Origin of the sequence: Psychrobacillus mangrovi (genome assembly GCF_037104765.1) — a bacterium.
In the GTDB taxonomy this organism is placed as follows: domain Bacteria; phylum Bacillota; class Bacilli; order Bacillales_A; family Planococcaceae; genus Psychrobacillus; species Psychrobacillus mangrovi.
Genome location: NZ_JBAWSY010000001.1, coordinates 1 through 57,671, shown reverse-complemented (window position 1 = coordinate 57,671; position 57,671 = coordinate 1). Strand labels below are relative to the sequence as shown.

The following is a 57,671-nucleotide window of genomic DNA, read 5'->3' as shown; positions in this document are numbered from 1 at the left end:
AACCTTCTATCTAAAAAGGTCATCATGTTACGTTATAATGAAAAAAAGTAAATGCAGGTGGTTCTCCCGATAGTTCGACCAAAGAAACCCTCATATTAAGTCCTTTTATGGCGATTTACGATATTGTTGTGCCAAAAGATAATATTTGCTCCGCCAAATCAATGGACTTGTTGATTTTTCATTTATTTTAGAAGAGTTAAAAACAAAATACTGTCTAGATAATGGTCGCAACGCTATTTCACCCATTAGTACGCTCAAATATTTATTACTAATGTCGATTCAAGACCAATCAGATGATGAACGGATTATTACATACAGTTGCAGTGGTGAGAACAGAAGAACAAAGTGATGGAAAATATCTCAAGGAGTAACTGGAGAAGAGTCGACAAACAGGAATCGAAGTGGACACTGTTATTGGGGATACAGCGTACTTGGAGAAAGAGAATATAACATATTCAAATCGGAAAATGTAGTCCTTGTTTCTAAGTTGCCTCCAATTGCCTCCAATGGAAATCTTGAAGAAGAAGATACATTTGAATTTAATAAAGATGCAGGAATGTATAAGGATACGATGTGGCAGCATCCTCGGGTCTAGTTGGCATGCTAATTCAAGGGACCCTGCGATTTTTGCCACCAATCTTAAGCGAATTCTCAAGCTTTAAAATGAAAAGTCATAAAGAATAAGTAGAAAGATAGGCCAGATTTGTTCAAAATCGAACAAATCTGGCCTATCTTTTTGGAATTTCGATATAAACCAGTGTCTTCTTGCTTTGTCTTTTTCTTACTCTTTTCGTTTAATAGATTCATTATTCAATTTTAAAGGACATATCGTATTTGGAAAGCTCAACTAAGTCCATATTCATCGTACTTCTTTGATGATATGGCACAAGAAGATGTCCATAACAAGATGATTTTTTAAACATAGAAGATTTTTTTCTGTAGACATACATTAGTTGATTGTAGTGGAAAGCGTCCGCCTGGAACGAAAATCTATCATACTTTTTAATAGAAGTTACAAAGAAAGAGGCTGCCCTTAAAAGTCATTTTTTTGACTTTCGGGACAGCCCCTTTCGTACGTATCTTAAGCTTCTAGCATTTTGTTACGTAGTACCATTTGTAGGATACCACCGTGACGGTAGTAGTCTACTTCTACTTCTGAATCGAAACGAGCAAGAACATTAAATTGTTTCTCAGTACCATCTTCTGCTTTTGCTGTTACTTGTAGAATATCGCGAGGTTTTACACCTTCTGCAACATTTATACTAATTTCTTCTTTGCCAGTTAAGCCAAGACTATCAGCATTTTCACCTGGTAAGAAGTTAAGTGGTAATACACCCATCATGACTAGATTTGAACGATGTATACGCTCAAAGCTTTCCGTAATAACAGCCTTGATACCTAATAAGTTTGTTCCTTTAGCTGCCCAGTCACGAGAAGATCCCATTCCATAATCTTTTCCACCAAGTACTACTAAGCCAGTATTCGATTCTTGATACTTCATTGCTGCATCATAGATAGAAATGATTTCTCCTGTTGGCCAGTAAGTAGTATATCCACCTTCTGTACCTGGAGCAACTTGGTTACGAATACGGATGTTCGCAAATGTTCCGCGCATCATTACTTCATGGTTACCACGACGAGATCCATAAGAGTTGAAATCACGTACTTCTACACCATTTTCACGCAAGTATTTACCTGCTGGAGTATCTTTACCAATCGCACCAGCTGGTGAAATATGGTCTGTAGTGATAGAATCACCAAATTTCGCAACAATGCGAAGTCCAGTAAGAGTTTGAATATCACCTGGTTCTTTAGATAAACCTTGGAAGAATGGTGGGTTTTGAATGTAAGTTGATTTATCATCAAATGAATATAGAGACTCAGTTGAAGTTTCAATTGCATTCCAAGCTTCATTCTCATCAAATACGCGTGCATATTCTTTTTGGAATAGTTCACGAGTAACTACTTTAGAAAGAACGTCATTAACTTCTTCCGTAGAAGGCCAAATGTCAGCGAAGAATACATCGTTGCCATCTTTGTCTTTACCGAAAGAATCTTTTTGTAGATCGATATCTACTGTTCCAGCAAGTGCATATGCAACTACTAGTGGTGGTGAAGCTAAGTAGTTTGCTTTTACAAGTGGGTGAACGCGACCTTCGAAGTTACGGTTACCAGAAAGAACAGAAGTTACGAATAAATCTTCGTCAACGATTGCTTTTTCTATTTCAGGTAGTAACGGTCCAGAGTTACCGATACAAGTTGTACATCCGTAACCAACTGTATTAAATCCAATTTCATCTAAGAACTTGTCTAATCCTGAATCTTGTAAATAACCAGTAACAACTTTTGAACCAGGAGCTAATGATGTTTTTACATAAGCAGGAACAGTTAAGCCTTTTTCTACAGCTTTTTTAGCAACTAATCCAGCAGCTAACATTACGTATGGGTTAGATGTATTTGTACAAGAAGTGATTGCAGCGATTGCTACAGCACCAGTTGGAATAGCTACATCTCCATCATCAAATTTTGCTGTTGCCGCTTTGTCGAATTCTTTTTCATTCAATCCGAAACCTTGAGTACCTTGAGGAGCAACTACTGCTTCACGGTAACGAGCTTTCATATCTGATAGAGGAATCAAATCTTGTGGACGTTTTGGTCCTGAAAGGTTTGCTTCAATATCTGCCAAATTAATTTCTATAACATCTGTATAAACAGGTTCTAAAGTTGGATCAAAGAACATGTCGTTTGCTTTTAAGTAAGCTTCAACTACAGCAATATGTTCTTCTTCACGACCAGTTAAACGTAAATAGTTAAGTGATTCTTCATCAATTGCGAAGTAACCACATGTTGCACCATATTCTGGAGCCATATTTGCGATTGTAGCACGGTCAGCAAGTGGTAATTTAGATACCCCAGGTCCGAAGAATTCTACAAATTTACCTACTACGCCGCGTTGACGTAATACTTGAGTTACTTTAAGTGCTAAGTCAGTAGCAGTTGTTCCGTTTGGAAGATCGCCGGTTAATTTAACACCGATAACTTCTGGAATTGGGAAGTATGATGGTTGACCAAGCATACCTGCTTCTGCTTCAATACCACCAACACCCCATCCTAATACACCAAGACCATTAATCATTGTTGTATGTGAGTCAGTACCAACTACTGAATCTGGGAATGTTTCTAAAGTGCCATCTGTATTTTCATTCACGTGTACGATTGGAGCTAAATACTCTAAATTTACTTGGTGAACGATACCAGTAGCTGGTGGAACAGCACGGAAATTATCGTAAGATGTTTGAGCCCATTTTAAGAAGTTATAACGCTCAGCGTTACGTTCGAACTCAAGATCCATATTTGCTTTTAATGCAGTTGATGTACCATATTTGTCAACCTGTACAGAATGGTCAATTACAAGATCGACTGGAATAGCAGGGTTGATTTTATCTGGATTTCCACCCATTTCGTTCATTGCTGAACGTAACGAAGCTAAATCCACTACTACTGGTACACCAGTAAAGTCTTGTAGTACAACTCGGGAAGGTTTAAATGGAACTTCTGCTTCTGTGTCAGCGTCTTTACCCCATTTTGCTAATTGGTTTACGTGATCTTCTTTAATAACATATCCATCATATTGTCGCAAAACTGATTCTAGTAATACTTTAATTGAATAAGGAAGGCGTGATACTTTTGCGATACCAGCTTCTTCAATTGCAGCTAGGCGGTAGTAGTTATACTCTTTACCATTTAGCGAAAAAGAAGCACGGCTGTTGTGTAGATTACTCTTTGCCATTTTTATTCCTCCTAATGTCTATTGAGAAGACTCTATATAGTGACTTTTCTCCATTCCCTATCATACTAGAATTCAGTCTATAAGTAAATTACATTAAAATTATTATAAGTGATAATTATTTCTTATGACCTTTTATTATTTCAATCGTTTTTTCTAATTGTTTTAAATGTCTTTTTTCATGATACCCTACAAATGAAAGCCATTGAATCAGTGGTAATTGTCCGAAAATAGGGTGTTTTAAAGACTTATTTTTTAGAACTTGCTTATCAGTAGTTTCATAAATAGTGAGAAGTACCATACGACTTTGATGAAGTGCGTCTTTCATTTCTTCCTTCGTCTGATACTCCTCAGAAGGAATAATATAAGTGGGAGCTTTTGCTTTTATGACTCGAATTGTTGTAAGTTGAATCGGCTTTCTATTAGCCTTAGGGCTCTCTGTATTTTTTAATTCATAATTGATTCCTTTAGATACTACTTTCTCTAATTTGACTAAATGGTCGATTATTTCTTTAGGTGACCACTTATTAGGTTCTGGTTTTTGATTAAATTGTTCGTCATTAATTTGATCTAACTGATGGAATAAATCCGCTCGAATTTTATTAATCTTTTCTATAAACATTCATTTCCTCCAAACATATTTTTAGTTCAGTACATACCCTTCTTATAAAAAAACATTTCTACATTTTCTTTTGATCAAAAATATGAGAGAATAATCCATTAGAAAGGAAGTATTTTATGATTGCATTAAAAGAAATGACGCCACTTAACGATCCGTGGGAAGCTTATCGTGATATCGAACAACACGGAAACCTCACACTATCCAATATAGAACTTACGACAACTCACCTGTGTAATATGCGTTGTGCACACTGTGCAGTAGGTTATACTTTACAAACAAAGGACCCCAGTGCCCTACCAATTGAATTAATAATAAGACGATTAGAAGAAATTCCACACTTAAAAACGATTAGTATTACTGGTGGGGAACCAATGTTATCGAAAAAGTCTGTGACTCAATATGTTTTGCCACTATTAAAGTATGCAAAAAGTCGAGGAATTCGAACACAGATTAACTCAAATTTAACTCTCGATCCTGAAAGATACTTGTTAATAGCTCCTTATTTGGATGTACTACATATCTCTCATAACTGGGGAACCGTAGATGAATTTGTCGAAACTGGTTTTGCCATGATGGAGAGAAAACCGACATATGAGCAACGTTCAGGTCTATTTCAAAGAATGATAGATAATAGTCGTATGCTTTCTGAAACGGGAGTTATGGTTTCGGCCGAAACGATGCTGAACAAAAAGACACTACCGTATTTAGAACATATTCATCGACAAATCGTAGACGAAATGAAATGTGCTCGTCATGAGATACACCCTATGTACCCCTCAGATTTTGCTAGTTCTTTAACAACACTTACATTAGAAGAGACATATGAAGCTATAGAGAACATTTTAGACTTCCGAGATGAAAATGTTTGGATGCTTTTTGGTACATTGCCTTTTTATCCGTGTAGCAAAACAGAAAGAAGCATTCAATTACTTGAACGATTAAACAAAAGTAAAAATGTATCCGTACGGAATGATCCAGATGGAAGATCAAGATTAAATGTTAATATATTCTCAGGTGAAGTAATCGTAACGGACTTTGGCGATGCCCCGCAGCTAGGTAATATCCAATCGGATACCCTCCCAGCTATATTTGAAAGATGGTTGACGTCTCCACTATCAAAAGCTCTAAATTGTCACTGTCCTGCAGTAAAATGCTTGGGCCCAAATATACTAGTTAAAAATATGTATTATAAAGAACATGTTTTTACTAGTGGCTCTGTCAAATAAACAAAGAAAAACCGAACGTTAAGTTAGCGTTCGGTTTCAATTTTTACTATTAGTTTACATAATAAATTTATTTAATACTAAATTGAATATTGATTCACTCTTAATGAATGGAAAAAAATTCGACGACTAGGTCTATTAAAAACACAGAATGAATGAGCACAAACCAAAACGCTTGCCTATTCAACTTTTTCGTCATTTGTCTATCCATATTTTCCACTCCCCTTTTTACAATTATAGTATGCATCATTACAAAAAGCAAAATATTTTAAACTTTCAGTTTTAATTTTTGGTAGCTTTATCTTTTTCTTTTATTCATAATAATAAGAAGAAAATGAAGGGAGTTGTTTAACATTGAAAAAAGCTTTACTCGTTGTGGATTATACAGTTGATTTTGTAGCAGATAACGGAGCATTAACTTGTGGGAAACCTGGGCAAATGATAGAGAAAGCAATAGTTCAGTTAACGGAAGAATTTATTGTTAATAATGAATTAGTTGTCTTTCCTGTTGACTTGCATGATGAAAACGATCTCTATCATCCAGAGACAAAGCTATTTCCAGCCCATAACATTCGTAATTCACCGGGTCGGGAATTATACGGAAAGTTAAAATCAGTATATGCAGATAACGAAGAAAAGATAATTTGGATAGATAAAACACGGTATAGCTCTTTTGCCGGTACTAATTTGCATCAGCTTTTAAGAGAACGTGATATAAAAGAAGTTCACATCGTAGGTGTTTGTACAGACATTTGTGTTCTACACACGGCAGTAGATGCTTACAATTTAGGATATACAATTGTCATACATGAGAATGCAGTAGCAAGCTTCAATGAACGGGGTCATGATTGGGCTCTGGGTCATTTTTCAAGCTCTCTTGGTGCATTAGTAATAAAAAAATAATCCTTTGATGTTTAGCAATTCTCATTTATGGCTATATAAAGAGTGTTAACAATTAAACATTCTTAAAGGAGATGGAATAAATGGGATTTATATTATATCTAATAATCGGTGGTATTATCGGTTGGCTAGCAGGATTAATTTTAGGTAAAGATATTCCAGGTGGTATTATCGGTAATATCATTGCAGGGATTATCGGAGCATGGATTGGTGGGTTAATCTTCCCTGACATGGGTCCAGTTGTTTGGGATATGGCAATCATTCCGGCTTTAATTGGAGCAATCATTTTAGTTGCGATACTTAGTCTTATTTTAAAAGCTATGCGTAAATAATAAAAAGGATGGGTTACTATAACCCATCCTTTTTATTTTCCTTTTTTATGGAAGCAGCTTGAATTTCGTCCAACTGACTTTCGTATAAATAATAAAAATGTAATACATCCTTAACATATTTATCGCTTCGGTTATAATTGAAAATCGCTTTTTCAATTTCCCCATCAGCAGCCCCACTAGCCGCTAAATAATTCGCAGCACTAAAAATTGCGTCTTCCATATCATATGGATCTGCTTTACCATCCCCATTTGCATCTACTCCGTATCCACCATATTTAGCTATAATTTCTGGGTTCACTTTATCCTTGTCTGGTATGTCACCTTTTCCCAAGCCTTCACAACTAGGATGAGACCAACCGACAAAGGTACAAGGCATAAACTGCAAATGTCCTTCTGCTCCAACAGGAGAAAGAAGTGGGTCCATTGTAGAGAACTTTGTTTCGATACGATGATGAGCAGCTAGAAGTGTCCAGGGTACATCATACTGCTCTTCAGCCTTTTTGTAGATAGAAATATATTCTTGTGGAACGTCTAATTTATTTTTACCGGTTGAAACAGATTGTATAGATTCCGCCCATTCCTGTACTACAGGAATTCTTTGAAGCTCTTGCCAACCGATTATTGCCAAAACATAAATAGTAATAGTACATGGTAGAAGTAATATTATCACCCAGATTTTAGCTTTGTAGGATGTATTCTTTTTTTGTTTCATTGCTCTTTTTCACCTATCCCATGAATTACTTTTTATATTCTGTTAGCAGATGTTCTAGTGAAAGTGGTTTATTAAAAAAATATCCTTGAAGATAGTGACACTTCAAATCATTCAAGTTAGAAACTTGGAAAAGATCTTCTACACCCTCGGCTAAAATTTTTAAATTTAAATTATGGGCTAACGAGATAATAGATTGAACGATTGCTTTTGTTTTTGGTTTGTGAATTGCTTGAGTGAAGCTCTGGTCAATTTTTATAATATCTACAGGCAATAGCTCTAAATATTTAAAGGAAGAATAGCCTGTTCCAAAATCATCTATTGCAATTTGAAAACCTATTCTTTTTAACTCTTGTAATGATTTTATCACAAAATCTGTATACTCCATGATAATTGATTCAGTTATTTCTAAAACTATTTTATTTGGATGTATATTGGTCTCTTCTAATATTTTCTTCGTTCGCTTAATATAATCTTTTTGATAGAATTGACGGGCAGACACGTTTATACTAAATAACAATTCCTTCCCAATTTCCTTCTCAATTATCGGGATGCTTTTACATGTTTCGCGTAATACAAAGTCGCCTATTTTAATAATATGTCCACTTTTTTCTGCAACTGGTATGAATTCTCCAGGAGATATTATTTTATCTTCATGCTTCCAACGAACAAGTGCTTCCACTCCAATAATTTCATTTGTGTTTGATGCAATTTGTGGCTGAAAGTTTAAATATAGCTCTTCTTTTTCTAATGCGTTATGTAGTCCCTCTTCTAAATATAACTCTTTGTTAGCTAAATCGGACATTTCTTTTCGATATGGTACATGCTTTAGTCCGCCATTTTTTTTTGCCTCGTCAGTTGCTAACTCTGCAAACCTTAATAACTCAGAAGCATTTCTAGAGTCGATTGGGCAATGTACTGAGCCTACACTAATCGAGCTTATTATCTCTTTGCCATATACAAATAGTGGATTTGTAGAATCTATTAAAAGAGTTTCAACAAATTTTTCAACATCATCATATGTAAGATTCATTAATATAATTACAAACTCGTCTGCTCCCCATCTTGCTACCATACCCGAAGAAATAACATATTTATTATTTCTTAAACGTTTCGATATATCCATCAAGACTAAATCTCCACTATCATAACCATATAAATCATTTATCATTTTAAACCGATCAAAATCAACAAACAATAGATGGAATGTTTCTTTTCTGGATATTAAATTATGTAAAGTAGCTTGTATGGATCCTCTATTTTGCAATCCTGTTAAATCGTCCACATATTCTTTTAATAGTAGATCCTGCTGTATCCCCCAGAAATGCTTCATCAGATACAAAAGTAAAAGAGCACTTATACCTATGTAAATAAAGAAATTAATAATAGATATTGTTTTACCATTTGGAAAGAAATTAAATAATATTAAATCTGAAAACATAATCCATAGAACACTTGTAAATGTATAGATAATAACTATTTGAAAGGATTTTTTCCGATATGTCTTTTTAAACAATATTGTGGTGCACCACCCATCTAACTTCCTAGAAAAACAATAGCATAAATTGACTATAAACAGTAGTCTAAAAATGTAAAAAGTAACTATACAAAAGAAATCTTTTTCTGTAATCTGAAATTGAGGTGAATAATATATGTGGCAGGATTTTAAAAAATTTGCTTTTAAAGGAAATGTATTAGATTTGGCAGTAGCAGTTATAATTGGAGGAGCATTTGGTAAGATTGTTTCTTCTTTGGTTGAAAATATCATTACGCCAATTATTGGCTTACTATTATTTGATGCAAAATTTTCTTCGTTAAAGTACAAAGAAATTTTATATGGAAAATTTATTCAATCAGTTTTTGATTTTTTTGTGGTTGCATTTTCTATATTCTTGTTTATTCGACTATTATCTAAATTTAAGCGTAAAGAAGATGTGGAGGAAGCTGTAGAAGAGGCTCCGCCAGTAGATGCAAAAGAAGTATTGCTTGAAGAAATCAGAGACCTTTTAAAAAAGCAAAATAATACATAATGTAAAAACAAAAAGCCTATCATGAAATTATTTCATAGATAGGCTTTGAATATTATTTTCCATCTTCAATTAGCGTTTCAACATCGATAACTATTTCTTCTTTTGGTACTTCTGTTGACCCGTTATAGTTTTTTACCACTACACCGTTTTGATCAACTAAATAAAAGGAAACACCATGGATTACTTGATTTGAATTAGGATCATCTTTAACTAATGTTTTAAAAGAGTCAGCAGCAAATTTTGAGATATCCTCTTGTGTATAGCCCGTTAGAAGTTGCCATTTGCTTTCATCTGCCACGTCATAGTTTCCTAAGTACTCCTGAAGTTTTTCTGGTGTATCAACTTCTGGATCCACACTAAATGCTACTATGTTATAGTCTTCTATTCCTTTATCTACTAGCATCTGTTGAATATCACTCATATTAAAGGTCATAGGTGGGCAAACTGTTTCACAGTTCGTAAATATAAATGTCGCTAGCCAAACTTTACCTTTTAAATCTTCTAATGAAACATCTTCTTTATGTTGGTTCACATAGGAAAAATCTTGCACGTCCCAATTTGTTTGTGCTTCAAAGTTCCCACTACTACCACACCCCACTAGTACAACTAAAGATATGATAATAATAGTTAATAGTTTCTTCATTTATGAGACCTCTCTTTTCTATTCATAGCCTTATCTTAACGAAACAATTATGTTCCTTCAACTACTATGTCTCATTCGATTTCAACAGTTTTGTGAATAGAGTACTCATTTTAATGATAACAGGGCAAGTTTGATTTCTTCTAGTTTTCCCTCTACTCTATGCATTAAATAAAATGACACGAATATAGGAAAGCCTATGTCTTGAATCAATGAAAACCACTGTTCCATAGTAATCACTTCCTTTTTTAAAAAAGACTCTCCATGAAGGAGAGTCTCAGACTGTAAACAAACTAAAATATATTTTTATATAGGTTAATCCGGTTTTCCGAAGCTTACCACTCGCTTTCCGCGGGCGAGCGCCGAGCCTCCTCCTTCGCTTTGCTTCGTGCGGGGTCTCGTCTGTCTCGCTTTTCCCGCAGGAGTCGAGCGGACGCTTCTCCAAACCAATAAAATGCTACCTTATTATTTTCTATTTACTCAGGAAGAATAATCTTGAGGTAAAAGAAAATGAGGACTAAAATCAAAAAAATAAACTCGGCCATTAGTAAACTTCCTTTTGTCTACCACCTAAGACTCTCCATGAAGGAGAGTCTAAAGATCCTTAGATAATTTGGCTGACGTTTCGTTCGACTACTTTTGCGCTTTTCACAGCTGAAAGTGGTTTTCCTCCAATATGAAACACATTACTCGCAATGATGGCCGCCATCCCTGCCTGGATTTCTGTTTCAGTTAATGTTTCTTTTGGATTATCCACTGTAACCATTAATAATTTGCCGTTATCTGTTTCAAATTGAAGCTGTAATGTTTTTGCCATTTAACTTCCCCCTTATTCATGTTAGATTATATTAGATGTTTCTACTTTTTCAGCTCCGATATAGGGGCTGTTTGAAAAGTTTGCAAGTGTGTTAGCGACAGTGTCTAATCCATTCGCTGTAGCAGCTGCTAGGATGTTTCGATAAGATTTAGATTTTGTCTTCAACTTCCCGTCACCCGTTAAACCTGCTTCAAATGTTAACTTCAATACTGCTTGCTTGTATTCTAGATTTGCCATGTGTATCACCTCCTTTCAACTATTAGATAGAATCTTTTTAAAAGAAAGGATACATAGAGAGTGAAATTTTTTGGGGAACATCTTATACTTAAGATAGAAAAAAAGAGGTGAATAGATGTTACAGGGATGGTTTTTATGGTTTATACTATTTTGGGTAGTAGTTTTAGTTACTTTAATGGCAATTGGTGGATTCTTTATGTTTCGTAAATTCTTAAAAGCCTTACCTAAAAACGACGGCAAATCAGACTTAGACTGGGAAGAATATTATGTTGATAAAACCATTCATCTATGGAATGAAGATCAAAAGGAACTCTTAAATGAATTAGTTAGTCCTGTCCCGGATCTCTTTAGACCCGTTGCTAAACAAAAAATTGCTGGTAAGATCGGCCAGCTGGCTCTTGAAGAAAAGGCTAGTTCCATTACGCGTGAATTACTAATCAGGGGCTACATTATTGCAACACCAAAAAGGGATCATAAATTTCTAAGAAAAAAGCTGGCAGAGTTAGAAATTGATGTTACTCCTTATAATAATTTTTTTGAGTTATCTGAAGTAAAACCAAAGGAACGATAAAAAAGCGAATGGCTCCATACTAGAGCCACTCGCTTTTTAACTTTTATACAAATGATTACGCTTATTGTAGTTTTCGAAATTGTAAATACATTGCAATTCTCCAAGGAACAATCATCCCAAAAGCTACAATCCAAAACATACCGCTAAGTTCCCCTACATCAATCGATGAACTTAAAATAATCTTACCAACCAATCGTACAATTAGTAAACCAATCAAAATGAAAATAAATGCTTTGGATTGTTTTAAATAAATATCTCCGTCTCTTTTTTCAAACTTAGATGTCCAAATAAGAATGGAAGAAAATACGATACCCACTGCTAGTGCTTCTATTATTTCCTTCCCAGTTACACGAAAGAAGGGAAAAATAAACATCAATGCACCAGTGGACATAAATAATGGTGGTAGCAATATTTTTTTTACGCTTGCTGGCTTTTTTGCTGCCTTTGCCCGTAATGTTGTTACCAATATACCCATACCTAGAGCTATCACGGTAGAAACAATAATCATTACATTAGGTGAAATTTTTTCAATCATGATAATTCTCCAAATCATTTAGTTCTTTTAAAATTCTTCGTACATCTTCTGCTTTTACAAATCTTGCAAATCGTTGATATTCCATATTGTTTCTAAAAAATAAGACGACAGGAGCAGTAAATAAAGATAACTGTCCTGCTATTTCAGGCACTTCTGTTGCATTTACCACATAAAAAGGAATCTTCTCTTCTTCTTCCAATCTTTCTATTTGCGGAAATAACCCTTCACAAACAGAACAATTAGATGTTTTCACAAAAAGTAATAGTGATGATTCCTTCTCAGCAACTTTTAACCAATGAGCGTAACTTGTTATAGGTTTCATTAATTTTCATGCCAGTTAGTGACGTTTTGCAATACTTGAATTATTTGTTCTGGATTAAATGGTTTTGTGATAAAATCCTTCGCTCCATTTTCAATTGCTTCCACAATTAGTTTTTGTTGACCAAGCGCAGTGACCATGACAATTTTTGCATCTGGATACTCTGTTACAATTGCTTTTACTGCTTCAATACCGGTCATTCCTGGCATTGTAATATCCATTGTTACTACATCAGGCAATAATTGTCGATACAATTCTACTGCTTCATTTCCATTGGACGCTTCTCCAATAACTTCAAACTGTTCATTTTCTAGCATTCTCTTGATAGTTGCACGCATGAAAACGGCATCGTCGACTACTAATACAGTTGGCATCGTCATGCTCCCCTCACTTTAAAATCCAGTAAAGTCACCAAAAAACGGACTTAAAATTCGAATAATATAAGTTAATCCATCAAAAAATAATAATATTCCAAGGGCAATCATAAAGAATCCGCCAATTTTCACGATTAAATTACTGTTTTTACGAATCCAATTAAGACGTGTAATAAAGAATGATAACACGAAAAACGGAATAGCGAATCCTAGTACGTAGGCTAGCATATACCAAACCCCCGCGTCAGGATTTGATCCGGCCATCAATAGAACCGCAGCTAATATAGGTCCTGTACAAGGTTGCCATCCAGCAGCAAAAGCCATACCAATCAATACAGTTCCAAAATATCCAGAGGGACGATTTTTAAACTGTAATCTCTTTTCTTTCAACAAAAACTCTGGTTTAAAAATACCTACTACTATTAAACCGAAAATAACAATAAAAATAGCACCGACTTGGCGTATTAAATCATCATATTGAATGAAAAATGTTCCTATTAACGAAGTTGCGAAACCTAATGCAATAAATATTATGGAAAATCCTAATAAGAAGAATAAGGTATGAAGCATTCCTCTTTTTTGCATTAATTTCTTATCTGTTTTTATTTCTTCCAATGACATTCCCGTTATATAAGATAAAAATGCTGGATACAAAGGCAATGTACAAGGAGAAATAAAACTTAAAAATCCTGCACCAAGGGCCAAAAACAAATTAATATCGGTACTCACGGCTGTCTTCCTTTCCGAGTTACTCTCCCTATCGTACCAAATTTCATTCAGTTTGACTCTACTAAAGCTTGTGACAGCTTTTTGACTATTTTATTACTCTAAATATTATATTATCAATACTAGGCAATGTCTTCTACGACGCCATTCTGAAGTAAATACATTTTATGGTATAAGCCTTTTTCATTCAAGAGTTCTTGATGTGTGCCTCGTTCAACAATTTCTCCGTGATGTAGAACAAGTATTAACTCTGCATCTTGAATCGTACTTAACCGATGTGCAATGGCTATTGTAGTTCTACCTTTACGCATCTTTTCTAAACTACTTTGAATAGCCACTTCAGTTTCTGTATCTATATTTGCGGTTGCCTCATCCAAAACTAGGATTTTCGGATTTGTAGCGATTGTACGTGCAAATGCTACCAACTGTCTTTGTCCGCTTGAAAATGTAGATCCTCTTTCCGTTACTTTTTGTTTATATGAAAACGGCAGCTTTTCGATAAAATTATTTGCTTGCACAAATTCTGCGGCTGCCTTAACATCCTCTTCAGACATATCTTTATCATGTAGTCGGATGTTACTTTCAATATCACCATAGAACAAAAACGGATCTTGTAGTACAAGCCCTACTTTTTCTCGGATTTCCTCTGTTTTAAAATCTTTAACTGAATGACCATCTATTTTAATATCTCCTTGTTCAAACTCATAAAAACGCATAAGCAAGTTGATTATGGAGCTTTTTCCACTTCCCGTATGCCCTACTAATGCCACTGTTTGCCCCGGTTCTGCTGTGAAAGAGATATTTTTTAGTACATCCGTTTTCCCATCATATGAAAATGTAACGTTTTGAAATTCAATTCTCCCTACTTCGATTTTAGCATTCGCTTTATCCTTTTGAGCAGGGGCTAAATCTTTCTCATCTAATAAAGTGAATACTCTGGATGCCGCAACAATTGCCTGTTGAAAAATCGAAAGACGTTGCATCACTTGATTGATAGGTTCAAAGAATCGATCTATATAAGTAACGAATGCATATATCACCCCTACTTCTACGAAATTGTTCATAGAAGTTATCCCAAAGTAGCTTAGGACCATAATAATTGCTAAAGCGTACACTAAATCGATTGCAGGACGAAGAAGTATACTATCTAATTTAATATTACGTTTTCCTGCATTCCAGTGTGAGTCATTTATTTCATTAAATTCATCTTGTAATCGGTCCTCTTGTCTGAAAGCTTGAATCATAGTCATGCCTTGCAACGATTCTGCAAGCTTTGCATTTAATTGACTCAGTCTTTCCCGTAAATCTTGATAAACGACAGAGCTATGCTTCCTATATGTTCGGATGATTATAAACATTATAGGCAATAAAATCGTGGCGAACAATGCTAATTTTACATTTAATATAAACATAGCAATATACACACCAATTATTAAGAATCCACTTTGCAGGAAACCTACTAATACGCTGACAAACATATCTTTAATAGCTTCCGTATCATTTGTCACACGTGACACAATACTTCCTGCAGGTGTTTTGTCAAAATAACGCATCCCCAACTTATGCACTTTAGAAAACACATCAATTCGCATTTGTTGAATAATTTTGAGTGCAATTTCTTGGAATTTTAAAAGTTGGAAATAACTAATGATTACATTCCCGACTTGTATAAATATATAACCTAGTGCTAATCCCACTAGAGGTCCTGTTGGAAAACTTTTAGGTGTTAAATAATTGTCCATAAATACCTTGATTAAATATGGGCCCAATATATCTCCTGTTACTGTTAATACAAGTAAAAACAATGCAATACTAATTGCTTTCGTATGCGGTTTTAGGAATGTTAATAATCTTTTTAATATCATCCATTGGTCTTTTCCAGTTAGCTGTGGCTGCTTCTCGTTCATTATGCCTCACCGCCCTTTTCAACTAAAGATTCTAGCTGTTGTAATTGATACATTTCATAATACATTCCTTTTAATTCCATTAATTGGTCGTGAGAGCCTTTTTCTATAATCGTTCCTTCACTCATCACGATAATTTGATGGGCATGTTGGATAGCGCTTAAACGATGAGAAGTTATAATAGTAGTTTCGTCCGTTCGTTTTTCTTTTAATGCCTCTAAAATGGCTTCCTCAGTGCGAGCATCAACTGCAGATAAGGAATCATCTAAGATGAGAAGCTCTGGTTCCATCAATAATGCTCGAGCTATTGAAATACGTTGCTTTTGACCGCCGGATAATGAAACACCACGTTCTCCAACGACTGTTTTATAGCCATCCGTAAATTGCAATATATCCTCATGAATATATGCTAGCTTTGCTGCTTCTTCCACCTGTTCATTTGTTGCTTTCGCATTTGCAAATGCAATATTTCCGGCAACAGTAGTTGAGAATAAAAAATGATCTTGCGGCACATAACCAATAGCTTCGCGTAAGCTTTTTTTCTTATACGCATCTATGGAATGATGGCCGTAAATAATTTCACCACGATAGCCTTCAAATTCTCTCATTAATAGCTTTAAAATAGCAGTCTTTCCCGAACCTGTTTTTCCAACGATTCCTAACGTTTCACCACGTTTTAAAGTAAAATGAACATTTTGTAAGGCTACTCGATCATCTTCCGGAAATTTGAATTCCTCTACATTAAATTGTAAATCTCCCTCAGGTTTTTGTTTTAAAGCCCCTTCTTTATCATCAATCTCTACTTTTTCGTCTAATAAATTTTTTATTCGATCATAGGAGGCACTACCTCGCTCGACAATATTAAATAACCAACCAAAAGCAAGCATTGGCCATACTAGGAGCCCTAAATATGATGTAAATGCGAATAAGTCACCAATTGACATTTCATCTGCTAGAATGAAACGAGTACCAAATATAATAGATAAAAAGAAACATGCTCCTACTATAAGTGATATTGTAGGATCAAATAAGGAATCAACCTTTGCAACACGAATATTTTTATCTACTACTTCTTGTGACAATTGAACAAATTCTTTTGTATCTTCTTTCTCTTGTCCAAATGTTTTTATAACCTTAGCACCTGAAATGCTTTCCTGTGTTTTATCATTCAAATCGGAAAATGCTTCCTGTGCATAACGGAAACGTTGGTGTAAAAGCTTTCCATAGTAACTTGTTAAAATAGCCATAAGTGGAAGTGGAAGAAGTGCAATTATCGTTAGTTTCCAGTTAATCGTAAAAGCCATAGCTGCAATAACAAATCCACCTGTTGCAATTGAATCTACTAGTGTCAATACACCTGCGCCTGCAGTTTGTTGTACTGCTGACAAGTCGTTCGTTGCATGAGCCATTAAATCCCCAACACGTTTTTTTTGATAAAACGAAGGAGACATTCTTGTAAAATGATGAAATAGTTTTCCTCTTAGTAGTCTTGCTAAATAAATGGCTGATCCGAAAATCATAACACGCCAATAATAACGCAAGATATACATTCCGATTGAAGCAATCGCTAGTATGCCCAGCCACTTCACTAAAAATGCTGTGGTTAATGTTCCTTCACTTATTTCATCTACTACATATCCAATTATTTTTGGCGGTAGTAGCTGGAGGAAAGCAACAAACATCAGCATTAGTATTCCTATTAAATACTGCTTTTTCCTTTCTTTAAAAAACCATCCTAAATCTAAAAAAACCCTCACAATTTCTCCCCCATATATACATATTAAGACTTTACTAGTTTAGCAAATGTTTGAACATTGGGAAAGATACGAAAACAAAATTATTCGGATATGGAAGTAAATATACCTATTGATCAGAAAAAGAATTATTGTTAACACTTTATTCACTTTTTTAAAAAAATTTTGCGACTTTAGCTAACTAAAGCTACAAAACAGTATATACTCTTTCTATGGAATAATTTAAATCGATAAGGAGTGTTTCATATGAATCAAACTAACACGCGTGCTTATAATTTTAATCCAGGACCTTCTGCACTTCCGTTAGAGGTACTAGAAAAAGCACAAAGAGAACTCATTAATTTCCGTGGTACAGGAATGTCCATCATGGAAATGAGTCACCGTAGTTCAACATTCGAGGAAATACATAATGGCGCGATTGCCCGTTTGAAAAAACTTTTTTCTATACCAGATGATTATGAAGTACTTTTCTTGCAAGGTGGAGCAAGCCTACAATTCTCCATGATTCCAATGAACTTTCTAAAAGCTGGACAAAAAGCTGGATATATAATGACAGGTTCTTGGTCAGAGAAAGCATTTAAAGAAGCAAAATTGTTTGGAGAACCATATCAAATTGCCAGTACAAAAGAAAATAAATATCGTAATATTCCTGCATTGCAAGATATTCAATACGATTTGGATGCTGCTTATGTACATTTAACTTCAAATAACACAATTTATGGTACAGGGTGGCATGACTTCCCTGACACTGGGAATATTCCATTAATTGCGGATATGTCTAGCGATATTATGTCTAAACCTATTGATGTAAGTAAATTTAGTATGATCTATGCTGGTGCACAAAAAAATCTTGGTCCTTCTGGTGTCACTGTTGTAATTATCCGTAAAGATTTTCTTGAAACAGCAATTACAGAAATCCCAACTATGTTAAAGTATAGTACATTCGTTGAGAATAATTCTTTATATAACACACCACCTACATTTGGTATTTATATGTTAGGTGAAGTGTTGAACTGGATAGAAGACAAAGGTGGACTATCCGAAATCACTAAACTAAATGAGGAAAAAGCAAAAGTTATTTACGATGTTATCGATCGTAGTAATGGTTTTTATACTGGACATGCTACTCCAGAAAGCCGTTCACTTATGAATATCACGTTCCGAATAGCTGAAGAACTAGAGAAACAGTTTTTAGTGGAAGCAAAAGAGGCAGGATTCGTAGGCTTAAATGGACATCGATCTGTAGGTGGCTGCCGTGCCTCAACTTATAATGCAGTTCCATTCGAAGCATGCCAAGCACTAAGCGACTTTATGGTTGAATTCCAAAACAAACATCAATAAATGAATTAGCCCTTGCCGATCAAAACGATTGGCAAGGGCTTTATCTTATCTATGTCCTTCTTTCTTCGCTTGTATATAGCCATAATAAGCACATGTTCCATTTAGAGAGATATCTTTTACCTCAAACCCACACTTTTCGTAGAATGCAAAATTATTGGAAGAAGTATGGGTAAACCAATCTCCGTGTGGTAGCTTTTGCACGCAAAGTTCCACTAATTTTTTACCAATACCGGTCCCACGATATTCAGATAATACAACCAAATCCAATATATTTGCCACCATTACTTGGTCCGAAATAACTCGGATCATTGCGATCATTTCGTTCTCCTTCCATACAGTAAATGCCCAGGTAGAATTTTTGAAAATTAAAGAAAATTTTTCTTTCTGCCATTCTGGCGTATTTCTTGCCCATCCAGCATTTTCAAAAAGACGTTCAACATCTTCTGCTGGAACCCCTTCTGTGCCTTCCCTAATTATTAAGCCGTTAAAGTATAGATACATTTCTAAGCACTCCCCCGTGTTTGTAAATAGTATTCTGTACTTTGGTAGCTATTTCCTCTTTATAGACTTATTATTTTTAATACTCTATAATAACAACTGTAATTCTAAAAATACGAACAATAAGGTGTAATTCATGAAAAAATATACGCAAATTTTTCAAGGGACTGCTTTCTCAAGTAAGTCACCAAAAGAAGTACAAATTTTGAAAGATTATCTATTCTGTATTAATGCGAACGGAATGATTGAAAAAGTAATCGCTCCTGAAGATACTGACTATGAGACTTTACTGGAAACTTATCAAGACAAAGAAAGTTTTCACCGTTTAGCAGAAGGTCAATATTTTTTTCCTGGTTTTATTGATCTTCATGTCCACGCTCCACAATGGGCCCAATCTGGAACAGCACTTGACATACCACTCTATGATTGGTTAAATACATACACTTTCCCACTCGAATCAAAGTTTTCAGATTTAGATTTCGCAAAAAATGTCTACCAAGATGTAGTCAGTACATTACTAGCAAACGGAACAACAACAGCACTGTATTTTGCTACTGTTCATAAAGAAGCGAGTTTAGTACTTGCCGAAATTTGTTCCAAAAAAGGACAACGAGGTCTAGTTGGAAAAGTAGTAATGGATAATCTAGAGCAAACCCCGGAATTTTATCGCGATGCTGATACACAAGCTGCATTAATTGATACAGAAGAATTCATTTTGGCTGTAAAAGAACTAGCGAAATCCACTAAGCAAGGTGTATATCCGGTTGTTACCCCAAGATTTATTCCTAGTTGCACCGATGATGCTTTAAAAGGCTTAGGAGCATTAGCAGCTAAGTATGATACTCACATCCAGTCTCATTGCAGTGAAAGTGATTGGGAACATGGTTATGTACAAGAACGTTTTAACAAGAATGATGCATTTGCCTTACACGACTTTGGTTTATTAAGTGAGAAGTCTGTGATGGCACATTGCAATTTCTTGAACGATAACGATGCAGATTTATTTGTTGAAACTGGAACAGCTGTCAGCCACTGTCCCGTTTCCAATGCTTACTTTGCGAATAGCGTCATACCAATCGCTCACCTACATTCTAAAGGTGTTGAGATTGGGTTAGGATCGGATATTTCTGGTGGATTTTCACCTAGTCTTTTCGATAATGCTAGACAAGCTGTCATATCATCCAGAATGTTAGAGGATGGTGTGAATACGTCGTTACCCGCAGATGGACGCGGTGTGCCAAATTCACGGATTACCATTAATGAGGCGTTCTATTTCGCAACTGCTGGCGGTGGTGAAAGTTTAAGCTTACCAATTGGTCGATTAGCAGAAAATTACGCATGGGATATACAAATCATTGATATCAATTTACCATCCGCAAGAATACCTGTATTTAATTCGGATGAGGACTTAAACGATGTTTTCCAAAAAATAATGTATCTCGTTCGTCCAGAAAACATTCGGGAAGTTTGGGTTCAAGGTGAAAAAGTTCATTCACGTGCATAATAAGTAAAATAAACAAAAGAGCATGTTTCATAACATGCTCTTTTTATATCTTGTCATAAAAATAATTAAATTAAGAAAAGATAAAACTAGTATGACAAAAAACATGTAAAAAGAAATAAGATCTCCGGCCAAATTATATGCATCTGCAATATATCCACTTGTATAAAGTGTTATTGCAGAGATAGAAGTACAAATGAACGTTATACTTACAACTGAAAATAGGTTCACTATGTTGTTATTTAGAAAAATAACTCCGAATAATAATACGAGTAAAATGATAATGAAGCCAATAAATACAGGTCTTAAATATATAAACTCTGGAAATTGATACTCCAATAAGATCCACTCCTAAACGCTGGCTGTTGCTATAAATCAAATAAATAGTTGGAACCAGCTATTCACAACAAAACAATAATTGATAGTGTTTAAAAGTTGTATTTGTTTATTCCCTATTTAGATTCGGTATAGAATGAATTATTTTAACTAATGCACCTGCGAACAAACCTACTACAGTTGCACTGATAATAAAAGGCATTTTATAAACGTATTCATCTATCAATCTAAGAGGATGATAGAAAAAGCTACAGAAACTCCACTGAGAAAAGACGTAACGTTCATATTGATTTCACCATATTTATCTCCATATTCTTTATGTGGTCATAAATAGTATTGTATGGACAGAAATTTATCTATTCGGACAGAAACTCCTTTATCCGGTCATATTTTTTTCTTATCCGGACAGAAACCTTTTTATACGGTCACAAATACATAATCATTATTTACATTCCAAATATATTCTTTTAATTGCTTCCATGTGGAGTGCTTCATGATAAAAGCTAAACAGAAAGGTATCTCCTAGGGTAGGAAATGTGATGCCGGCTTTGTTTGTAAATGGTTTTGGCAGCTCTTTATCGAAATTTCCTTGTAGAGATTTTTTTACTCTGGATTTTTGTTCTGTCAATACTACTGAAATTTCCTCTAAAGTAGGTGGAGTCTGTTCCCAATCAGCAGGCTTTGTTCCCGCACTAAATAGCTTTTCATATTCTTGTGGAAGGCTCATCTGTTCACCTAAAACACCATAGACTAGTTTTTCCTGAATATATGCAATGTGGCCGAAATTCCACCTAATATTGTTGTTAAAACCTTGTGGCACTATATTCGCAATCTCTTCAGGTATCTTATTTATAGATTTCTCTGTTAACCCACGTACTGTTTCCATTTGATGAAATATTTTTTGTTCCAACATAAAGACCCTCCCTTTTTTATTTCCTCTTAGATATCGCATTCCTTTTAAGTGGTAATTTCACCCGACTGGAGAAATTGATGATATAGTTCACTATTAATTTCGTAGATGGATACTTTTCCTTCTTCATTATAGTGAATACCCCATCCATATTTTATCACTAATGGTGAGGCTAATAGTTGGTTTATCTTTTTCTTTGCATTGGTATGAGAGCAGATTCCACGGGTGAACCTTCAGATACCGTGATAAAAGTGTTTTTGTAGCTTACTTACTTTCTCTCCTTTTTCCAAAATCTCCACTGTCTACATTAAATATATATGTACCTCCATATGTTTCAATAATATAATGCCCAATCGATTGTTTAGCTACTTTTCCTTTAACCATCTTTTCACCGGTTTTACTCTCTATTTTAGCTACTGCTTCTTTGTAAGTATAAGTAGGTAATTCCATATAAAATAATATAGTTAAGGTTATTAATCCAATTGTATAAATCACAAGTAAACGCTTGAATGCTTTTTGTAATCGTTTCTGGTCAATAAAAAATGTATTTATGATTCCGATAATCCCAATAGTTAGTGTGCTCACTGCGCTTCTCACAGTTTCATCTACAAATACATACTTTCTTGCAATGAGGAACATGAATAGCGACAGTAATATATAAGCGATATTCATCGTAAATAGACCTTTAATTTTCATTCATTTGTCCTCCCTCCTGTACATATTCCACAAATGGAAGAGAATTTCCTCCATAAAAATGAAATGAGGAACGCTATCACAATCACTCTTAGAACAAAAAAATCGAACGCATGTGTAAACGTTCGATCGGTTCTCACTTATATTTCTTATGCCCACCTAGTAATCGGCACGTTTTAATGCTGTTCCTACTTCTGTGTAGTAGGATTCAGCTCGTAAAATTGCAGTGGAGCCATATTGGCTTCGTAGCAAATCCATTGTTTTCCCTAATTTTCATTTTCCTTCTTCAAACAAACTGAGATACATTGAATATTCCGCCTCTAAATTGGTAATAGAAATTGCCAACCTACGAACGGGACGAGTATACTAGGGAGCATTTGCATGGGTGTATCAGGTTATGGATGCTAAACATAGCACTGAAATACTAAATTATTTTTTGATGCCATCATATGCCAATTTGGCAATTGCTTTTGCTCCATCTGCATTTGGATGGATTCCATCTATTTTAAACCATTCTGGATGGTTCTTTGTTATATCATTAAAATCAAGTACTTGTAATCCAAGTTCTTTGCCTAATTCCCTTACTGCTTCAGCTGCTTCATCGACCTTATCCTTCTGGATATTAAATTCCATAGGGCCTTCCATTTTTCCATCAACATAAAAAGGAGTTGCGGGTGTATTGAGATAGACAACAGGTTTGGAACTTAACTGAGTATAGGACTGCAGAAGCTCTCTATATTGCTTTTTAAACTCCTCTTTACTTAACCAATTTTGTACTTTTGAATCATTCGTTCCAAACATAATTACAACGATATCCGGTAAGTAGTTTAAACTGTCCTGATAAATTTCTTCATCAACATATGGCTTGTCGCCTGTTCTCATAGCAGTCCTGCCGCTATAACCAAAATTCTCCACACTATATTCGGTACCGAGCAGGGTTTGCAATTCGGCAGGATACCCATATCCATAAGTAATGCTATCGCCTACACAGGCAACCCGGATTGTTGAAGCGCTCATAGAGGGCGCTTGAAAACCTTCTAAACATACTAGCATAGCCAAAATAATTGAAGTAATTAATAATCTTTTCCTATTTCTTTGATTTATCAAAATGTTATCTCCTAGTATTAAATATCTCTTAAATAAAATGAATCTATAGTATTTATATTATCGGCATAGTAAGGACATATTTCATGGGATTTATCATATAAATTTATTTAGAAATGTCAGAAGAAATCTACGCAAAAAATCTAAATTAACAAGACATTTAATAGGAAACCGTTAAAATAAATATGTCACTCTGACTTTCTAAAATACAACTAGAAGAAAAACATAATGTTGTCCTTTTAGGGATTACGTCATGTTTTCGTTTGGTGTCAACAACGTTCGATTGGTTCTCACTCCTACTTCTTATGCCCACCGAGCAGACCAGCACGTTTTAACGCTGTTCCTGCTTCTGTGTAGGATACAGCGCGTAGAATTGCGGTGGAGCCATATTTGCTTCGTAGCAAATCCATTGTTTTCCCTAGCTTTCGTTCCTTCCACTTTCCTTCTTCAAACAAACTGAGCTGCATCGAATATTCCGGCTCTAAATTAGTAATAGAAATTGCCAATCTACGAACGGGCCGATGATCATAAAACTCGTCAAAAATCTGTTCGCATACTTTATATATTTTCATCGTGGCATTTGTCGGTTCTTCTATCGAACGAGAACGATTGAATCCCCCTCCAAATGAATCTTTGCTGTATCCGACTTGAAGATGGATGGTTCTTCCCGCCATGTTCGCTTCTCTGGCGCGTCTTGCCACATCCTCACACATTTCTAAAATTACTGCCATCACTTCTTTTTTTGTACGATAATCACGATACAATACTTGCCCTTTTCCATAACTAATTTGGCCATTCACTAAAGGAGCTCCAAGCTCGGACAAGTCAATTCCCCACGCATGATGGTAAAGTTGGTTGCCCATGACACCAAATTTTGCTTCTAATGTAGCGAGAGAAGTTTGTGCTAACTGCCCAACTGTAAAAATCCCCATATTATTCAATGTCTTTTCTAAACGAGAACCAATACCCCACATCTCACTTAAAGGAGTAACAGGCCATAATTTTTTTTGCACATCCTCATACTTCCATTCTGCAAAACCTGTCTTTTTTGCTTCTAAGTCTAGCGCAAGCTTAGCCATTAGCATGTTTGGACCCATCCCAACAGCGCACGGCAATTGAAACTGACTGTACATGCCATCTTGTATTCGCTTAATTGTTTTTTCAATTGGACCCCAAAGCTTTTCGGTCCCACCTAAATCAGCAAAACACTCATCGATGCTATACACATGAATTGCTTCATTCGGAACATACTGATTTAAATAGCGAACGATTTCAACGGAAACCCGAACAAAAAACTCCATCTTTGGCTCAATTAAATGAATAGACGGGTGATCTGGAACTTCAAATAGTCGGGTTCCTGTTTTTACACCAAATTTTTTCTTCATCATAGGAGATGCAGCAAGTACAATACTTCCCTTATGCTCCATATTACCAATCACAGCAATGGGGGTATTCATCACATCCAGCCCTGCATCGGCCGCTGCACAGCTCGCAAAGAAACTCCGCATATCAATACATATTATTTTCCGACTTTCTATCCCTTCATACATATTATTTACTCCTCTCATAAGGAACGTCTGTTCTCATATTATATGTCGAACGAACGTTCTTATTCAATGGTAAATAATAGGTTTTACATTATATCCGTTATTACACCTTTTTCAATCCAAGATGGACTTATCCAAAACATTGTAATCAAGTTAAATTTATTTAACAGTTCTTATTTAAGAAAAACACCCATTTTGAATAAGAAAAGACACTACTGAAGTGTTCTTGTTCAGTAAATGTAACTGGTGTTTGCAGACTCTGAGAATAAACATTAGAGCTATTCCTATAATTAATAATTGAATCAATATCAATACTCATCACCCTTTATGCATAATAAAAAGCCACGACAGATTTATGGTCATGCTTGTCTTAGTATCTATGCTGATTACTATGCTCTGATTTATGTTCATTACAGTAACGTGAACGAGTAAGATTATCGCATCCATACTTGCTACATGGTTTCATCTGCTTCTGATTCCTAGTCACGCACTCACCTCTTTCAAATCAAAACAAAAAGACTGCACCAAAAGCGCAGACTATTTCGAATTTAGAATATAAATTTAGATTTGATTTTAGATTTCAGCAATCATTTTTCCTTCATCCATACTTTATTTTACTTTGATATTTAAATGCTCTACTCTGCCCCCAGTGTTCAGTTTTTGACATCCTTCATTACAGATAGTATTAATGGGTTGGCCAAACTGATCACCTCACATCATCTATTCAATTACAGTTGCAACAATTGATGGGTAACCTAAGTTATCTTTGCCATCGAATAAACCATAAACTGTAACAGTATCACCTTCACTCACTTCTATTCCCATTGTATTAATTATTGAGTACATACCGTTTCCGTCATTCTCATCAGTTGTTAAAGTGAACTCACCTAACATACCAGACTTAGATATAACAGTTATTTCACCTGTTACTTTTACTTTTGTATCCTTTTCAATTTCTTCTGCATTAGCTTTTACAAAATCAATGACTAGAGCTTCTTGTTTCAGTTGCGCATTTAGTTGTTCTTGTGTTGGTGCATTTTGATTTACTGAAATATCTTGCGATGCCTCGATTGTTTGTTCGCTCTCGCTCTTACCGCATGCACTTAATATAACCGTAATCAATAGAGCTATCGCCAGAGTTAAATACTTTTTCATTAGTTAAAATCCCTCCAAGTTAGTCATCTTTATCCAAGTATAACCAAAAGAATAGGATTTAAAAAGCGCCCACTTTCTTCCCCCTACCTGAGGTAGAGAAAGACAAGTTCTTCCGCTGTTTTTCCTTGAAGTTCCTGAGGCATTGGCGTATTTTCTAGTGCTGCAAGTGCCATCTTTCCGTGAGAAGGAAAGACTCGAGTATGATAGATCAATGGTTGTTGACACTCAGCATCATACTAGAGGGCTCTTTTTTCTGCAAGACCCTGGACATCTTTCAAACAGGAACGCTGTCCCGTTAGTTTAAGTGTAACATTTCACAATGGATTTCTGAGATCTACTTGATGTTTTAGTAAAAAAATAGACCATCGAAACGATGGTCTTGTTTAACTAAAGCACCCGTTTTAATTTACTAACTTCAAAAATAAAGAAGCAGCCATTAACTTCCTCTGTCTATTCCTGTAAATCTAACCGGCACCTCTACTAGTTAGCAACTTATAACCGAATAATACTCATATAAATGCACACCTTATGCTTGTAGATAAAACAAAGAGAAGGTGGCAAAAAGATGTTGTTTGGTCCAAGTAATATATCTTCAGGTTTTAGCTTGTTTTCAATAAGTCATTTTGCGATAATAACACTTTTTGTTCTAATTATAGTCGTGATTTTCCTTTACCGGTATAAATTAAACGATGACAAATGGAGAATAGCTGAAATAGGAGTAGCCATTTCTTTGATTTTATCCGAAATGACATATCACTTTTGGATGTACTATAATGAACTTTGGAAAGTCGGGCGATCCATGCCATTAGAGTTGTGCAATATTGGACTCATACTTTGTGTAATATTATTGCTGACAAGAAAAAAAATATTCTTTGAAATATTATTTTATATAGCCATATTTGGTGCTACACAAGCTATATTTACTCCTGCATTAACTTACAATTTTCCGCACTTTCGATTTTTTCATTTTTTCTATACCCATATGGTGGTTGTATGGGTGATCCTATATTTCATGTGGGCGAAGGGATATTATCCGACTTTCAAATCAGTAATAAAACTACTTGTCTTTATCAATCTGCTTTTACCTGTAATTTTGTATGTGAACCAACGGAATAACGGGAACTATTGGTATTTACGTCACAAACCCGATAGCCCAAGTCTTTTTGATTTGTTGGGTCCCTATCCTTGGTACATTTTTACGTTGGAAGGTTTATTGCTATTATTTAGCTTTTCTGCATGGCTAATCTTTAGACGGAAAGAGCATGTCAGCGATTGATTGAGATTATTAATAAATGATGGTCTTGTTTAACTATGCACACATTAGCACAATAAAATTAGTAAAGATTTTAGTCATTATATTTCATGCTTTAAGAAATCTATTTTTCTAATATCTTTATTATTATTTTTATCTGCTCGATAACTGTCCTTAGAAGAAGACTCGTAGATACATAAATATTGATCAGGATTTAGTAAATAATACTTTACGTCTCCCTTTTGGTGTATTTCTAAATCCTCTAATTGTATCCCTGCGAAATTCGGTAAAGTGTCAATAATGCCAAACTCAACTGATAACCCCTCTTTAGAGAACTCATGTTCATGCAAATCAATTAGTCTATATTCCATTGAATTCATGATTTTCACAATATCAATCCAGTTATGTATAGATAATTCAGGCGGCACTTCCCACCCTCTTTTATCTCCAGGTACATGAACATCTAAGTCTTGAGCATCCCAACTCTTTCTTGTAATGACTTCTAAACCAACCGAACCCATTAACAATGGAATAATTTCAATATCATTTAGTTTTTTTGCAATTTTAATAAACTCATCAAACTTGTGATTATTCATTTGCTCCTCCACTTTTCTCTTAATTTTACCATAATTATTTTTAACAAACTTGCCCAGTTAGTTTATAATAATCAAGAGTTGCCTAAGCAACATATGATTATTAACTAGAGCACCCTTAGTTTAAGTGTATTTTTTCACCCTAAACATATATAACCCTGTCCTAAAATTAGGACAGGGTTAGCTTAAAATTGTTAAATTTTTGATAAAATACACTTCACCGAACTTAAAACTTACCAATAAAGTCTATAACGTTACTTCGTCATAAAGTTACTTCTGTGCTATCTGAATAAGGTTGCCACATGTATCGTCCAAGACAGCTATTGTGACTTCGCCCATTTTTGTCGGTTCCATTGTAAACTTCACGCCTTTTTCCAGTAATCGCTCGTACTCTTTGCGAACATCTGCTACGCCAAACATTGTTGCTGGGATGCCATCGGCGAAAATCTTCTTTTGATACTCTTTGGCGGCAGGATGGTCATTCGGTTCGAGCAAAAGCTCGGTACCGTCTTGATCTTCTGGAGAAACAAGCGTTATCCACCTAAATTTCCCCATGGGAACGTCATGCTTTATTACAAAACCCAGCGTTTCCGAATAAAACTCTAGTGCCGTGTCTTGATCTTGTACGAATATACTGGTAACAATGATTTTCATACTGTTTTTGCCTCCTTTAATATTTGCGACGTATGGTGCCCATGCTAACAATCTGGCTGCAAGCAAAACAAACCACACATTCGTCAGAAGTCCTGTTCCGATTTTGTTATTGTTTTTTATAAAATTACTCTATCCATCCTTTCAACAAGTTTTTAAGGGGTTCGTTGTTAAACATTAGCACACGATATTTTCCCTTTCGTTTTGATTCTACGAGCCCTGCATCTTCCAACGCAGAAAGATGTTTAGCTATCGCCTGTCGCGAAATGGTAAGGTCGTGCTTCGTAATGAGACGTACCGTAAGTTCATACAATGTTTGCTCGTTACGTTCGGATAGTTCGTCTAATATCAGCCGCCGAGTCGAGTCGCTGAGTGCTTTGAATATAGCGTCTTTATCCCACATGCATCAAGTATAGGCAACCGTATGGTTGCTTGTCAAGTTGTCGAATGGATACAATTTTACTAATAATGAACTGATAGTTTCATAGTTTTCTTCGTAAACCAACTCACCCAGTTAGCTCAATAAGAAAAAGAGTTGCCTAAGCAACCCATCAACAAAACCTCCATTAGAATATATAATCGAAAAGAGAACCACTTTTTATTAACGAAACAAATTTAACTGTATACAATTGACTGTCCAATTAGTACAATTTCTTCTAATTAAAATAAACCAAATCTATTCTAAGAAATAGTTTTACTCTTCTATCGCTAACTTTGTAGTACTTATTTTGCTTTGTGCATTTTGTCCTGAATTATCTAAATTAATTATCAATGTTTCTTTTAATTTATTTAGAGATTCTTCATCTGGGAAGAAGTACCATACTTGTTTCTTTTCTAACTCGCTATATGCCTTTTGATTAGTACCATCCAGTTGCAATTGCTCGATTGGAGATGACTTTATTGTTTGATACATTTTTATCAAGCCGATATATTTTGAAGAAGGAATATTTGTTCTTACGTTCTCTCCAACATCTTTCATCATATCGTCCACTTTTGTTATGTTACTAAAGCTCGTGGCTTTAGTTATTACTTCTTGAATAACTTGTTTTTGACGCGTATTTCGTCCTTTATCTCCTTCTAAATCACTTTTACGCATACGTACATAAGCAAGAGCTTCATTACCATTTAAAAACATCTTCCCTTTGGTATACGTTTTCCACTTTAAACTTCCTGTAAGCTGAGCTTTAAAAGTAAATGGAACTTCAACATCAACCCCGCCTACTGTATCAACAATATCTTCAAATCCTTGAAAATCGGTGGAAACATAATAATCGATTGGAATATCCAATAGGTTCTCCATCGTATTGATAGTGGAGTTCATTCCTCCAAGAGAATATGCATGATTTATTTTATCCTCCATCCCTAGTTCTTCAATGAAGACCCTTGTGTCACGTGGAATGTTTACCATAGATATTTTTTTTGCCCTAGGATTAACCGTTGCTACAATGAGCATATCTGAACGACCGTATTTTTCTCCCTCATCGCGCTCTATGCCTGCCAGTAATAATGTAAATGCAGAGTCCTCAGCTTTAATGGAATTATCCTCGTTTACTTTGTCACGGTCCAAAGCCTTGTACATTTTGGAGGTAGCATTTTTAGTTTCAATAGATAGGTTAATTGCTAAAACGATAGCTCCAGACAGTAAAAGCGTTGCAATGATTAATATAGTATATAGAGTTTTTCTTTTTTTCTTAGATTTTCGATTTGTAATACGTGAAGTAGCCATGTTTAATCCCCCCAAATATGCTACCAAATTGCAAACCTTGTTTGTTAAAATTACCATTTAATAATTATTTTAGCAATATCAAGTAAGCTATCCTGTTTGTTGGATAGTAAAAATTACTGACTAAGCAACTCTATAATTTTTAACTATAGTTGGGTTTTATACTCACTTACACTCTAAAACAACTAAATCTCCATTAATTTAAGTGCAATTCTTCACTACAATTGATTAGTAATATATAAAAATTAAGTTACACATAGAATTTTTTATCCGTTTTTGTTACATGCTAAAAAGTAATAAAGGGGTGATAAAGATGAAAAAAGATGAGTTTATCAATATGGAAACAGCTGAAGCAAATATTGATTTGAATGAAATAATGAATGAGGACAATAAAATCACCTCAAAAAAGGGAGCTAGCTCTACAACTGAGGCGAATATTGCCATCCAAGAAGAGTTCTATGATGCTAGCCATGAGGAAGTACTCCCAACATACATCTACAATAACACTCCAGCTATTAAAATCACTGGAAAGGATTAATCAATCAAGCAAAAAAAATTACATCAATAAGTGCTCTTGAGATGTTTCTTCCGATTGTACCAAATTCACAACTAATTATATCGAATTTATATATGAGTTAAGTAATAAAAGACTTTCTTATAAAGGATAAAATAGGTCAACACAAACAATACTAACTTTACATTATATTGTTTGGGAGGTGAAATTAGATGACCGTTCTAACGATGAAAGAATTGGCATTTATTGAGGATGAAATCCGTGCAGAGGTGATAATCGCTAAAACGATGAACTGGTGTGCAACACAATGTAAAGACAAAGAGCTAAGTAAAACACTAGAGGAGATGGCAGAAAAACACCAGTTAAAAATTGCCGACCTATCCCAATACTTCAACCAAACTAACAACATTCAATAAATGCAAAAGGTGGGTTCATATGCCAAACAATATCGCGGAACGCGGCTTAACAGACCGTGAAATGCTCCAACTGTGTTTAGAGCTGGAGAAGGGACGTTGCCGTAGTATCAGCAATACCATGTTAGAGACCGCTCATCAGCAGCTACGGGAAATTTATGATCAATGTTTAGAAAATGCGAGCTCAAACCATTATCAGCTTTTTGAAATAATGAGCAAGAAAGACTGGTATAGGATCGAGCTTGCATCTAAGGAGCAGGTTGGCAATGTACAGGAACTTATGCAAAATAACCTGCATCCAGGTGACCGATTTTAGAAAATACTTAAAAGCGTACAATTAATTGTACGCTTTGCTTTTGACTAAAAGAGGGGCAAGTAGCGAAATTCAATCCCCAAAAATTCAAAGAAATGCTCTATAACTACTTTTAATTATTCAATTTATAGCTTATTCCACTGAAGCATCCGTTTGTATTGGTAAAGTAACTCATTAAAGAGAAAAACTATAATGGAAGGTGCCGCTATCCTTTTTATATCCAATAGATTCATACAGTCGTTGAGCATTATGATTATCAATAGCAGTTTCTAAGATTAGTCCTTTTGAATTTGTTTGAATTGCATATTCCTTTGCTTTTTCTAATAAAAGTTTCGCTACACCTAAACGCCTTGCTGATTGATCCACATATAAATCGTTTAATATCCACAATCTCTCCATGGATACCGAAGAGAATGATGGAAACAGTTGAACAAATCCTAATGGTTGCACAACATTTACTTGTTCATGGGTAACAAGGAAGATGACAGACTGATTCTCTTTCATTCTCTCTTCAATAAATTTTCTACCCGCCTCTAAGTTGGGCTTTTGGTTATAGAACACTCTGTATTTATCAAATAATTGTGCAACCAAATCCAATTCATTTAATCCTGCTACCACTACTTTAATTTTATCATGAGTAACCATATTCATACCTCCATATAGATATTTCACTTAAGAATTTTTGTTTAACTTTTCAAACAGTTCAAATGTTCCTCTTGCAGTATTAATAAATCGTTGATTCCACATAAATTAGCACCCCTCCCTCAATCTATTTAAATTGCCACAAATTTTAAAGTTTAGGATAATCTTTTAATATTGCAGAATTCCAAGCAAGGAGGAATTCTGCAACATTGGCATACCTAGTATTCCTGTCTTCTTCAATAGCCCTGTTTGCAACTTTATAAAGTTCATTTCCAGCATCCCATTTAAAAAAAGAACGATTTAGTTCTCCCCCTAGAAGGGCGAATGCTGTTGCCCCCATATTAAATACATTGGTTCTTTCGTCAATTGGAGCACCTAATGTAAACTCTTCCGGTGACATAAATCTGGAGGAGCCCCAGAGTCTTCCCATCCTATTTATAAATGGTTTTTCCATATACAAATCAATATCACATATTTTTGTGCTGTTATTCTCAAAATCATAAAGGATACTACCGTCATAAAAATCAACGGCTACATAATTTTTCTTTTCCATATGTACATGGAATTCAAACATACTTGTTAAAGATTTTAAACGGAATTCAATGGGTAATTGTTTAAAACGATAAAAAGGAGAAGCGGGATGATTGTACTTCTTCGGTGGAGGAAAAGACCAATGGGAATGGAGACACTCCCCATTGAACCATTCAAATACTAGAACATACCCCTTCTCAACCTCAAAACTATCAAGTAGATTTACCAGGTGTGGATGGGACAGATTGTTGTAGATTTTAACTGAGTCTTTTAATCTTGCTACTGCATCTTCTGGATGCCCCTTATACTCTAAAGTTTTTGCTCCAGCATACTTCACAAACTTTCTTGAACCGTTTTTTTCTATACCGAAACTAATATTCCCAGAATCTTGTTGATCAAAAACGCAAAAAACCTCACCTAAGCTATGAATCCATTCAAAATCATGTTTCTCTAGTAATCGAAAAGAAACGCTATCTAAGGTAATTTCTAGTGAACTGTTCATATAAACCTCCAGTTTTTCTTAAAGGTATTTAATCTATTTGCTTTATTATTTTTGCCGGGTTTCCACCTACTACAACATTCGCAGGGACATCTTTTGTGACAACTGAACTAGAAGCAATGACGACATTATTTCCTATAGTAACACCTGGGTTTATAACGGACATTCCACCAATCCATACATTGTCCCCGATATTTACAGGTTTTCCATACTCTACACCTGAGATTCTTTCCTCTGCATTTAAAGGATGTGTTGCTGTATATATATGGACACCGGGAGCAATAAAACAGTTATCGCCTATCCGAATTTCACAAACGTCTAAGAACACACAGTCAAAATTGGCATAAAAATTCTCTCCAACATGAATATTGGAGCCGTAATCACAACGTAATGTAGGTTCTATAAATAGAGTTTTTCCTGTTGAACCAAATAGTTCTCTTAAAAGTTCTGTTCTTATGTCCTCCTCCGTCTCTAATGTTTGATTGTATAGTCTAGTCAGCCTTCGGGCATTTAATTTTTCTTTCAGTAATTCTGGATCTGCTGGATTATAAAGCTCACCGTTTATCATTTTTTCTTTTTCACTCTTCATTCATTAGAACTCCTTTGAACTATCAATCTCTATTCCTAAGACAATAATAGATAGCTTAATATTTTGTGTAATGTAACTCCGCAAATTGTTTGTAGCGTCTCACATCGACCAAAGTTAAATCCTTTCCATAGTTACCTGGTACAAAGAGTGGTATCCCGCGACCAATTATCGACGGGGCGATCTGAATGATGAACTCATCTATAATGTTTGCTTTAAGAAGGGGCTGTAAAACTTCTCCTCCACCCACAAGCCAAATCCTTTTGCCTTCTTGTTCTTTTAATGATTGAGTGAATCCTATAATGTCTTCGTTAATGAATTTCACATCATTATTGGAAATAGATAAGGAACGGGAAAATACGTAGCAGTTCTTATTCTTATATGGAAACTCCTTTGGGGAAAGAATCAATATTTGCTCATAAGTGTTCCTTCCCATAAGAATTGTATCGACGGTTTCATAGAATTCAGAAAAACCTGTGTCTTCTTCACCTTCTGTTCCAATTAACCAATCCAGTGAATGATTCTCTCTTGCGATATAGCCATCCAAACTTATTGCACCGTAAAAAAGGACATTTCTCTTTGCCATAATCTAACCACCTGTCAGTAATAATTTTTATACTAACCAACTCAGATTTTTTGCGCGCTCTTCTGCCATTTCTAAAATTTGAACTCGTTTGACTGTATTAGGTTCAATTTTAGAGATCATTTGTTTTGCCGTATCAAAATTAAAAATAACATAGCCTGTTTTCTCATAATCAAATGAATAGCTTAAAAATTTTTCAGCTCTTACTAAAAACCAAACAGTATATGTATCAGTAGATTGCCAGTACCAAGAAGCAAATGGAACCCTATTTGAATCAAGAATAATTCCCACTTCTTCCATAGCTTCACGTTCGAGTGCCTCATCTAAACTTTCATTTTCTTCGAGTCTTCCACCAATCGTAGTTAATATTAGTTCATCTCTGTCCCATGCCATTACGAGCGCCCCATTGTCCGTAATAGGAATACAATGTACGCCAGCAATTCTTTTGTCCAGTGGTAAGGTAGTTATTCTATTTAACACAAAAATACCCCCTATCATCTCATATAAAATGTCAACCTTACCATCTTCTCCAAAGATTATAAATATTCCTTTTTTTTTACTCAAAATAAAAAAGAATCTATTTTAAAAATAGGCACATTTCATATAGATTTAAATGGTGCGTTAAAAAAAGGAAATTCCCATATGAAAAACATAAATTACTATTACAAACAGTGAAAGTGATGGATGGATAAGAATCAAGGGGTTTCGACTAATCTGGTCAACAACTTTAATGGTTTAGTCTTTTACAACGGAAGTAAAGTGAATAGTAGAATCACGGTGACTTATTTGTTAGAAGGTATAAAAAACAGCCATTTCATTAAAGAAATAGCTGTTTCCATTATTCAAGCATAATCTTACTATTTACCAAAAATCCACCCTATTGAAAAACGTTCATATATATTATGCCATAAAAAGAAAATATCTCTTCGTAATATTTAAAGGCTCATTAGTAAGTACTAATTTATAACAAACCAATAAGTAAATAAATTGCAGTGCCCCATATAAAGATAGCTGATAATTTATTAAATAAAATAAATACATGATTAGGTATTTGTATTTTTTTCAATAAAGCTCCTATTGTTGCCAATATCAAAAACCACAACCATGATACGATAATACAAGCCATCATAAACAATCCTTGATCTTGTCCATTATATTTAACTGCACTCGTCCCGATTACGCCAATCGTATCAAGCAGGGCATGTGGATTAAGTAAGGATACTGAAAGTGCAAAAAGAATTTGCTTTTTAAAAGGCAATGCTTTTTTACCCTCGAAACTCGCAGGATCGGAATGCCAAATCACTTTCCCCATATACATTAAAAATAGAATTCCACCTATGAGTAATACAAAGCGAATCCATTCAAATTGTAATACAATCATAGATAATCCTAAAATTGCTAAAACGATTAAAATTGTATCGCAGATGGCTGCCGTGATTGCTGCAGGAAGTGCCCGAATCAAGCTAGGTTGTGTGACCCCTTGCGTAAATACAAATACGTTTTGCACCCCTAAAGGTAAAATAAGTCCAAATGCTAAAATGATGCCATGAAGAATAGGTTCCATCTGATTCAACTCCTTTCTTCTCTATCATACCTGTGATATAACTATTGAAAAAGGTCCAATTGGATGGTTATTAAACCATCCAATTCAAAAGGAGAGTTGCTTTATGAATTGAAAGCCAAATCGTTCACTACCAATAAGTTTATCGAAACAAATAATCGAGTGGATGACCGAACAAATTAGAACTGGACAATGGCCGAATGGGACAAAGCTTCCTGCACAACGACACCTGGCACTTACATTTGGTGTTAATCGGAGTACGTTACAAGAAGCAATTGACGAATTAAAAGCCGATGGAATTTTATCTTCAAAAGTTGGTTCAAGTACATATGTATCCAATGATTCTTGGAATATGCTTTTGAAACAAAAGCAACCTAATTGGCAAAAGTATATTGAAGCAAGTATTCATAAGCCTAATTATCAAACGATTCAGCTCATTAATGAGTTCGAACAAGATGATTCCATCATTAGACTCAGCACAGGAGAGTTAGCACCTAGCTTGTTACCTACTGCTCAGATTCAAGCGTCATTCCAGCAGCTACAATTGGACGGGAAATCAATCGGTTATTCTTCTCCTCAGGGGAGCCTTAACTTAAGAGCAGCAATTTGCAATTATTTAACAAAACGAGGAATTACGACTGCTCCTGAAAATATTTGTATCGTATCAGGAGGCTTGCAAGCATTGCAATTAATTGCGGTCGGTTTACTGGAGACAGGTTCCATTGTATTTCAGGAAGAATTTTCATATTTGAATTCTATTCATCCTTTCCAGTCTTTTGGTATGCAAATGCACAGTGTGGATTTTAAAAGCCAAGACAAAGAAATTTTTCAAAGGCGACGTGGGAAACGTCAAGGAATATATTATGCAATTCCTACACTACATAATCCAACCGGAAGGATTTGGTCTTTTGAAAAGAAGAAATCATTTTATGCGATGTGCCAATCTTTGCAGTTACCGATTATTGAAGATGATGTTTATTTTGAATTATCGTTTGAAGCTCTTTCACCTCCATTAAAGTCAATCGACACAACAGGACAAGTACTTTATCTCGGAAGCGTTTCAAAAACACTTAGCCCAGGTTTACGAATTGGATGGGTTGTAGCGCCATCTCCTGTCATTAAACGATTGGCTGATATAAAAATGCAGATGGATTACGGTTCTAGCGCCTTTTCACAAGAGATTGTCTCTTATTGGTTAACTTCTGGTTTATATGAAGAACACATTGAAAAATTAAAAGTAGAATTAAAAAGACGTGCTGAGCTAATGGAAAACTTATTAGAGCAATATTTTAAGGAGATCGCTTCATGGGAATCATCAAAAGGTGGATTTTATATTTGGTTAAAATTCAACGCACCTATTATCACTACAGATTTTTTTATGAATCTATTAAATCAGAAGGTACTCATCAATCCCGGTTATATCTATGAACCGAAAGATACTTATCATATTCGCTTATCTTACTCCTATACTTCAGATAAAGAGTTAGTCGAAGGGCTTTACACTCTCTATTCTGAAGCAGTTCAAGCAATAGAAAAGAACCGTGAATTCAATTGAACCACGGTTCTTCTTATAATTCTATTGATGTTTTTCCATTCTCGTTTTCATCACTTCTGCCATTTGTTGAGAGATCTGATTATCTTCTTCCGAAAGCTTATCAATAATGTTGAGATAATCTTCTTCATTACGATTCTGACTTAATTTATAGGCTGCTTGAATCTCTTTTACTTTTATTTTAAATCCAACGATCCCTTTTAGTTCTTTATTTAATAACTGTGGAGAAAGTTTCTCCCACAAAACTGGATCCTTGCGATGCTTTTCATATTTTTGGAGCAGCTTAGCAAGATCTTCTTTTAGCTCTTCTTCAGTCAATAAACTAGCTTCTCCATAAATATGTACTGCTTGATAATTCCATGTGGGAACATTTTCATGCGAGTACCAAGAAGAAGAAATATACACATGTGGGCCTTGATACATAACAAGCACATCTTCACTATTTTCAAAAGTTCTCCATTGTGGGTTTCCATAAGCCATATGTCCAGTTATAAAATTATCGTCCCCATTAATATTCAATTCCAAAGGTAAGTGCGTAGCTATAGGTTTACCCTGTTTTGTAGTTACAATCGTACCGAATGAATTCATTTGAACAAATTCTTTAATTTCATTTATATTTGTTACTTTAAAGTATTTAGGAATATACATCTAGTTTCTCCCTCTATTTTTTATTGTAGAAAATTTATGTAGAAACTTGCGATAATTTGGTTTTATACTTTTCAATAACTCTGCTAAAAAGAGATGCTAATACTTGTTGAAATAGCATGCCGAAGACGACTGGTATTGCGACCTTAGGAGGGAAATAGGCACTTGCCACAACCACTCCCATCGAAATATTACGCATACCCCCTGTAAAAACAAACGTTGTTACAATACCCACATCTTTCCAAAGAAAATGCCCAAATAAGAAACACATAGCATATCCAGACAAAGCTAGAACAAATACAACGACAATAATGCTGACAAACTCCCACGAAATGTTTTTAATAAAAGGTGCAACCACACTACCATTAATCAGTACAATAAAAAACAAACTCATTTTCGAAAATGGCGCAAGTTTCTTTCCAATCGTCTCCACAATGTTTCCTTTCGTCAATTCATTTAACAGCATTCCCAGTATTGATGGCAACACAATCATCCATAACAAATCGAACATAAGAGAGACAGTATCTATTTCTATTGTTTTTCCAATAACAAGATGCAGTAGAAATGGCATGATGATCGGTGACAAAAGCGTATCTATTAAGATAATGGATAAACACAGCGCGAGATTTCCACGACAAACTGCCACCCATATAAAACTCGTCACCCCTGTTGGTACTGCAACAGACAAGATGAAACCAATTGTTAATAAATGATCCTCAAACAGTACTGTTGCAACAATGTACGCCCAGATTGGCATGATAATATGTAAAAATGCAATCGTCATTAAAATGACAAATGGATACTTCGTAAAGCTCTTCAAACCTTTAAAATTTAAACTCAAACTACCCGCAAACGTCATAAATGCAAATAACCAAGGTACTAAAAATAATAATTGGCCCCCTACATCACCGAGCAATACACCAACAATTAAGCTAAGCGGTGTCAAAACAGGCATCAATGTTTGGAGGCGCATATTCAAACTTTCCAACATTGCGCTGCCTTCTTTCCTTATTAAAATTTTTATCGAATAACATTCATATATTGGTTATATGAATGTTTAGATTTATGGAGAGATTCCATATAGTTTTATATATTTCTAAAATAGATTTATCTCTCTTAATAATAATCAATCTATGACAATTATTAATTACGTTATATATTTCCCATAATGCACTGGACTCGTTTGATATTGTTTTTACATTAAGATTTAATAAATATTGAAATATACCAGAATTGGTATCATAATCACATATATAGTTATTATTTAGCTTAGCAATTATACAGACCTCTTGACCTGGATTTATGTATATTACAAAAGAAATTTATTTCACATCTTAGCTATAATTTGTATGACACTATTATATTACTTAATTAAATTTATTTTTTCTATTTTTTTCTTTCAAATCATTCATCATGTATTCCAGACCAGTTAGTATTGGTCTGTTATTATAAAAGACACTAGGAGGTTTTTATTATGATAAGACCCATTCAAGAGAAGGATTTACTGGATATTTTAGATATATATAATGATGCTATTTTAAATACGACTGCTGTATATACATACAAACCTCAAACGCTCGAAAATAGACAACAATGGTATCAACAAAAGATGGACGAAGGATATCCAATATTAGTTTTTGAACTAGATAACAGAGTAGCAGGATTTGCAACTTTTGGTCCATTTAGAGCCTGGCCAGCTTACAAATATTCTATTGAACATTCTATCTATGTAAGTAAGGAATTCAGAAAAAAAGGAATTGCAACTGCATTAATGAACGATTTAATTGCTATTGCCAATGAAAGAGAGTATCGTACATTAATTGCTGGAATCGATGCAACAAATGAAAAAAGTATTGCTATGCATAAAAATTTCGGATTTGTTCATTCAGGTACTATAAATAAAGCAGGATTTAAATTCAATAGATGGCTTGACTTAGCTTTTTATCAATTGGATCTTAGTGGCCCTAAAAACCCAATAGAAGAATAGAAATCACTCATAAGAAAAGGCATTTTCGTTTGTAGAGATGCCTTTTCTTCCTAAGTAAACACTAATGTGATACCTATATTTCACTTAAGCACTTTTCAATAGTAGCTTGAAGAGATAGTAAACTTGTATTTTGCTTAACCTCTAAGTAAAAACTTTTTAAAAATAACTTACAGTTAGCTACTAAGAACCAATAATTTACTTCATCAAGCTCCTTTTTTAGTTTCAAAAGTTCGTCAGGTATTCTATGTAATAAAGTTTCAATTACTCCAAGTTCCAATCCGTTATTTACCATTTCCATTATTGGTATTAGTAATCTTTCGGCTTCATCATGGACATAAACACTATCGGACACAAATACTTTTTTCCATAAGGCATTTAATATTACTTTATATGACTCTTTACTTACTTTATGGTTTTTTACTAATTCATCAAAAGCATCGGCAACATGCGCAATACTATGAGCCCATCCTTTAACAGATACATATCCCCTTAAATCTTTTTCCAGGTTTATATATTCAATTAACCTATCTTTAACATTATTAATCTGAATTTGTGTAAGAAAGTTGTCTTCATTATCTCTGTATAATATAAGTGCTATTAATAGAGTAGTAAAAGATCTTGTAAAAACAGTATCAGTCCCATTTTTACCAATTCCTTTAAATAATAGACCGCTTATACAAAAATCTAAGACTTCCTTTAGTAAATCATGCTCAAGTAGATTCTTCTCTATTATTAGTTTATATAAAGAGGTGTAAATCAATTGATCTCTAAGACGACTATCGGTTGAGCCAATATGTTGAACCATAGATTTAACTAAAAAAACTTTATCCTCATCCTCCCAATTCCTTACCCCACTTCTAATATCCCCTAAAACTATTTTTAGTTCATCTGCATTCATCGGAGCTGTGTTTATAAAATTTATTTGAACTTTTTCCATTTTTCTCATCCCTTTCTTAATAGCAATATCTTCGTATTAATATTTGATTACTTAAAAACCGCTTAAGTCACTAAAATAATAGTTGTTATATTCATTTTATTAAACAGTTATATTGGGAATATACCCTGAAAGCTGATAGACTTAAAAAGGATTTATGTAATATAAGAGTAAATCTGCAGAAGGTTAAAAAAATTACCATAGGTATAAGGAGTGATTAGATTGAATGAGGATATAACAAATATTGATTACCGCCAGATAATGGAGTTTTCACTTGATCCGTTAATTATCCATACCAACCTTCAGATAATTGATGTTAACCACGTGGCAGAAAGATTTTTTAGAGCAACAAAAGAAAATATTATTGGAGCTAGTCCTTTAGATATATTTCAAGAAACATCCAAGGTAGCAATAGAAAAAAGAATACAGTCTGCTTACCAACAACCAGCAAAGGTGATAGAAGAAACAATTTTTCGAATGGATGGAACACTTGTAGAAGTTGAATTGTATTGTCACCCAGTACAGATAGGAAATACAAAAGCCATTCAAACATATGTAAAAGATATAACAGAAAGAAAAGAATCAGAAAAAAAACAAAAAGAAATACTAAAAGAAATAAATGATCTTTCTGCTACACTTGTTCCTATACTAAAAGGTATTGCCGTACTTCCTTTAATAGGATCAATTGATGAGGATAGAGCTAGACAACTCTTGGAAAATGTACCTGAAAAGGTAAAGAACCAGGATGTTGAATATTTAATCATAGACTTTTCTGGAATCTATACATTAGATAGCATTGTTGCAGAGTACCTCTTTAAAATTACTAACGTATTATCCCTACTTGGTGTGCGTTCTATTATTACCGGTTTAAGACCGCAATTGGCTCTAGCTGCTTTACAATTAGATTATAAGATAGAATCTTTATCGACAATGTCGACTGTAAAGGATGCACTATATTCTTTAGGTATAAATCAGAAATAACATATAAACCTCATGCTGCAAGAGCTCAGAGAATAAAAACTCATCCTTCGTACACGAAACGTGCAGCAATAGCACATCTATAATCTCTTCTGCTAGTTTCTGTAACACATTTTTAAAATACTTTGCTAACTAAATTCTAAAATTAAAAGGGACTAAACTGGTCCTTTTTATTCTTTTATCTTAATCAATTATATCCACTAAAATAATTATCCAACAATTTGCCTTTCAACTAACCTGCCCATTGTTCAAAATTGGAAAAGCCTTTACGAATTTAGAAGTAAGACCCCTAGGTAGTTAAAGTGAACAACTTATCCTAATATTGTGCCAATATTTATCCATTAAAGTAATGGACAAATTCGGCTACATTACTTCACCTTTTGGTAGAAACTCTTTCATTGCCTGTTTTATATCAATAATTGGTGTACCGTCTATTGCAACCTTAACAATCAAGTCCATAACAATGTATTCTAGAACTACAGATAAGACTCCTTCTTTTATTGCAAACTTACTCCCTTTAGCTCATGTAGCCAAAGAAGAGCCGACAATCCATTAATAGATCATCACCTTTTAATTGTTGATATTACATTATTTAATATGTAAGTTTTTGGAGAGATAAAACTGTTGATGATCTTTATTAGGATGTTCCTCTATTACACCTACTATTTGATAACCATATTTTTGATAGAAGTTTGGGGCTTGAAAGCTAAAAGTATCTAGTTGTATAAGTTTGCAATTATTTTCTACTGCAATTCTCTCAATATTTTCCAATAATTCTTTCCCATAACCTTTACCCCTAAGAGATTCATCAACCCATAAGAAATCAATATGTAAGTTATACCAAAAAATTGTACCTGTTATGCCTCCTAAAATTTTTCCTCATCATCTCTGAGGATAAAACTAATATTCTTGACTGGATGTTTTACATCCTCAGGAAGTTTAGAAAGATTATGTTCAATTACCTTTTTCCGAATAAAATCACTATCCTCTTGATTCCATTGTTGCGTTATTTTCATAATATGCCTCCATTTATGTTGCTCTGTTAATATTTTATCACAAGAAAATTACTGGATGGGAAAATTATCCAATATTTATTATTAACGCTATACATCTAAAGGATTCATCATAAGGAATAAAAAATCGTATTCTAGAGTTTCCCCTTGAATACGATTTTATAATACTTTTGCCTTTTACAATCTCTAATAATTTCTATATACACTGACTCTATTGTCACAAGAGTCCAATGACATCAGTTGTTAAATAGAAAACCTTGGATTTCAATGATCTTTTTCAAATTTTTATATAACCTCTTGCAGTAATTTCGTTTTTTTTCCTATTCTAACTCATAATAACCACAAACGACATATCCTACTGCTTTTGCCGCCACAAGAAGGGAATCTTCATCAATATCAAATTTAGGATTATGATTAAAATAAGGGTTTTCTACTCCTTTAGGTGTACAACCAATGTAAAAGAAACAGGAAGGGAATTTTTCAGCATAATACGCAAAGTCTTCAGACGGTGGTAATGCAGGAAATTCCATTACTTTTTTAATATCTTTATCATTTGCATTCAGGAGAAACTCTGCAACTTTTCCTGTTATTTCAGGATCATTATATAACGGTGGATAATCATTCGTATATGTTAGATCACATGTTACACCAAATTCTTCTTCAATTCCTTTTACAATACGTTTGACTTCTTTTGCAATTGTTTCTTTTGTTTCATTAGTCATATAACGTATATCACCTTCAAGCTCAACGCTATCTTTAATTACATTAAATGTTCCTTTTCCATCAAAAGAACCGATTGTAATAACACCAATATCAAAAGGACTTAAACGACGACTAATGATCGTTTGTACGGCTGTAACAAAATGAGCACCAGCCACAATGGCATCATTCGCTAAATGTGGTGAGGAACCGTGTCCACCTCTCCCTTGAATATTTAATTTCAAGTAAGCTCTACCGTTGAATGAAAATCCAGCGTGATAACCTACAACTCCTGCTGGTCCCATTGGCAGTAAATGGATTCCAAATACATTATCTAAATCATCAAGCAGGCCGGACTCTACAATACTCTTTGCACCACCTGGCGGAACTTCTTCCGCATGTTGATGAATAATCTTTATAGTACCTGGTATTTCATCTTTTAATTGTATTAGGCAATCTGCTAACACTAACAAGTACGCTGTATGACCATCATGACCACAAGCATGCATAACGCCTTCATTTTTAGATTTAAATGGCAAATCAGTTTCTTCGACAATTGGGAGCGCATCAAAATCTGCGCGCAAACCAATGTTTTTCCCAGGTTTTCCACCTTTGATTGTCACGATAATTCCGTATCCATTTCCTACATTCGATTGAACTTCTACATCTTTTCCTTGGTAAAAATCAATAATATATTGAGCTGTTTTTTCTTCTTTAAAAGAAAGCTCAGCGTTTTCGTGTAGATGTCTACGAATTTCAATCATTTCTTCCTTACGAGATTCTAACATTTCCATTAATTCACTTCTCATTATCTTTTCTTCCTTTCAAATGACATAATTGTATCGTTATATATATTTAATTAAAATATATCACAACACAATTTAGGCTTATGATTAATTAGGAGCATTAGTTATTTACCTGCATCTTTTGGCACCATAAAGATAATAGATAATATTGAAAGTACCCCGAATATTACGTTCACTATAATACCAACGGAAGCTGCAGTTTCAAGATTTCCATTTGCTGCAATTGCACCGTAAACAGCTGCAGAAATCGCTACGCCGAAGGCACTACCTAGTGAACTTGCCATTTTATAAACTCCAGCTGCTTCACCGACTTTGTCAGCAGGAGCATTAGATACAGATGTATCTGTTGAAGGTGTCGCATAAATTCCAAGACCAAGTCCAAATAGCGCAAATCCAATGAATACGACAATCGTATAAGTAAGATCAGGTAAGAAGGTTAAGCCCATCATCGCAACACCAACTGTCGTAATTAAGGCACCCCATATCATTGGTGATTTTGCGCCAACTCTTTGTAATATTTTTTCACCGACACGTATCATCGCAAGTACAGCTACTAAATATCCTAATGATAACATACCGGATTGGAACGAGTTAAATCCACGCCCTACTTGTACATACGTATTGGCTACAACTAGTGTACCAGCAATCGCATTTAGCAAGAAATTGGAAATAGTTGCACCTGTATATGGTTTATTTTTAAATACATCAAAATCAATCAGAACGACATCTTTGCTTTTTTCAACTTTTATGAAAACAATAAAACCAATGATTGTAAGAACGATAAGACCAATAGAAAGTGGGCTTGACCAGCCTAATTTTGAACCATAATTAATAAATACATTCAAAGCTATCATTGTGATAATGAAAACAACTAAGCCCGTGTAATCGAACTTAAAAGAATCATTAGATTCTTGTTTACTTTCTGGCGTATCTTTCAATAGAAACATCCCGATAATCGCAAAGACTATAGAAAAAATGAAAATCCATCTCCACCCCAAAGAGGTTGCAATTGCACCTCCAGCAAAAGATGCAATTCCTGAACCTCCCCAAGAACCGATGGACCAGTAACTTAGAGCGCGCTGGCGTTCTTTCCCTTCAAAATAAGCTTTCATTAATGCAATCGTTGAGGGCATAATACATGCAGCAGAAAGCCCCTGAATGACACGCCCGATAATTAACAATGCCGATCCTTGCGTTAAAACTAGGCAAAGTGAACCAACGATACTTAATATGAATCCAATATTTGCAATTCTCTTACGACCAATTTTATCGGCTAGTCCACCAGCAGCAACAATAAACATTCCTGAGAACAAAGCAGTTAAACTAATAGCGATATTCACGGTTCCAAGTGAAATATCCAAATCTTCTTGAACAGCCGGAACCACATTGACCATTGCTTGTGCAAATAGCCAAAATGTTATTACCCCAAATACTATTCCTGTAATCATTTTATTTGTTCCTTGATAATTTGTTTCCAAGACTAAAAACCTCCTACTAATTCAAATAAAGCAAACGTCAATACTATTCAATACTATTTCCAAATTCTCTTTAATTATTTGCAACTAATTAGAAATAATAGGCCGACTATAATAATTTGTTAGCTTATTTTCCGAAATGGTGGATAAACTAATATATCTTTTTTTATTCAATTCCCCTAATTCTTCATATTGAACTTTAACATAAAGAAACTATATAAAAATAATAAGTCATTATTTGTGCACCTTACTTTAAAAACAGTTAATTATTTCAACAGCGTTAACAGCAATAAAGGGATATTAAAATTCAACTGAGCAAGAACCACAAACACTTTTCTTTAACATTCAAAAAAGCCATTGAAGCTTAACAGCAACAATGACTTTTTATATAATCGCTTTTCTGATATCCAAAAAATGAATCTCATTAATCGGCCCTTGAGTATTATGGACCCATTCAGCCGCTTAGGAAACGGCATGGCAAAGAAATGTGGCCGCTTTAAATTACAAACCCTCTAGACGAATCCTTTAACCTTTCCCCTCCTTTCGCACAATTAAGTGTTTATCCAAAAGCCAATAAATTGATGCTTTTTTGCTTGATTAAATAGGAGAGAAAAATTGAATTTTCTTCAAATCTACTTTAAAATCAGTCAATGGTTCATCCCTCTATTCACCTTATGTTATTTTAAACATACGTTAAATCTTTATCTATCTAAAATAAATCAAAGAAATAAACTTAATGTCTAATGGATTTTATAGGCGGTGTAAGAAGTAGTCTATTTTTGCACAACAGATCGGAAGGTTCATGTGTCTATGTAATTTTTAGGATTTTGTATTATTAAATCATTGCCTAATGACAAAGAATAGTGACACTGAAAAAAGGAGAGATTGCTTTGACATGGGACATTTTAAACATCATTGGTACCTTTGCATTTGCGATAAGTGGTGCACTTGTGGCAATAGAAGAGGATTATGATATATATGGAGTTTACGTTTTAGGTTTAACTACCGCATTTGGAGGAGGTATTATTCGTAATCTGTTAATTGGAATACCGATTGAGGACATTTGGGAGCAGGATTTTTTATTCAAAATTGCTTTGTTAGCTATTACTATTGTTTTTATATTGTCTCAAAACTGGATTGACCTTTGGATAAAGTGGATTGTATTTTTTGATGCTATTGGTTTGGCAACGTTTGCCATTCAAGGTGCAAACTATGCAATCTCAATTGACGCTCCATTAATTGCTGTTGTCATTGCAGCTACAATGACAGGGTCTGGTGGCGGGATGTTACGAGATGTCCTTGCAAGAAGAAAACCAATGATTTTTCAATCAGAAATCTATGCCTTATGGGCTGCATTAGCAGGTCTGGCTATAGGTTTAAATCTTGTACGTGGGCCCTATGCCATATTTATCCTCATAGCGTTAATTGTCATATCCAGAATATTATCTGTCTATTTTAGATGGAATTTACCACGCAAAGTTCTTAAAAAACAGAAGAATATGGACTAAAATGATTCTATAACATATATTGCGCAATTCTTTATAAGAGAATTAATATAGTGATTTACATGGTGAGTGTTTGGCGTGATTATCTTTAAACCATAAGATGAATGTTTTAAGTAGATTATTGTGATGGTCATTGGTTAGGTAAATACGGATATTGAAGAGATTCTATATGTGAGCTTCTTTTGTGTGCAAGATAGGTAACTGATCCGTATGTGACAGCTTTTGTACAGGATCATGATTATGAAAATGAAATTTCGTCACTATTGTCTTTGAAATCAATAATTTTTTCGTTTTCTTTCATGTCTTCGAACACTGGTAGAGTCGTATTCCCCAAAATGTTCATCTCATACAGTTGACCCCTCTAGTTATTGTACTGTGTGCTAATCTAACTATGACGAATAGAAGTTTCCCATTTATCCTTTCTAAATATTAATATGTGTTTTGCCCATTAATGTTTAATGGTGAAATCATTCGTCCTAAGGTATTCAATAACTAATACTGTTTCTCCTTCTTCCGCTGCTAATTCTCCTCCTCTGGCAATTGTCGCTTGTTTTAAACCGTTAGTGGAGTTAGTCCATTCAGATAGTGAATTCATTTTATTATCAGTTTCTGTAATTGTGTCTTCCACAAACTGGTCATTATAAAGTATGACGTCATAATTACATATTTGAGTAAAAATTATAGTGAAGAAATTTGGTAAAAGAAGAATAAACAAAAAGTCGATTTCCTAAAGAAGAAAAGAAATCGACTCTTTAACGTTGAAATATACCTTACGAATAATGTTGTTTTATCGGTAGGTCTCTAATTATAAAGACGCAATGTTGGTTAGGATATACTTTCACTAAAATTTGTTTGAACATGCTGAATTAATTCTTTCTTTTGTGACATCCTTACAAAAATATTATTAGATAAAAGTGAGACGATAATAAGGACAGTACCAAGAAGATCGAACGTCGTTACATGGTTCCCTTGAAAAATCGATATTAAAAGTGTTGTCACGGGAACAAAGTTAATGAACAACAGTGCATTCAATGGTGACAATAAACTCACACCGATGTTCCAACCAAGTAAAGCAATGACTCCAGGGAATATAATCATAAACAATAAATGCGGAATTATTGATTTGATGCCATCTACTGATGGGATGGAAATATATCCAAAGAGAGTTGCCCCTACTGTAATAACAACTGCTGTGATTGTTCCTAGTAAACAGCTTACCGTAGAATAACGTAAAGCAGACCAACCACTAAACTCACTACCACCCATCGTGTAAATAACCCATCCAACAACTGCAATTAATATGAGCATTGAAGGAATAAAATTATCCGTCGCACCAAGAAATGCTTTAATATCACCTTTTGTAATCACAAACACAGCACCGACAAATGACACAAGCACACATATTAAAGTGAATAGATGAGGTCGTTTTTTAAAAATCATCCATATTATCACAATAGAAATCATTGGCATTAGTGACTCCATAATTGATGCAGCCATCACTCCTGATTCACCTAATAAATCTTCTCCCCAGAAGATGAAAAGATTATAGACCGTAAATGCCATAGTACCGAAAAACCATAAATGTAGACCTTTTCCTTCAAATCGAAAAGCTTGTATTCCCTCTTTCCATAATAGCAGCGCTACTAAAATTATCGTAACAAATCCATAACGAATGATTGTAAAATAGAAAGGATCAATATGTTTGAAAGCTGCATGCGCTACAGGAAACATTGCTCCCCACGAAACTGCAGCAATAAAACATAAAATAGCTCCTAACAATACACTATTTTTCAATTTTCCTCTACCTCCTTGAAAAGCTGACATATTACATCATCTAACTTATTGAGTATCTTGTAAAATGAATAATAATAATGATTATTATCATTTTTATTGATATCATAGAAATGAATATGAAAACATTAAAGGGTGGAATAATAGTGGAATTTAAGGACTTAGAGATTTTTCAAATGGTAGCGGAAAAAGGAACGATAACAGATGCGGCAAAAGAGTTTAGTTACGTGCAATCAAATATTACTGCGAGAATTCAAAAGCTCGAAACTGAACTGAATACCCCTTTGTTTAACCGGCATCGTCGTGGGATGAGTTTGACACCTGAAGGAAAAAAACTATTAATTTATAGTAAAAAAATATTATTGTTATCAGATGAAATGAAAAAAACCATTCAAAGTAATGAAGAACCGTCTGGAAAGTTAGAAATTGGAACAGTAGAAACCGTAATTCATTTGCCAAAAATATTATCAACCTATATTAAGAAATATAAAAATGTCGATTTGTCGTTATTTACTGGCGTTACGGAAACATTAGAAGAAGAAGTATTAAATCATGAGTTGGACGGAGCGTTTGTTACAGAATCGGACTTTCATCCCGATCTTGTATCGCATGAAGTGTTTCAAGAGGAGCTTGTATTAATTTCAGATATGCGCGCCTCCTCACTAGAAGAGTTGAAAGAGGAGCCGTTAATATGCTTTAGTAAAGGCTGTGGATACCGAGCACGTCTTGAAGCTTGGTATAAAGACCAAAACATTATACCGCAAAAAGTGATGGAATTTGGTACATTAGAAACCATCTTGCGTAGTATTGTCGTGGGACTTGGCGTTACATTCGTTCCAAAGTCAGCAGTCATCCATATGGAACAAAGTGGACTCATCCAATGTCATACACTTCCAGATCAATATAGTAAGATTAAAACCGTTTTTATAAGAAGAGCCGATACTTACTTAACTTCAACAATCGAAAAATTTATCGAAACAATCGAAACGAATCAACAAGTATCAATCAAACCAGTGAACTGCTGAAAATACGATTGCCTAATAAGTCCCTAAATTTTTACAGGTGGAGAAAAACAATTTTTCTCCACCTGTTTTTCCGTTTTAGTAAAGTATGGGCCCTCCCCACGATGCATATTCTCTTTGGGCTTTCGCTAAACCCCAAAGTTAGAATTGGGGAATCCTATTAGTTGGTATATAAAAAACTTTTGGCGGGATTTATTGGTATGCTTTTCTATTAATCATTCCAACTGAATCCAGTTCTATCAGTTTTTTACTTAGCATCCTCCCCACATAATCACCTTTCTCGTGTCATCCAAACGGCTGCAGTTACTTCCATTTTCAGCGCGCATTATCCAAAAATAGAAGTTAGCCTTATCGCCCGCATGACTGTTCAACCATTAGTGATTACTTTAATAGTCTTCATTTACCATTTCTCTTTTATATCGATTTTGTTTAATAGCTTCATCTAGTATTATTTCTTTCAAGAATCTTCTATTTTTTCGTCCATGCCAAACAACCCCGAATTATATTTTATTAAGGTGTAGCTTCTACGAAGGTATTTTTATTATTAATTGATTTATTACTCTAAATATTTTTTAAAAATATGGGAAGAATAAAATTTGTCATGAGTTTAAAAAAATTTTCACGTATAAATCAACAATATATTTAAAAAAGCCTTGAAAGGCGGTGCTTATATATCATGGGTAAAAAAGTTAAGCTATGGACAAACCAATATGTGATTATTATATTATTGTCTTTAGTAATGTTCGCTTCATTTTATATGATTACAGCAGGTTTCCCTATTTTTGTATCAACCATTAGTGATAATCCTGCGATTGCAGGGATCATGACCACGACATTAATGTCAGCATCACTAATTACGCGCTTCTTTGCGAGTGTAATTATTCAAAAAGTTAATATGAAATTACTCCTCATCATTTCCCTCATTTATTTTTTGGGCACAATCGGTCTTACTTTTGTAAACGACTCCATCGGATTTTTAATATTCATTAGAGCACTACAAGGTATTGGATTTTGTATGCTTACAAGTTTAGTCTTTACGATATCAAGTAATATTGTTCCTAAATCTCGATTAGGTGAAGGCATTGTCTTTTTCGCAATGTCTACAAGCGTTGGGACAACAATTGGGCCTCTAATCGCTATTTCTTATCTCGCAAATTATTCATTCCAATCAATGATGATGTTAACTCTCGGTCTTATGACTTTTTCATTATTGTGCAGTTTTTTCACAAAAAATACAGTTAAAATAGACAAGGAAAGTCCTCAGGCTACAAATAAAGAACCTTTCTATAAGTACATGTTCGATAAGCGCGTACTTCTTCCATGTATTTTGGTAGCATTCAATTATATGGCAATTGCAGGAACTGTCAACTTTATGGGCCCGTTTGGTAAAGAAATCAATGTTGGCGGAAGTATTTCACAGTTTTTTATTGCGCAGGGAATTGCTATGGTATTAATTCGTGCTTTCTCTGGTAAAATTTTCGATAGATTTGGTCACAGAATCCTTATTATTCCTGGGGCCATTTCAGGGGCAGTAGGTTTGATCTTGTTAGGTTTCTCAACTAGTATGTGGATGGTTCTCGTTTCAGGGGTATTATTCGGTATCGCATTTGCCATAATCCATCCAATTATTCAAGCTTGGGCATTAACACTTGTTCCCCCCGAGAAAAAAGCAACAGCCAATTCTATGCTTCTTATTTTTATAGATTTTGGTTTGGCCATTGGATCAGTAGGGCTTGGATTCTTAGCAAAAAGTGTTGGCTACGGTATGACTTTTGGTTATTCTGCAGTGTTTATGATTATTATTTTGTTATTATATCTAATTGGGAGCAGGAAAAAGGTAACATTAGAAGCTAATAAGGAAAAATCATCCTAACGAAATATACTAGCATACGGACTGTGTAACATTTCACACTGGATCACCGAAATCTGCTTGATGTTCTGGCCGTAAAAAAGACCATCGGAAATGATGGTCTTTTTTAAAGCATCTTTTAGTTGAAGAATAAAATTAATGCCTTTCCCCATGTGATCATTTTACTGTCTGTGCAAATTTAGACCCTTAGTGAGCCACGGAAACCCCTGGCAGCATAGTAGGAGTCTGCTCCATTGTGGTACACAAAGACAGTATCGTAGCGACGATCACAAAAGATGGCTCCTCCGTGTTTTCTAATATTAGCAGGTGTTTTCACCCAGCTCGATGTTTTTGTATCGAAATTTCCAAGTTTCTGCAACTCACGATATTGATTCTCCGTTAAAAGATCAATGCCCATGGCAGTAGCCATATCAATGGCGTTATTTTCTGGTTTATGTTTTTTCCTTGACTCCAGCGCTTCACGGTCGTAACAAAAAGACCTGCGACCTTTAGGACTTTCCGCTGAACAGTCATAAAAAATGTATTCGTCCTTCTCCTTATCATGACCAACAACATCAGGTTCCCCGTCAGTTCTTTCCATTTCATTAATCGACCACAGTTTTTCAGTATTAGCTTCCAGCTTTACTTGGACTTTAGCCCATTCAATCTCTCCATGGCGGTTCATATTTTTCTCAAAACGGGCTTTCAATGCTCCGAGTAATTCTTCACGTTGTTCTAGTGACAACTCCTTATTTCTCTTTGTCATATAATTTACCTCCTTATTATTTTACTCATAATGATTTAAGGACTAAACTGCGATGTTAGTTAAATATTCGAACTTTGAAATCCCTTATTCTGTATGAATATTGTCACTATAATTGTATCCTAACTGAATAAATCTCACACTATTTAAATTTACATATTCCTGCCATCATTGTAGCAGCAAATTAGCCACATAAAATGAATGACTCCCATACACGATACATCTTCAAGATGATCTCCACTAGTACTGAAATTAATAAAGAGATTCATCTACACCAACTTAGACACAGCTACGCAACTCAATTGTTGAATAAAGTACCCGTAGTTAGTTGAATAGAAAATTGATTTTTCAGCCCAAATTGCCTTTGTCCTAAGATTAGCTTAAATTCCCAAAATCGTTCTAATACGGTTTTTCTCTTCATTCTTATCCAAATACTCAAAGAAACCCAGTTGATTCCCCCAGGGGTCTTTAAAAGTTCCCCATTTTGCAGTGACTTCTTCACGAGAAAATATCTCAAAGTTCTCAATTCCCAACTCTTTAATAAGTCTATCTCTTTCAGCAATTATATTAGTAACCCCTAAACGTAAAGGTCCACTACCTTCAGAAGGTGTTCCTTCCGCAACTTGCAACCAACAACCAGGTAGGATTTCCCATTCGACAAATCCATCGTGTGGTATAAAATCAGGCTTTTTGTTTAGTAAAATTTCATACCACTTATGTCCTTGTTGAATATCAGTAACACGGACTTGATTAGTTATTTCAAAAATCATTTATTTCCCTCCTAGAATTTCATATTTTCTATAGTTTCTAGTAGTCGAATTAATAATCCTTCTAATGAAACTACCTGCCTCTTTAGTTTAACAAGAAAAAAGAGCTTTAGAACTCAGAAAGTTAAAGTAAAGCTCCCCTTAGTTGAAAACAACCAATGTTATAATCTCTCTTCTTGTATTGACTGTGAATAAGGCAAATATGTTATAATTAAATAGTCTAATAATTTTCATTATTCTAGACAATTTTTATTTTGGAGGTAGATATTATGACAAACAATAGAAATCTTTGCTTGGTAATTTATAAGGGGATTACGACTAGCTAATCAAACTGTTTAGCGTTTCCCCACATTTTGAAAGGGGAAAATTATTTGAATCAAACATTATTAGTTATTGATGCTCAACAAGAATTAATTGATGGGAATCAGAAAGAAAGTGAAGTTTTTAATAAAGTGCAACTTATCAGGAATATTAATTTACTGATCGAAAAAGCAAGGAAATCAGATGTTCCAGTTATATTTGTAAGGGATTTAGATGTTGCTGAAGGGAAAGGGAAAGGGTTTCAAGTTCACGATGAAATTAATGTGCCTTCTGATACACAGTTTTTTGATAAAACTGCAACCAATTCCTTTCACGGAACAGGACTTCTAAATCATTTAAGAACACAAGAGATTGAACATATTGTTATCATGGGTTGTAAAACACAACATTGTATAGATAGTGCAGTCAGAACAGCTACTATTAATGGTTTTGACGTTACATTAGTAGGTGATGCCCATTCAACAACAGACAGTGATTTTTTAAGAGCAGAACAAATTATAAAGCACCATAATGAAACTCTTCATGGTCATTACAATGTTGAACACTTTTCAATTGTCAGAAATTCAGGGGAAGACTTGTTTAGTCCAACCCATGACTCGTACAGGGAAGATTAAAAGTAGCACTTAATATCGTGATGCTTATCTTTGTGTTCATGAATGTACATTTTGCAAACCATGTACAGAAGATATGAAAAAAGTATGCCTTAACTGTGGTGGCGAACTTGTTAGAAGACCATGAAAACAACAAAATAGATGAGCGTTTGTTTCAGAATAAGCAGGGTAAGTTCCCTGCTTATTTTTTTATTTTAGTCCATATACGGATGTTAGATTCATTCTCATATCCAACTAATCAACCCGTTTAGTTGATTAACTTGATATTGTTATTCTTTCTTAAACTAAACTGCCACGGTGCTTGAATACTTTGGCGTAAGAGATACAAGTGTCACTCGTTTGTCCAATTCAGAACGTTTTCTAACTACAAGACCCGACTCTTCTAAACGACGAACGGACTTTGTAACTGTTGTATGGTTTATAACTAAAGAATTCCCTAACTAGTTCTGAGATTGATTATCTGTATGCTGTAAGTGCATTAATAATAGTTCTTGACTTGGGAATAAACCAATTTCTCGGAGTAAGTCAGCTGCCATCGTCCGATGAAATCGCACAAGTTCAATGATTGAAAAGTTTATTGGGAATTGTGAGTAATTAGCAATGCCCTCTGTTAGTATTCATTCTTTACTTATTACCAAAAAAGGTATCCTTTTTGATATTCCGTTTTGAAACATTATTATTTTGTAAATCTGTAGAAATAGAATCTACCATTGACTTCTGTCCTGCAATAAAGTATTTACCGTTGTTCTTATATAAAGCGCTAAACTTATCTATCTCCTGATGTAAGTCATTCCTTGAATCAAGGTAAGTTACACTTATTGAAGAATTGTTAGCAATTCCATCTAGTTCATCTTTATATATATATGACTTTTTGCTATCCATATAAAGTAGATGTATTTGTTTCTCGCTTCCATTCCCTTCTGCCTCTATTTGTTTTAATATCGACCGAAATGGTGTAATTCCAATTCCTCCGGCTATTAGGAGTGAGGGGCTGTCATCTTTTAAATAAAAACTCCCTACTGGCCCACTCATTCTAACTTTCATACCCTGTTTTAATTCCAACATTGCTTTCTTAAAATCACTTGGGTTATCACTAATACGCATTGTTAATTTAATATTATTTTCAGTAGGAGCAGATGCGATTGTGAATGGTCGGCTAGGATTTTTTACTTTCGAATGAGTAATGCTAAATAATCCATGTTGCCCTGCCTTCCAGGTTAAATCCTTTTCTTTTTCAAATAGGAAGGTTAATACATCCTCTGACTCCTTGTAGCTTTCTAAAAATAATAATTCTCTCTTTTTAAATATTGATAATGAATCTTGAAAAAAACTCATTTCCCTATCTCCTTGCTATCTATATATAAATTTGTACTTTTATAACAACGACTCAGTATATCGAGCCGTTGTTATGGCCGATTCGTTAGCTTAATTAGATAAACTAAAATAACGGATTCAGGTTTGGTCCTAAATTTCCCCTAACACTTTTTTAAGTTCATCGACCTTGCCCGCCCAACCAAATTTCGCACCGTTGAACGCTTGATCTTCTTTTTCGAATCCAGTTTGTTCAAGATGTAAGTAGGCTGTTCCCTCCTCTTGCTTCAATGTCCATGTGACTATAGTGTTTATCGGACCACCCACCCATGTATAAGATAATGTATAAGGCTCGTCCACTACTAATACTTCACAATTCACAATTAAATTCCATTGCTCATTTCGGAATTGACATTTATGTCCTACGATTGGTTTAAAGTCATTTTCCATTATCCATTTTGCAAGTGTATCTGAATCTGTTAATGCGTTCCACACCTTATCGATTGAACTTGCAAACTGAAAATCTAATGATACTTCTGCCATTATTTATTCCTCCTCTAACAAAATTTTTAAAAGTGCCACTTTTTCGTTCCAAAATTTCTCGTAATAGGATATCCAATCCTTAATTTCCATTAAAGGAGTTGCATTTATTCGATACCTTGTTTCTCTACCAACCTTTCGGTCAACCACTAAACCAGCTTCTTTAAGGATAGCCAAATGTTTAGAAACCGCGGTACGACCCATTTCAAATTGATCGGTTAATTCGTAAAGAGGTAACTCTTCCGCATCAGCCAACAAACGTAACAATTTTCGTCTTGTGGGGTCAGCGATGGCTACATAAACATCACGATCTTGCTTTTTCTCGTACAATTGCCCCCTCCCCCTTATAAAATGGACACCGATTAGTGTCCTAATTATATGACACTAATCGGTGTCCAGTCAATGTTATATTTAACATAATTGCATTAGTTTTATTCACTATCATCCTGTAAATTTCTTGAACTAACCTGCTGCGTTAGTTACGTGTAACATTTCACAGTGGATTTCTAAGATTTACTTGTAGTTTTGGATAAAAAAATAGACCATCGAGGTAGTGACCCCTTAAAGTTAGAGTTTTATTTATGCAGCTAATTGGCTGGCATGAGTTCGGTATTTTACCGGACTCATGCCGGCCAGTTTTTGTTTAATTCGATCGTTATTATAGTAATCGATATAC

At 34.6% G+C, this 57,671-nt stretch carries 65 protein-coding genes and 4 pseudogenes; 22 read left to right on the top strand and 47 right to left on the bottom strand.

All coding sequences use genetic code 11. The features are described 5' to 3' along the window. Positions 1-107 precede the first annotated feature (107 nt). Positions 108-295, top strand: a pseudogene (locus WAX74_RS20945) (IS5/IS1182 family transposase); the annotation flags it as partial. A 786-nt stretch (positions 296-1,081) separates the two neighbouring features. Here WAX74_RS20945 and acnA read toward each other — a convergent pair. Further along, positions 1,082-3,790, bottom strand: coding sequence for an aconitate hydratase AcnA (gene acnA, locus WAX74_RS00335; RefSeq protein WP_336495664.1), 2,709 nt, complete (start codon positions 3,788-3,790; stop codon positions 1,082-1,084). A 115-nt stretch (positions 3,791-3,905) separates the two neighbouring features. Next, positions 3,906-4,409, bottom strand: coding sequence for a DinB family protein (locus tag WAX74_RS00330; RefSeq protein WP_336495663.1), 504 nt, complete (start codon positions 4,407-4,409; stop codon positions 3,906-3,908). A 116-nt stretch (positions 4,410-4,525) separates the two neighbouring features. Between WAX74_RS00330 and yfkAB the strand changes: the two genes are divergently transcribed. From yfkAB to WAX74_RS00315, 3 genes are all read left to right on the top strand, one after another. Next, on the top strand, positions 4,526-5,635 hold the full coding sequence (yfkAB, locus tag WAX74_RS00325; RefSeq protein ID WP_336495662.1) for a radical SAM/CxCxxxxC motif protein YfkAB: 1,110 nt from the start codon (positions 4,526-4,528) through the stop codon (positions 5,633-5,635). A 351-nt stretch (positions 5,636-5,986) separates the two neighbouring features. After that, entirely contained in the window at positions 5,987-6,535 is a 549-nt protein-coding gene (locus WAX74_RS00320; protein ID WP_336495661.1) for a cysteine hydrolase family protein, read from the top strand. A gap of 80 nt (positions 6,536-6,615) precedes the next feature. Further along, positions 6,616-6,864 carry a GlsB/YeaQ/YmgE family stress response membrane protein gene (locus WAX74_RS00315; RefSeq protein WP_336495660.1) on the top strand — a complete coding sequence of 83 codons (249 nt, stop codon included), beginning with the start codon at positions 6,616-6,618 and terminating at the stop codon, positions 6,862-6,864. A 16-nt stretch (positions 6,865-6,880) separates the two neighbouring features. On the opposite strand, the gene WAX74_RS00310 is transcribed toward WAX74_RS00315, so the two are convergent. Further along, entirely contained in the window at positions 6,881-7,576 is a 696-nt protein-coding gene (locus WAX74_RS00310; protein WP_336495659.1) for a lytic transglycosylase domain-containing protein, read from the bottom strand. 25 nt (positions 7,577-7,601) lie between these two features. Then, positions 7,602-9,089: a putative bifunctional diguanylate cyclase/phosphodiesterase gene (locus WAX74_RS00305; RefSeq protein WP_336495658.1), complete on the bottom strand. Its 1,488-nt coding sequence runs from the start codon at positions 9,087-9,089 to the stop codon at positions 7,602-7,604. A gap of 136 nt (positions 9,090-9,225) precedes the next feature. Here WAX74_RS00305 and mscL point away from each other — a divergent pair, with 136 nt between their 5' ends. Then, complete coding sequence (gene mscL / locus WAX74_RS00300) at positions 9,226-9,603, top strand: large conductance mechanosensitive channel protein MscL (protein WP_336495657.1); 378 nt, start codon at positions 9,226-9,228, stop codon at positions 9,601-9,603. Positions 9,604-9,655: 52 nt separating this feature from the next. On the opposite strand, the gene WAX74_RS00295 is transcribed toward mscL, so the two are convergent. The 4 genes from WAX74_RS00295 to WAX74_RS00280 form a co-directional block, all read right to left on the bottom strand. Next, positions 9,656-10,246 (bottom strand): SCO family protein, encoded by a 591-nt coding sequence (locus tag WAX74_RS00295; protein WP_336495656.1) that lies wholly within the window; start codon positions 10,244-10,246, stop codon positions 9,656-9,658. Between the two features lie 105 nt (positions 10,247-10,351). Next, entirely contained in the window at positions 10,352-10,474 is a 123-nt protein-coding gene (locus WAX74_RS00290) for a YvrJ family protein (protein ID WP_336495655.1), read from the bottom strand. A 373-nt stretch (positions 10,475-10,847) separates the two neighbouring features. Further along, positions 10,848-11,060: a DUF2922 domain-containing protein gene (locus tag WAX74_RS00285; protein WP_336495654.1), complete on the bottom strand. Its 213-nt coding sequence runs from the start codon at positions 11,058-11,060 to the stop codon at positions 10,848-10,850. Between the two features lie 21 nt (positions 11,061-11,081). Then, positions 11,082-11,297: a DUF1659 domain-containing protein gene (locus tag WAX74_RS00280; protein ID WP_336495653.1), complete on the bottom strand. Its 216-nt coding sequence runs from the start codon at positions 11,295-11,297 to the stop codon at positions 11,082-11,084. A gap of 115 nt (positions 11,298-11,412) precedes the next feature. Here WAX74_RS00280 and WAX74_RS00275 point away from each other — a divergent pair, with 115 nt between their 5' ends. Beyond that, entirely contained in the window at positions 11,413-11,868 is a 456-nt protein-coding gene (locus tag WAX74_RS00275) for a DUF2621 domain-containing protein (protein WP_336495652.1), read from the top strand. Between the two features lie 61 nt (positions 11,869-11,929). Here the strand turns inward: WAX74_RS00275 and WAX74_RS00270 are convergent, their stop codons facing one another. The 6 genes from WAX74_RS00270 to WAX74_RS00245 form a co-directional block, all read right to left on the bottom strand. Further along, positions 11,930-12,403 carry a CcdC family protein gene (locus tag WAX74_RS00270; protein WP_336495651.1) on the bottom strand — a complete coding sequence of 158 codons (474 nt, stop codon included), beginning with the start codon at positions 12,401-12,403 and terminating at the stop codon, positions 11,930-11,932. Further along, a complete protein-coding gene (locus tag WAX74_RS00265) occupies positions 12,396-12,725 on the bottom strand; it encodes a thioredoxin family protein (RefSeq protein ID WP_336495650.1) in 330 nt (109 codons plus the stop codon). Before WAX74_RS00265 ends, WAX74_RS00270 begins: the two co-directional genes overlap by 8 nt. Then, complete coding sequence (locus tag WAX74_RS00260; RefSeq protein ID WP_336495649.1) at positions 12,725-13,096, bottom strand: response regulator; 372 nt, start codon at positions 13,094-13,096, stop codon at positions 12,725-12,727. The genes WAX74_RS00265 and WAX74_RS00260 overlap by 1 nt, the downstream gene beginning before the upstream one ends. 18 nt (positions 13,097-13,114) lie before the next feature. Next, on the bottom strand, positions 13,115-13,825 hold the full coding sequence (locus tag WAX74_RS00255; protein WP_336495648.1) for a cytochrome c biogenesis CcdA family protein: 711 nt from the start codon (positions 13,823-13,825) through the stop codon (positions 13,115-13,117). 119 nt (positions 13,826-13,944) lie between these two features. Then, on the bottom strand, positions 13,945-15,729 hold the full coding sequence (locus WAX74_RS00250; RefSeq protein WP_336495647.1) for an ABC transporter ATP-binding protein: 1,785 nt from the start codon (positions 15,727-15,729) through the stop codon (positions 13,945-13,947). Beyond that, positions 15,729-17,483 carry an ABC transporter transmembrane domain-containing protein gene (locus tag WAX74_RS00245; RefSeq protein WP_336495646.1) on the bottom strand — a complete coding sequence of 585 codons (1,755 nt, stop codon included), beginning with the start codon at positions 17,481-17,483 and terminating at the stop codon, positions 15,729-15,731. Before WAX74_RS00245 ends, WAX74_RS00250 begins: the two co-directional genes overlap by 1 nt. A 243-nt stretch (positions 17,484-17,726) precedes the next feature. Between WAX74_RS00245 and serC the strand changes: the two genes are divergently transcribed. Further along, the gene (gene serC / locus WAX74_RS00240; RefSeq protein WP_336495645.1) at positions 17,727-18,821 is read left to right on the top strand and encodes a 3-phosphoserine/phosphohydroxythreonine transaminase; all 1,095 of its coding nucleotides are present in this window, start codon (positions 17,727-17,729) and stop codon (positions 18,819-18,821) included. Between the two features lie 45 nt (positions 18,822-18,866). On the opposite strand, the gene WAX74_RS00235 is transcribed toward serC, so the two are convergent. Beyond that, a complete protein-coding gene (locus tag WAX74_RS00235; RefSeq protein WP_336495644.1) occupies positions 18,867-19,322 on the bottom strand; it encodes a GNAT family N-acetyltransferase in 456 nt (151 codons plus the stop codon). Between the two features lie 133 nt (positions 19,323-19,455). Between WAX74_RS00235 and guaD the strand changes: the two genes are divergently transcribed. Next, on the top strand, positions 19,456-20,823 hold the full coding sequence (gene guaD / locus WAX74_RS00230; RefSeq protein WP_336495643.1) for a guanine deaminase: 1,368 nt from the start codon (positions 19,456-19,458) through the stop codon (positions 20,821-20,823). 27 nt (positions 20,824-20,850) lie between these two features. Here guaD and WAX74_RS00225 read toward each other — a convergent pair whose 3' ends face one another. The 7 genes from WAX74_RS00225 to WAX74_RS00195 all read right to left on the bottom strand — a co-directional run bounded on the left by WAX74_RS00225 (position 20,851) and on the right by WAX74_RS00195 (position 26,565). Then, the gene (locus tag WAX74_RS00225; RefSeq protein ID WP_336495642.1) at positions 20,851-21,159 is read right to left on the bottom strand and encodes a hypothetical protein; all 309 of its coding nucleotides are present in this window, start codon (positions 21,157-21,159) and stop codon (positions 20,851-20,853) included. A gap of 439 nt (positions 21,160-21,598) precedes the next feature. Next, on the bottom strand, positions 21,599-22,069 hold the full coding sequence (locus WAX74_RS00220; RefSeq protein WP_336495641.1) for a DinB family protein: 471 nt from the start codon (positions 22,067-22,069) through the stop codon (positions 21,599-21,601). Positions 22,070-22,113: 44 nt separating this feature from the next. After that, positions 22,114-22,227 (bottom strand): DUF6157 family protein, encoded by a 114-nt coding sequence (locus tag WAX74_RS00215; protein WP_336495640.1) that lies wholly within the window; start codon positions 22,225-22,227, stop codon positions 22,114-22,116. 103 nt (positions 22,228-22,330) lie between these two features. After that, the gene (locus WAX74_RS00210) at positions 22,331-22,762 is read right to left on the bottom strand and encodes a hypothetical protein (RefSeq protein WP_336495639.1); all 432 of its coding nucleotides are present in this window, start codon (positions 22,760-22,762) and stop codon (positions 22,331-22,333) included. Between the two features lie 426 nt (positions 22,763-23,188). After that, positions 23,189-23,866 carry a GDSL-type esterase/lipase family protein gene (locus tag WAX74_RS00205; protein WP_336495638.1) on the bottom strand — a complete coding sequence of 226 codons (678 nt, stop codon included), beginning with the start codon at positions 23,864-23,866 and terminating at the stop codon, positions 23,189-23,191. 293 nt (positions 23,867-24,159) lie between these two features. Next, a complete protein-coding gene (locus WAX74_RS00200; protein ID WP_336495637.1) occupies positions 24,160-25,413 on the bottom strand; it encodes a Y-family DNA polymerase in 1,254 nt (417 codons plus the stop codon). Positions 25,414-26,130: 717 nt separating this feature from the next. Beyond that, positions 26,131-26,565 (bottom strand): OB-fold protein, encoded by a 435-nt coding sequence (locus tag WAX74_RS00195; RefSeq protein ID WP_336495636.1) that lies wholly within the window; start codon positions 26,563-26,565, stop codon positions 26,131-26,133. Positions 26,566-27,130: 565 nt separating this feature from the next. Here WAX74_RS00195 and WAX74_RS00190 point away from each other — a divergent pair. After that, positions 27,131-27,841 (top strand): YwaF family protein, encoded by a 711-nt coding sequence (locus tag WAX74_RS00190; protein WP_336495635.1) that lies wholly within the window; start codon positions 27,131-27,133, stop codon positions 27,839-27,841. Between the two features lie 77 nt (positions 27,842-27,918). On the opposite strand, the gene WAX74_RS00185 is transcribed toward WAX74_RS00190, so the two are convergent. The 4 genes from WAX74_RS00185 to WAX74_RS00170 form a co-directional block, all read right to left on the bottom strand. Next, positions 27,919-28,413 (bottom strand): phosphoribosylanthranilate isomerase, encoded by a 495-nt coding sequence (locus WAX74_RS00185; protein WP_336495634.1) that lies wholly within the window; start codon positions 28,411-28,413, stop codon positions 27,919-27,921. A gap of 267 nt (positions 28,414-28,680) precedes the next feature. Continuing rightward, positions 28,681-29,064: a VOC family protein gene (locus WAX74_RS00180; protein WP_336495633.1), complete on the bottom strand. Its 384-nt coding sequence runs from the start codon at positions 29,062-29,064 to the stop codon at positions 28,681-28,683. Positions 29,065-29,188: 124 nt separating this feature from the next. After that, the gene (locus tag WAX74_RS00175) at positions 29,189-29,464 is read right to left on the bottom strand and encodes an ArsR/SmtB family transcription factor (protein ID WP_336495631.1); all 276 of its coding nucleotides are present in this window, start codon (positions 29,462-29,464) and stop codon (positions 29,189-29,191) included. A gap of 291 nt (positions 29,465-29,755) precedes the next feature. Continuing rightward, positions 29,756-30,787, bottom strand: coding sequence for an LCP family protein (locus tag WAX74_RS00170; RefSeq protein WP_336495630.1), 1,032 nt, complete (start codon positions 30,785-30,787; stop codon positions 29,756-29,758). Between the two features lie 310 nt (positions 30,788-31,097). Between WAX74_RS00170 and WAX74_RS00165 the strand changes: the two genes are divergently transcribed. The 3 genes from WAX74_RS00165 (at position 31,098) to WAX74_RS00155 (ending at position 32,027) form a co-directional block, all read left to right on the top strand. Next, the gene (locus WAX74_RS00165; RefSeq protein ID WP_336495629.1) at positions 31,098-31,322 is read left to right on the top strand and encodes a hypothetical protein; all 225 of its coding nucleotides are present in this window, start codon (positions 31,098-31,100) and stop codon (positions 31,320-31,322) included. A gap of 188 nt (positions 31,323-31,510) precedes the next feature. Next, entirely contained in the window at positions 31,511-31,714 is a 204-nt protein-coding gene (locus tag WAX74_RS00160) for a hypothetical protein (RefSeq protein ID WP_336495628.1), read from the top strand. A gap of 19 nt (positions 31,715-31,733) precedes the next feature. Further along, positions 31,734-32,027 carry a spore coat protein gene (locus WAX74_RS00155; RefSeq protein ID WP_336495627.1) on the top strand — a complete coding sequence of 98 codons (294 nt, stop codon included), beginning with the start codon at positions 31,734-31,736 and terminating at the stop codon, positions 32,025-32,027. A gap of 171 nt (positions 32,028-32,198) precedes the next feature. Here the strand turns inward: WAX74_RS00155 and WAX74_RS00150 are convergent, their stop codons facing one another. The 5 genes from WAX74_RS00150 to WAX74_RS00130 all read right to left on the bottom strand — a co-directional run bounded on the left by WAX74_RS00150 (position 32,199) and on the right by WAX74_RS00130 (position 35,345). Continuing rightward, complete coding sequence (locus WAX74_RS00150; protein ID WP_336495626.1) at positions 32,199-32,669, bottom strand: GNAT family N-acetyltransferase; 471 nt, start codon at positions 32,667-32,669, stop codon at positions 32,199-32,201. 145 nt (positions 32,670-32,814) lie between these two features. After that, on the bottom strand, positions 32,815-33,699 hold the full coding sequence (locus WAX74_RS00145) for a protein kinase domain-containing protein (protein ID WP_336495625.1): 885 nt from the start codon (positions 33,697-33,699) through the stop codon (positions 32,815-32,817). Between the two features lie 28 nt (positions 33,700-33,727). After that, complete coding sequence (locus WAX74_RS00140; RefSeq protein WP_336495624.1) at positions 33,728-34,285, bottom strand: sugar O-acetyltransferase; 558 nt, start codon at positions 34,283-34,285, stop codon at positions 33,728-33,730. A 55-nt stretch (positions 34,286-34,340) separates the two neighbouring features. Next, positions 34,341-34,871 carry a dihydrofolate reductase family protein gene (locus WAX74_RS00135; RefSeq protein WP_336496190.1) on the bottom strand — a complete coding sequence of 177 codons (531 nt, stop codon included), beginning with the start codon at positions 34,869-34,871 and terminating at the stop codon, positions 34,341-34,343. Between the two features lie 24 nt (positions 34,872-34,895). Next, positions 34,896-35,345, bottom strand: coding sequence for an NUDIX hydrolase (locus tag WAX74_RS00130; RefSeq protein WP_336495623.1), 450 nt, complete (start codon positions 35,343-35,345; stop codon positions 34,896-34,898). A 204-nt stretch (positions 35,346-35,549) separates the two neighbouring features. Between WAX74_RS00130 and WAX74_RS00125 the strand changes: the two genes are divergently transcribed. Beyond that, complete coding sequence (locus WAX74_RS00125) at positions 35,550-35,717, top strand: hypothetical protein (RefSeq protein ID WP_336495622.1); 168 nt, start codon at positions 35,550-35,552, stop codon at positions 35,715-35,717. A 109-nt stretch (positions 35,718-35,826) separates the two neighbouring features. Here the strand turns inward: WAX74_RS00125 and WAX74_RS00120 are convergent, their stop codons facing one another. Further along, positions 35,827-36,429, bottom strand: a complete 603-nt coding sequence (locus WAX74_RS00120; RefSeq protein WP_336495620.1) for a LysE/ArgO family amino acid transporter — start codon at positions 36,427-36,429, stop codon at positions 35,827-35,829. 133 nt (positions 36,430-36,562) lie between these two features. Between WAX74_RS00120 and WAX74_RS00115 the strand changes: the two genes are divergently transcribed. After that, a complete protein-coding gene (locus WAX74_RS00115) occupies positions 36,563-37,981 on the top strand; it encodes an aminotransferase-like domain-containing protein (RefSeq protein WP_413788907.1) in 1,419 nt (472 codons plus the stop codon). A 21-nt stretch (positions 37,982-38,002) separates the two neighbouring features. On the opposite strand, the gene WAX74_RS00110 is transcribed toward WAX74_RS00115, so the two are convergent. Then, on the bottom strand, positions 38,003-38,626 hold the full coding sequence (locus tag WAX74_RS00110) for an FMN-binding negative transcriptional regulator (protein WP_336495618.1): 624 nt from the start codon (positions 38,624-38,626) through the stop codon (positions 38,003-38,005). Between the two features lie 34 nt (positions 38,627-38,660). Further along, complete coding sequence (locus WAX74_RS00105) at positions 38,661-39,614, bottom strand: bile acid:sodium symporter family protein (protein ID WP_336495617.1); 954 nt, start codon at positions 39,612-39,614, stop codon at positions 38,661-38,663. Between the two features lie 483 nt (positions 39,615-40,097). Between WAX74_RS00105 and WAX74_RS00100 the strand changes: the two genes are divergently transcribed. Next, on the top strand, positions 40,098-40,610 hold the full coding sequence (locus WAX74_RS00100) for a GNAT family N-acetyltransferase (protein WP_336495616.1): 513 nt from the start codon (positions 40,098-40,100) through the stop codon (positions 40,608-40,610). Between the two features lie 73 nt (positions 40,611-40,683). On the opposite strand, the gene WAX74_RS00095 is transcribed toward WAX74_RS00100, so the two are convergent. Beyond that, positions 40,684-41,547 carry a DUF2785 domain-containing protein gene (locus tag WAX74_RS00095; RefSeq protein WP_336495615.1) on the bottom strand — a complete coding sequence of 288 codons (864 nt, stop codon included), beginning with the start codon at positions 41,545-41,547 and terminating at the stop codon, positions 40,684-40,686. A gap of 219 nt (positions 41,548-41,766) precedes the next feature. On the opposite strand from WAX74_RS00095, the gene WAX74_RS00090 reads away from it, so the two are divergent. Next, positions 41,767-42,525: a PAS domain S-box protein gene (locus WAX74_RS00090; protein WP_336495614.1), complete on the top strand. Its 759-nt coding sequence runs from the start codon at positions 41,767-41,769 to the stop codon at positions 42,523-42,525. Between the two features lie 585 nt (positions 42,526-43,110). On the opposite strand, the pseudogene WAX74_RS00085 reads toward WAX74_RS00090, so the two are convergent. The 3 genes and pseudogenes from WAX74_RS00085 to WAX74_RS00075 form a co-directional block, all read right to left on the bottom strand. Further along, positions 43,111-43,538 (bottom strand): annotated as a pseudogene (locus WAX74_RS00085) (GNAT family N-acetyltransferase). A gap of 317 nt (positions 43,539-43,855) precedes the next feature. Then, positions 43,856-45,043, bottom strand: coding sequence for an amidohydrolase (locus WAX74_RS00080; RefSeq protein WP_336495613.1), 1,188 nt, complete (start codon positions 45,041-45,043; stop codon positions 43,856-43,858). Between the two features lie 101 nt (positions 45,044-45,144). After that, complete coding sequence (locus WAX74_RS00075; protein WP_336496189.1) at positions 45,145-46,488, bottom strand: MFS transporter; 1,344 nt, start codon at positions 46,486-46,488, stop codon at positions 45,145-45,147. A 917-nt stretch (positions 46,489-47,405) separates the two neighbouring features. On the opposite strand from WAX74_RS00075, the gene WAX74_RS00070 reads away from it, so the two are divergent. Further along, complete coding sequence (locus WAX74_RS00070; protein WP_336495612.1) at positions 47,406-48,023, top strand: trimeric intracellular cation channel family protein; 618 nt, start codon at positions 47,406-47,408, stop codon at positions 48,021-48,023. 445 nt (positions 48,024-48,468) lie between these two features. Here the strand turns inward: WAX74_RS00070 and WAX74_RS00065 are convergent, their stop codons facing one another. Together WAX74_RS00065 and WAX74_RS00060 are read right to left on the bottom strand one after the other, a co-directional pair. After that, positions 48,469-48,648, bottom strand: coding sequence for a hypothetical protein (locus WAX74_RS00065; RefSeq protein ID WP_336495611.1), 180 nt, complete (start codon positions 48,646-48,648; stop codon positions 48,469-48,471). A 197-nt stretch (positions 48,649-48,845) separates the two neighbouring features. Further along, the gene (locus WAX74_RS00060) at positions 48,846-49,814 is read right to left on the bottom strand and encodes a DMT family transporter (protein WP_336495610.1); all 969 of its coding nucleotides are present in this window, start codon (positions 49,812-49,814) and stop codon (positions 48,846-48,848) included. A 143-nt stretch (positions 49,815-49,957) separates the two neighbouring features. Here WAX74_RS00060 and WAX74_RS00055 point away from each other — a divergent pair, with 143 nt between their 5' ends. Together WAX74_RS00055 and WAX74_RS00050 are read left to right on the top strand one after the other, a co-directional pair. Next, the gene (locus WAX74_RS00055) at positions 49,958-50,836 is read left to right on the top strand and encodes a LysR family transcriptional regulator (protein WP_336496188.1); all 879 of its coding nucleotides are present in this window, start codon (positions 49,958-49,960) and stop codon (positions 50,834-50,836) included. A gap of 673 nt (positions 50,837-51,509) precedes the next feature. Next, entirely contained in the window at positions 51,510-52,706 is a 1,197-nt protein-coding gene (locus tag WAX74_RS00050) for an MFS transporter (protein WP_336495609.1), read from the top strand. 175 nt (positions 52,707-52,881) lie between these two features. Here the strand turns inward: WAX74_RS00050 and WAX74_RS00045 are convergent, their stop codons facing one another. Next, positions 52,882-53,448: a DUF4256 domain-containing protein gene (locus tag WAX74_RS00045; RefSeq protein ID WP_336495608.1), complete on the bottom strand. Its 567-nt coding sequence runs from the start codon at positions 53,446-53,448 to the stop codon at positions 52,882-52,884. 194 nt (positions 53,449-53,642) lie between these two features. On the opposite strand from WAX74_RS00045, the gene WAX74_RS00040 reads away from it, so the two are divergent. Further along, the gene (locus WAX74_RS00040; RefSeq protein ID WP_336495607.1) at positions 53,643-53,777 is read left to right on the top strand and encodes a hypothetical protein; all 135 of its coding nucleotides are present in this window, start codon (positions 53,643-53,645) and stop codon (positions 53,775-53,777) included. 48 nt (positions 53,778-53,825) lie between these two features. Here the strand turns inward: WAX74_RS00040 and WAX74_RS00035 are convergent, their stop codons facing one another. Then, on the bottom strand, positions 53,826-54,215 hold the full coding sequence (locus WAX74_RS00035; protein WP_336495606.1) for a VOC family protein: 390 nt from the start codon (positions 54,213-54,215) through the stop codon (positions 53,826-53,828). A 368-nt stretch (positions 54,216-54,583) separates the two neighbouring features. Here WAX74_RS00035 and WAX74_RS00030 point away from each other — a divergent pair, with 368 nt between their 5' ends. Beyond that, complete coding sequence (locus tag WAX74_RS00030) at positions 54,584-55,147, top strand: cysteine hydrolase family protein (protein ID WP_336495605.1); 564 nt, start codon at positions 54,584-54,586, stop codon at positions 55,145-55,147. 19 nt (positions 55,148-55,166) lie between these two features. Further along, positions 55,167-55,271: pseudogene (locus WAX74_RS00025) on the top strand (DUF1272 domain-containing protein); the annotation flags it as partial. A 157-nt stretch (positions 55,272-55,428) separates the two neighbouring features. On the opposite strand, the pseudogene WAX74_RS20940 reads toward WAX74_RS00025, so the two are convergent. The 5 genes and pseudogenes from WAX74_RS20940 to WAX74_RS00005 form a co-directional block, all read right to left on the bottom strand. Continuing rightward, positions 55,429-55,572: pseudogene (locus tag WAX74_RS20940) on the bottom strand (winged helix DNA-binding protein); the annotation flags it as partial. Positions 55,573-55,768: 196 nt separating this feature from the next. Further along, complete coding sequence (locus tag WAX74_RS00020) at positions 55,769-56,479, bottom strand: FAD-dependent oxidoreductase (protein WP_336495604.1); 711 nt, start codon at positions 56,477-56,479, stop codon at positions 55,769-55,771. A gap of 129 nt (positions 56,480-56,608) precedes the next feature. Beyond that, a complete protein-coding gene (locus WAX74_RS00015) occupies positions 56,609-56,998 on the bottom strand; it encodes an SRPBCC family protein (protein ID WP_336495603.1) in 390 nt (129 codons plus the stop codon). Positions 56,999-57,001: 3 nt separating this feature from the next. Beyond that, positions 57,002-57,325, bottom strand: coding sequence for an ArsR/SmtB family transcription factor (locus WAX74_RS00010; protein ID WP_336495602.1), 324 nt, complete (start codon positions 57,323-57,325; stop codon positions 57,002-57,004). A 249-nt stretch (positions 57,326-57,574) separates the two neighbouring features. Next, positions 57,575-57,671 (bottom strand): IS3 family transposase (locus WAX74_RS00005; RefSeq protein ID WP_241600806.1); only part of this gene is annotated, 97 nt, incomplete at its 5' end.

Coding starts and splice junctions, on each gene's coding strand:
- acnA (WP_336495664.1), bottom strand. CDS start 3,790: ATGGCAAAGAGTAATCTACACAACAGCCGTGCTTCTTTTTCGCTAAAT.
- WAX74_RS00330 (WP_336495663.1), bottom strand. CDS start 4,409: ATGTTTATAGAAAAGATTAATAAAATTCGAGCGGATTTATTCCATCAG.
- yfkAB (WP_336495662.1), top strand. CDS start 4,526: ATGATTGCATTAAAAGAAATGACGCCACTTAACGATCCGTGGGAAGCT.
- WAX74_RS00315 (WP_336495660.1), top strand. CDS start 6,616: ATGGGATTTATATTATATCTAATAATCGGTGGTATTATCGGTTGGCTA.
- WAX74_RS00310 (WP_336495659.1), bottom strand. CDS start 7,576: ATGAAACAAAAAAAGAATACATCCTACAAAGCTAAAATCTGGGTGATA.
- mscL (WP_336495657.1), top strand. CDS start 9,226: ATGTGGCAGGATTTTAAAAAATTTGCTTTTAAAGGAAATGTATTAGAT.
- WAX74_RS00295 (WP_336495656.1), bottom strand. CDS start 10,246: ATGAAGAAACTATTAACTATTATTATCATATCTTTAGTTGTACTAGTG.
- WAX74_RS00290 (WP_336495655.1), bottom strand. CDS start 10,474: ATGGAACAGTGGTTTTCATTGATTCAAGACATAGGCTTTCCTATATTC.
- WAX74_RS00285 (WP_336495654.1), bottom strand. CDS start 11,060: ATGGCAAAAACATTACAGCTTCAATTTGAAACAGATAACGGCAAATTA.
- WAX74_RS00280 (WP_336495653.1), bottom strand. CDS start 11,297: ATGGCAAATCTAGAATACAAGCAAGCAGTATTGAAGTTAACATTTGAA.
- WAX74_RS00275 (WP_336495652.1), top strand. CDS start 11,413: ATGTTACAGGGATGGTTTTTATGGTTTATACTATTTTGGGTAGTAGTT.
- WAX74_RS00270 (WP_336495651.1), bottom strand. CDS start 12,403: ATGATTGAAAAAATTTCACCTAATGTAATGATTATTGTTTCTACCGTG.
- WAX74_RS00265 (WP_336495650.1), bottom strand. CDS start 12,725: ATGAAACCTATAACAAGTTACGCTCATTGGTTAAAAGTTGCTGAGAAG.
- WAX74_RS00260 (WP_336495649.1), bottom strand. CDS start 13,096: ATGCCAACTGTATTAGTAGTCGACGATGCCGTTTTCATGCGTGCAACT.
- WAX74_RS00250 (WP_336495647.1), bottom strand. CDS start 15,729: ATGAACGAGAAGCAGCCACAGCTAACTGGAAAAGACCAATGGATGATA.
- serC (WP_336495645.1), top strand. CDS start 17,727: ATGAATCAAACTAACACGCGTGCTTATAATTTTAATCCAGGACCTTCT.
- WAX74_RS00235 (WP_336495644.1), bottom strand. CDS start 19,322: ATGTATCTATACTTTAACGGCTTAATAATTAGGGAAGGCACAGAAGGG.
- guaD (WP_336495643.1), top strand. CDS start 19,456: ATGAAAAAATATACGCAAATTTTTCAAGGGACTGCTTTCTCAAGTAAG.
- WAX74_RS00220 (WP_336495641.1), bottom strand. CDS start 22,069: ATGTTGGAACAAAAAATATTTCATCAAATGGAAACAGTACGTGGGTTA.
- WAX74_RS00210 (WP_336495639.1), bottom strand. CDS start 22,762: ATGAAAATTAAAGGTCTATTTACGATGAATATCGCTTATATATTACTG.
- WAX74_RS00200 (WP_336495637.1), bottom strand. CDS start 25,413: ATGTATGAAGGGATAGAAAGTCGGAAAATAATATGTATTGATATGCGG.
- WAX74_RS00195 (WP_336495636.1), bottom strand. CDS start 26,565: ATGAAAAAGTATTTAACTCTGGCGATAGCTCTATTGATTACGGTTATA.
- WAX74_RS00190 (WP_336495635.1), top strand. CDS start 27,131: ATGTTGTTTGGTCCAAGTAATATATCTTCAGGTTTTAGCTTGTTTTCA.
- WAX74_RS00185 (WP_336495634.1), bottom strand. CDS start 28,413: ATGAATAATCACAAGTTTGATGAGTTTATTAAAATTGCAAAAAAACTA.
- WAX74_RS00180 (WP_336495633.1), bottom strand. CDS start 29,064: ATGAAAATCATTGTTACCAGTATATTCGTACAAGATCAAGACACGGCA.
- WAX74_RS00175 (WP_336495631.1), bottom strand. CDS start 29,464: ATGTGGGATAAAGACGCTATATTCAAAGCACTCAGCGACTCGACTCGG.
- WAX74_RS00170 (WP_336495630.1), bottom strand. CDS start 30,787: ATGGCTACTTCACGTATTACAAATCGAAAATCTAAGAAAAAAAGAAAA.
- WAX74_RS00165 (WP_336495629.1), top strand. CDS start 31,098: ATGAAAAAAGATGAGTTTATCAATATGGAAACAGCTGAAGCAAATATT.
- WAX74_RS00160 (WP_336495628.1), top strand. CDS start 31,511: ATGACCGTTCTAACGATGAAAGAATTGGCATTTATTGAGGATGAAATC.
- WAX74_RS00155 (WP_336495627.1), top strand. CDS start 31,734: ATGCCAAACAATATCGCGGAACGCGGCTTAACAGACCGTGAAATGCTC.
- WAX74_RS00150 (WP_336495626.1), bottom strand. CDS start 32,669: ATGGTTACTCATGATAAAATTAAAGTAGTGGTAGCAGGATTAAATGAA.
- WAX74_RS00145 (WP_336495625.1), bottom strand. CDS start 33,699: ATGAACAGTTCACTAGAAATTACCTTAGATAGCGTTTCTTTTCGATTA.
- WAX74_RS00140 (WP_336495624.1), bottom strand. CDS start 34,285: ATGAAGAGTGAAAAAGAAAAAATGATAAACGGTGAGCTTTATAATCCA.
- WAX74_RS00125 (WP_336495622.1), top strand. CDS start 35,550: ATGGATAAGAATCAAGGGGTTTCGACTAATCTGGTCAACAACTTTAAT.
- WAX74_RS00120 (WP_336495620.1), bottom strand. CDS start 36,429: ATGGAACCTATTCTTCATGGCATCATTTTAGCATTTGGACTTATTTTA.
- WAX74_RS00110 (WP_336495618.1), bottom strand. CDS start 38,626: ATGTATATTCCTAAATACTTTAAAGTAACAAATATAAATGAAATTAAA.
- WAX74_RS00105 (WP_336495617.1), bottom strand. CDS start 39,614: ATGTTGGAAAGTTTGAATATGCGCCTCCAAACATTGATGCCTGTTTTG.
- WAX74_RS00100 (WP_336495616.1), top strand. CDS start 40,098: ATGATAAGACCCATTCAAGAGAAGGATTTACTGGATATTTTAGATATA.
- WAX74_RS00095 (WP_336495615.1), bottom strand. CDS start 41,547: ATGGAAAAAGTTCAAATAAATTTTATAAACACAGCTCCGATGAATGCA.
- WAX74_RS00080 (WP_336495613.1), bottom strand. CDS start 45,043: ATGAGAAGTGAATTAATGGAAATGTTAGAATCTCGTAAGGAAGAAATG.
- WAX74_RS00075 (WP_336496189.1), bottom strand. CDS start 46,488: ATGATTACAGGAATAGTATTTGGGGTAATAACATTTTGGCTATTTGCA.
- WAX74_RS00050 (WP_336495609.1), top strand. CDS start 51,510: ATGGGTAAAAAAGTTAAGCTATGGACAAACCAATATGTGATTATTATA.
- WAX74_RS00045 (WP_336495608.1), bottom strand. CDS start 53,448: ATGACAAAGAGAAATAAGGAGTTGTCACTAGAACAACGTGAAGAATTA.
- WAX74_RS00040 (WP_336495607.1), top strand. CDS start 53,643: ATGAATGACTCCCATACACGATACATCTTCAAGATGATCTCCACTAGT.
- WAX74_RS00035 (WP_336495606.1), bottom strand. CDS start 54,215: ATGATTTTTGAAATAACTAATCAAGTCCGTGTTACTGATATTCAACAA.
- WAX74_RS00020 (WP_336495604.1), bottom strand. CDS start 56,479: ATGAGTTTTTTTCAAGATTCATTATCAATATTTAAAAAGAGAGAATTA.
- WAX74_RS00015 (WP_336495603.1), bottom strand. CDS start 56,998: ATGGCAGAAGTATCATTAGATTTTCAGTTTGCAAGTTCAATCGATAAG.